The 44,062-nt window shown below is 59.7% G+C and carries 32 protein-coding genes and 1 riboswitch (1 of these 33 running past the window's edge); of the genes, 11 read left to right on the forward strand and 21 right to left on the reverse strand.

Features of this window, described 5'->3' with window-relative positions; genetic code table 11:
* Window positions 1–778: the 3' portion of a hypothetical protein gene (locus tag HMPREF2942_RS03230; RefSeq protein WP_371326331.1), read on the forward strand. 635 nt of this gene lie to the left of the window's left edge; only the last 778 of its 1,413 coding nucleotides appear in the window; its start codon lies off the left edge, out of view; it ends in the stop codon at window positions 776–778.
* Window positions 779–882: 104 nt separating this feature from the next.
* On the opposite strand, the gene HMPREF2942_RS03235 is transcribed toward HMPREF2942_RS03230, so the two are convergent.
* The 3 genes from HMPREF2942_RS03235 to HMPREF2942_RS03245 form a co-directional block, all read right to left on the reverse strand.
* Window positions 883–1,461, reverse strand: coding sequence for a 2'-5' RNA ligase family protein (locus HMPREF2942_RS03235; protein WP_070678646.1), 579 nt, complete (start codon window positions 1,459–1,461; stop codon window positions 883–885).
* Window positions 1,462–1,512: 51 nt separating this feature from the next.
* The gene (gene trpS / locus HMPREF2942_RS03240; protein WP_070688365.1) at window positions 1,513–2,577 is read right to left on the reverse strand and encodes a tryptophan--tRNA ligase; all 1,065 of its coding nucleotides are present in this window, start codon (window positions 2,575–2,577) and stop codon (window positions 1,513–1,515) included.
* A gap of 86 nt (window positions 2,578–2,663) precedes the next feature.
* On the reverse strand, window positions 2,664–3,539 hold the full coding sequence (locus HMPREF2942_RS03245) for an exodeoxyribonuclease III (RefSeq protein WP_005508971.1): 876 nt from the start codon (window positions 3,537–3,539) through the stop codon (window positions 2,664–2,666).
* A gap of 80 nt (window positions 3,540–3,619) precedes the next feature.
* Here HMPREF2942_RS03245 and HMPREF2942_RS03250 point away from each other — a divergent pair, with 80 nt between their 5' ends.
* Window positions 3,620–4,453 carry a GntR family transcriptional regulator gene (locus tag HMPREF2942_RS03250; protein ID WP_070687426.1) on the forward strand — a complete coding sequence of 278 codons (834 nt, stop codon included), beginning with the start codon at window positions 3,620–3,622 and terminating at the stop codon, window positions 4,451–4,453.
* Window positions 4,454–4,559: 106 nt separating this feature from the next.
* Here HMPREF2942_RS03250 and HMPREF2942_RS03255 read toward each other — a convergent pair whose 3' ends face one another.
* From HMPREF2942_RS03255 to purN, 5 genes are all read right to left on the reverse strand, one after another.
* A complete protein-coding gene (locus HMPREF2942_RS03255; RefSeq protein ID WP_005508973.1) occupies window positions 4,560–5,438 on the reverse strand; it encodes a bifunctional methylenetetrahydrofolate dehydrogenase/methenyltetrahydrofolate cyclohydrolase in 879 nt (292 codons plus the stop codon).
* Between the two features lie 203 nt (window positions 5,439–5,641).
* Window positions 5,642–6,916, reverse strand: coding sequence for a serine hydroxymethyltransferase (glyA, locus tag HMPREF2942_RS03260; protein WP_070688366.1), 1,275 nt, complete (start codon window positions 6,914–6,916; stop codon window positions 5,642–5,644).
* Window positions 6,917–7,203: 287 nt separating this feature from the next.
* Entirely contained in the window at window positions 7,204–7,785 is a 582-nt protein-coding gene (locus tag HMPREF2942_RS03265) for a TetR/AcrR family transcriptional regulator (protein ID WP_070688367.1), read from the reverse strand.
* Between the two features lie 225 nt (window positions 7,786–8,010).
* On the reverse strand, window positions 8,011–9,621 hold the full coding sequence (gene purH / locus HMPREF2942_RS03270) for a bifunctional phosphoribosylaminoimidazolecarboxamide formyltransferase/IMP cyclohydrolase (protein ID WP_070688368.1): 1,611 nt from the start codon (window positions 9,619–9,621) through the stop codon (window positions 8,011–8,013).
* Between the two features lie 212 nt (window positions 9,622–9,833).
* Window positions 9,834–10,430, reverse strand: coding sequence for a phosphoribosylglycinamide formyltransferase (gene purN, locus HMPREF2942_RS03275; protein WP_070688387.1), 597 nt, complete (start codon window positions 10,428–10,430; stop codon window positions 9,834–9,836).
* Window positions 10,431–10,688: 258 nt separating this feature from the next.
* Between purN and HMPREF2942_RS03280 the strand changes: the two genes are divergently transcribed.
* A complete protein-coding gene (locus HMPREF2942_RS03280) occupies window positions 10,689–11,303 on the forward strand; it encodes a 4-hydroxyphenylpyruvate dioxygenase (RefSeq protein ID WP_070688369.1) in 615 nt (204 codons plus the stop codon).
* Between the two features lie 12 nt (window positions 11,304–11,315).
* Here the strand turns inward: HMPREF2942_RS03280 and HMPREF2942_RS03285 are convergent, their stop codons facing one another.
* The 3 genes from HMPREF2942_RS03285 to HMPREF2942_RS03295 form a co-directional block, all read right to left on the reverse strand.
* Window positions 11,316–13,760: a cell division protein PerM gene (locus tag HMPREF2942_RS03285; protein ID WP_070688370.1), complete on the reverse strand. Its 2,445-nt coding sequence runs from the start codon at window positions 13,758–13,760 to the stop codon at window positions 11,316–11,318.
* A 117-nt stretch (window positions 13,761–13,877) separates the two neighbouring features.
* Window positions 13,878–14,312 (reverse strand): PIN domain-containing protein, encoded by a 435-nt coding sequence (locus tag HMPREF2942_RS03290; protein ID WP_012904099.1) that lies wholly within the window; start codon window positions 14,310–14,312, stop codon window positions 13,878–13,880.
* Window positions 14,313–14,322: 10 nt separating this feature from the next.
* Window positions 14,323–14,550: a hypothetical protein gene (locus HMPREF2942_RS03295; protein WP_005506796.1), complete on the reverse strand. Its 228-nt coding sequence runs from the start codon at window positions 14,548–14,550 to the stop codon at window positions 14,323–14,325.
* Between the two features lie 35 nt (window positions 14,551–14,585).
* A riboswitch (SAM riboswitch) is annotated at window positions 14,586–14,720 on the reverse strand.
* 265 nt (window positions 14,721–14,985) lie between these two features.
* On the opposite strand from HMPREF2942_RS03295, the gene HMPREF2942_RS03300 reads away from it, so the two are divergent.
* The gene (locus HMPREF2942_RS03300; protein WP_070688371.1) at window positions 14,986–19,161 is read left to right on the forward strand and encodes a DEAD/DEAH box helicase; all 4,176 of its coding nucleotides are present in this window, start codon (window positions 14,986–14,988) and stop codon (window positions 19,159–19,161) included.
* Window positions 19,162–19,359: 198 nt separating this feature from the next.
* Window positions 19,360–20,196 carry an aldo/keto reductase gene (locus HMPREF2942_RS03305; protein ID WP_070688372.1) on the forward strand — a complete coding sequence of 279 codons (837 nt, stop codon included), beginning with the start codon at window positions 19,360–19,362 and terminating at the stop codon, window positions 20,194–20,196.
* 164 nt (window positions 20,197–20,360) lie between these two features.
* Here HMPREF2942_RS03305 and HMPREF2942_RS03310 read toward each other — a convergent pair whose 3' ends face one another.
* Complete coding sequence (locus HMPREF2942_RS03310) at window positions 20,361–22,913, reverse strand: helix-hairpin-helix domain-containing protein (RefSeq protein ID WP_210399418.1); 2,553 nt, start codon at window positions 22,911–22,913, stop codon at window positions 20,361–20,363.
* 412 nt (window positions 22,914–23,325) lie between these two features.
* On the opposite strand from HMPREF2942_RS03310, the gene HMPREF2942_RS03315 reads away from it, so the two are divergent.
* A complete protein-coding gene (locus tag HMPREF2942_RS03315; RefSeq protein WP_070688373.1) occupies window positions 23,326–24,906 on the forward strand; it encodes a dehydrogenase in 1,581 nt (526 codons plus the stop codon).
* Between the two features lie 180 nt (window positions 24,907–25,086).
* On the opposite strand, the gene HMPREF2942_RS03320 is transcribed toward HMPREF2942_RS03315, so the two are convergent.
* Window positions 25,087–26,562, reverse strand: a complete 1,476-nt coding sequence (locus HMPREF2942_RS03320; protein WP_070688374.1) for an amino acid permease — start codon at window positions 26,560–26,562, stop codon at window positions 25,087–25,089.
* A 460-nt stretch (window positions 26,563–27,022) separates the two neighbouring features.
* Window positions 27,023–28,504, reverse strand: coding sequence for an amino acid permease (locus HMPREF2942_RS03325; protein ID WP_070688375.1), 1,482 nt, complete (start codon window positions 28,502–28,504; stop codon window positions 27,023–27,025).
* Window positions 28,505–28,994: 490 nt separating this feature from the next.
* Here HMPREF2942_RS03325 and trmB point away from each other — a divergent pair, with 490 nt between their 5' ends.
* A complete protein-coding gene (gene trmB, locus HMPREF2942_RS03330) occupies window positions 28,995–29,801 on the forward strand; it encodes a tRNA (guanosine(46)-N7)-methyltransferase TrmB (RefSeq protein WP_070688376.1) in 807 nt (268 codons plus the stop codon).
* Window positions 29,802–29,935: 134 nt separating this feature from the next.
* Here trmB and HMPREF2942_RS09345 read toward each other — a convergent pair whose 3' ends face one another.
* The 3 genes from HMPREF2942_RS09345 to tnpA all read right to left on the reverse strand — a co-directional run bounded on the left by HMPREF2942_RS09345 (window position 29,936) and on the right by tnpA (window position 32,311).
* On the reverse strand, window positions 29,936–30,919 hold the full coding sequence (locus tag HMPREF2942_RS09345) for a hypothetical protein (protein ID WP_141749087.1): 984 nt from the start codon (window positions 30,917–30,919) through the stop codon (window positions 29,936–29,938).
* 2 nt (window positions 30,920–30,921) lie between these two features.
* On the reverse strand, window positions 30,922–31,641 hold the full coding sequence (locus tag HMPREF2942_RS03340; protein ID WP_141755587.1) for a Pycsar system effector family protein: 720 nt from the start codon (window positions 31,639–31,641) through the stop codon (window positions 30,922–30,924).
* A gap of 235 nt (window positions 31,642–31,876) precedes the next feature.
* Complete coding sequence (tnpA, locus tag HMPREF2942_RS09245) at window positions 31,877–32,311, reverse strand: IS200/IS605 family transposase (RefSeq protein WP_239663332.1); 435 nt, start codon at window positions 32,309–32,311, stop codon at window positions 31,877–31,879.
* A gap of 26 nt (window positions 32,312–32,337) precedes the next feature.
* On the opposite strand from tnpA, the gene HMPREF2942_RS03345 reads away from it, so the two are divergent.
* Window positions 32,338–33,576: an RNA-guided endonuclease InsQ/TnpB family protein gene (locus HMPREF2942_RS03345; RefSeq protein ID WP_049346853.1), complete on the forward strand. Its 1,239-nt coding sequence runs from the start codon at window positions 32,338–32,340 to the stop codon at window positions 33,574–33,576.
* A gap of 163 nt (window positions 33,577–33,739) precedes the next feature.
* Here HMPREF2942_RS03345 and HMPREF2942_RS03350 read toward each other — a convergent pair whose 3' ends face one another.
* From HMPREF2942_RS03350 to dnaK, 4 genes are all read right to left on the reverse strand, one after another.
* Window positions 33,740–34,246 (reverse strand): heat shock protein transcriptional repressor HspR, encoded by a 507-nt coding sequence (locus HMPREF2942_RS03350; RefSeq protein ID WP_070688378.1) that lies wholly within the window; start codon window positions 34,244–34,246, stop codon window positions 33,740–33,742.
* 3 nt (window positions 34,247–34,249) lie between these two features.
* Window positions 34,250–35,242 carry a DnaJ domain-containing protein gene (locus HMPREF2942_RS03355; RefSeq protein ID WP_070688379.1) on the reverse strand — a complete coding sequence of 331 codons (993 nt, stop codon included), beginning with the start codon at window positions 35,240–35,242 and terminating at the stop codon, window positions 34,250–34,252.
* A gap of 285 nt (window positions 35,243–35,527) precedes the next feature.
* Window positions 35,528–36,106: a nucleotide exchange factor GrpE gene (locus HMPREF2942_RS03360; RefSeq protein WP_070688380.1), complete on the reverse strand. Its 579-nt coding sequence runs from the start codon at window positions 36,104–36,106 to the stop codon at window positions 35,528–35,530.
* 2 nt (window positions 36,107–36,108) lie between these two features.
* Window positions 36,109–37,941, reverse strand: a complete 1,833-nt coding sequence (gene dnaK, locus HMPREF2942_RS03365; RefSeq protein ID WP_070688381.1) for a molecular chaperone DnaK — start codon at window positions 37,939–37,941, stop codon at window positions 36,109–36,111.
* A 774-nt stretch (window positions 37,942–38,715) separates the two neighbouring features.
* Here dnaK and HMPREF2942_RS03370 point away from each other — a divergent pair.
* From HMPREF2942_RS03370 to HMPREF2942_RS03380, 3 genes are all read left to right on the forward strand, one after another.
* Window positions 38,716–40,422, forward strand: coding sequence for a pentapeptide repeat-containing protein (locus HMPREF2942_RS03370; protein ID WP_070688382.1), 1,707 nt, complete (start codon window positions 38,716–38,718; stop codon window positions 40,420–40,422).
* A gap of 177 nt (window positions 40,423–40,599) precedes the next feature.
* Window positions 40,600–42,243 (forward strand): pentapeptide repeat-containing protein, encoded by a 1,644-nt coding sequence (locus HMPREF2942_RS03375; protein WP_070688389.1) that lies wholly within the window; start codon window positions 40,600–40,602, stop codon window positions 42,241–42,243.
* 163 nt (window positions 42,244–42,406) lie between these two features.
* Complete coding sequence (locus HMPREF2942_RS03380; protein ID WP_070688383.1) at window positions 42,407–44,005, forward strand: pentapeptide repeat-containing protein; 1,599 nt, start codon at window positions 42,407–42,409, stop codon at window positions 44,003–44,005.
* The last annotated feature ends 57 nt before the right edge of the window (window positions 44,006–44,062 follow it).

Here is a 44,062-nt window from a genome sequence, read left to right on the forward strand (position 1 = left end):
GAAGACCCGCACCGGTGCCGCTGTTGTGGATGCTCAGGGCAAGACCGTCACCGAGAGCCCCGCCTGCCCCGGCGTTCACGGTGAAGCTATCGCCAAGGACGGCGCGTTCTCCATCGGTTGCACCGACGGCGCGCTGGTCTACAAGGACGGCAAGTTCACCAAGATCACCAATCCCGAGGACCCGTACTCGCGCTCGGGTAACCAGGCCGGTAAGGCTGACTCCCAGTACGTTCTGGCGGACTACAAGACCGACAAGGACGCTAAGCTGGAGCGCCCCGAGAAGTTCTCCATTATCGACACCGTTGCGGCAACCCGCACCGTCTACTCCCTGCCTTCTGGCGTGAGCTACACCTTCCGTTCGCTGGCTCGCGGCCCCCAGGGTGAGGCGCTACTGCTGACCACCGACGGTAAGCTGCGCGTCTTCGATCCGGCGACCGGTGCCGAGCTCGGCTCCGTACAGCTCATGGAGGCGTGGACCGAGTCTGAGACGTGGCAGGACGAGCGTCCGGCACTGTGGGTGGACGGTAAGACCGCCTACGTGACCGACCCGGCGACCAAGAAGCTCATTGCGGTGTCCCTGTCGAACCCGGCAGCACCGAAGGAGCTGATGAGCGTGGAGCTTCCGAAGACCCCGAACGAGATCCTGGGTGTCTCCTCCTCGAACGCTGCACCGGTTGAGGCTGAGGCACACGGCTCTGAGGCACACGGCGCTGCTTCCTCCTCGGCTTCGGCTGACGCGCACGAGTCCGGTAAGGCTCATGAGGGCCACTCCCACTAGGGCTCTCACGCTGAAATAAACCTAGCGAAAACGTAAAGAGAGATGCGACCGATAGCTTATCGGTCGCATCTCTCGTTACGTATTCCAGGCTTATACGCCAGCTCCTAACGCAGCGGCAGAACGCTAATCTCTTCCCAGTCCTGCCCGTCATAGGAGTAGCAGTGCAGGTGATCCACGGTGAAGGTGCGCTGCTCGGCAGGCAGAGCATCAAACACCTCACGGGCGTTCGCCACCTGCTCTTCCGTGAGCCCGTGACCCAGGGTCACGTGCGGCACGTAGGGGAAGGACGCCGCGCCGGCACCGAATAGCTCAACCAGCTTCTGGTGAATCTGCTCGAACTCGGCCCTACCCGCCTCCAGGTTCAGGTACTCCACCTCGGTGACCGGGCGGAAGGAGTGCACCGAACCCCAGCGCGCCTCAAAACGCGGCGTGTCCAGCGCGTCGCGGAACTGCGGGGACTGCACCTCAGCCATTAGAGACTCGTTCAGCTCCGTCAGGTACACGGTCACGTGGGTACTGATAGGCGCCACCGCACCACCGGCTACCGCGCGCTTCCACTCTTCCAGGCGCTGAACATTCTCACCGCTCACGTGCGCAATAACGCTCAGGTAGCGGCGACCGGGTTTCAGGGTCGGGGATACAGGAGCCGTCGTGGGGCTCGAAGAGTTCTCTTGTGCTGTCATCTCAATCGTGCAGGTAATGCGGCGTCTCAGCCGGACTGGCTGAACAGCGCGCTAGATTGCTGCGGCAGGCAGGAAGCCAACCTTCTTGTACACGTTCTCAATGGTGACCGTAGCGATCTCGCGGGCAGCGGATGCACCCACAGCCAGCAGGCGGTCCAGCTCGGCGGGGTCGTCCATCAGCTCGAGGGTACGCTCACGCACCGGGGTGAGGCGCTCCACTACGATATCGGCAAGGTCAACCTTCAGGTGGCCGTACATCTTGCCCTCGTAGCGTGCCACGATCTCGTCGATGCTCTCGCCGGTCATTGCCGAGTAGATGGAGAGCAGGTTGGAGACGCCGGGCTTAGCCTCGCGGTCGTAGGCGATGACGGAGCCGTCATCGGTCACGGCGGACTTAATCTTCTTCTGGGTGACCTTGGGGGTGTCCAGAAGCTTAATCAGGCCCTTATCGGATGCCGCAGACTTGGACATCTTCGAGGTCGGGTCCTGCAGGTCGTAAATCTTAGCGGTTTCCTTCAGAATCACCGGCTCGGGCACCACGAAGGTCTCACCGAAACGGGAGTTGAAACGCTGAGCCAGGTTACGGGTCAGCTCCAGGTGCTGACGCTGATCCTCACCCACGGGCACGCCGTCCACCTGGTAGAGCAGGATGTCGGCAGCCATCAGAATCGGGTAGGTGAACAGACCCACTGAGGCGTTCTCGGCGCCCTGCTTCTGGGACTTGTCCTTGAACTGGGTCATACGGGAGGCCTCACCGAAGCCGGTGAAGCAGTTCAGAATCCACGCCAGCTGGGCGTGCTCGGGCACGTGCGACTGCACGAACAGCGGGGTGCGGGTCGGGTCGATACCGGAGGCGATGTACTGCGCCGCGGTCAGGCGGGTACGCTCATGCAGTTCCTCGGGGTTCTGAGGAACGGTGATGGCGTGCATATCCGGGATAAAGAACAGGCATTCGTTATTCGGGTCGTCCTGCAACGCGACCCAGTTGTTCACAGCACCAATGTAGTTACCCAGGTGCATCGAATCAGCCGACGGCTGCGCACCCGAGTAGATACGTGCCTTCTGCTGAGAGGCGTTAGGGATGAGGGACTTATCCTGCTTCTTTTCGTCTGCCATAGTTATTTCCTGTGCAGTTCTTCCTATGCGGTGCTGCGGACGGTGCAGCACATCTTCAAAAACTTATCTGTAGGTGGGTCTGCGTCTTACTCACCGATGCGGTAGTCAACCACGAGCGGCGCGTGATCGCTGAAACGCTCATCGTAGCTTGCCGCACGGTCCACGACCGCTTCCACGGCGCTTTCGGCGAGCGCCGGAGTCGCCATGTGGTAGTCGATACGCCAGCCTGCGTCATTATCGAACGCCTTACCGCGGTAAGACCACCAGGTGTAGGGGCCAGGCACCTGACCCGCCAGCTCACGAGCCACATCGCGGTAGCCGATATCGCCGAAGAAGCGGTCAAAGTAGGCGCGTTCCTCCGGCAGGAAGCCGGCACGCTTCTGGTTAGCCTTCCAGTTCTTAATGTCCAGCTCGGTGTGGCCCACGTTCAAATCGCCCACGATGAGCACGTGGTCCGAGTGCTTTGCCAGTTCAGGCATGCGCACCAGCATGCGCTCCAGGAAGCGGTACTTATCGTCCTGCTTCTGGGTGCCGACCTCGCCGGAGTGAACGTAGGCGCTGACCACGGTCAGGGTCTTGCCGTTGGGCAGAACGTAGTCCGCCTCAACCCAGCGGCCCGAATCGTCAAAGTACTCTTCGCCAATATTCGAGCGGGTCGCGACCGGCTGGTTCTCCAGGAGTTCACCGGCAGAGTTCGGGGTGCGGCGGGTCGCCACCAGCACGCCGGCGCGGCCCTTCGCGGCAGCCTCCGCGTGCAGAATATGCCACTGGGATTCGTCCAGCAGCTCACGCACGATAGCGTCGGGGGCGCGCACCTCCTGCAGGCAGAGAATGTCGATATCACGGCTCGCCAACCACGCCGCCATATCCTTCTTGTAGGCGGCTCGGATACCGTTCACATTCACGCTCGCCACGCGAAGCAGACCGCTCGGACGCGGTGCAGGGGTGTTAGAAAAATGCATAGTCTTAATTATGCCAGTTTGAGGGAAGAGAAATTTTCACTCGTGCGCGTTTTTTCTCTGGCTGAACGGTAAACTATTGGGTGATGAATTCACACTCCTCACATACCACCGACCACGGTGCCCCCTCACATCCTGCGGGCACCTCCGCCTCCGAAAGTACCGCTCACAACGCTGAGAGCCGCTACGAGCTACCCCCGATTCCCGGCCCGAAGTACGAGCAGGTCATCCACTACATTGAGCAGCGCTACATTATTCCCGGCAAGCCCGGCGATAAGCTGCCCACCGAACGCATGATTCAGCAGAACTTTGGGGTGAGCCGCCAGACGGTTCGTAGCGCCCTGAAGGTTCTGATTGAACGCGGCCTGCTCTACAACGTGCAGGGCTCCGGCACCTACGTTGCCGAGCGCACCGACGCCACTTACATTCCGCGCGTGGACACCTTCGTTGACGATATGCGCCGCCGCGGTTTTGAGGGCTCCACCCGCATGATTGCGACCCGCTGGGTGGACGCCACCGAAGAGATTTCCACCCACCTATCCGTGCCGGTGGGCGAGCAGGTGCTGTTCGTGCGTCGTCTGCGTCTTGCCAACCACGAAGTCATTGGCTTTGAGCGTTCCTACTTTGTCAAGGCCGCCGCAAGCAGCATCCTGGACGCCATGATGGCGGAGATGTCCGGTGCGATGAGCTCGCTAGACCAGCTTGCCGACACCCCCAACGCCATTAAGCACGCCCGCGTACGCACCAGCGCGGCGCTCTTCACCGACGCCGACGCCGAGGCGTTCAACCACCAGGTTCCCGTGGGCGAGGCGGCGTTCAAGGTCTGCGCGACCGGCTACACCGAAGAAGGTAGCCCCGTCGAGTACGCAGAGACCCTGTACCTTGCCGATGCTTACTTCTACGAGATGATTCTCTAGCATCTGCCTTTTCGATTGTGATGACAGTGTGAAGGGCGGTGCCCCGGTAGAACAATCTACCGGGGCACCGCCCTTTTGAGTTATCAGCTCTGAAATGTTGCGAGCCTTACGCCGCCTGACGCTCCGCAGTCTCAACCACGTTCACCAGCAGCTCCGCGCGGGTCATCGGGCCCACGCCGCCGGGGTTCGGGGAAACCCAGGACGCCTTCTGCGCAGCTTCCGGGGAAACGTCGCCGAAGAGCTTCTTCTTGCCGGTCTCCGGGTCCTCAGCGCGGGAAACGCCAACGTCCAGCAGGATTGCACCGTCCTTGACCTGGTGAGCCTTCAGCACGTGCGGAACACCCACAGCGGCAACAATGACGTCAGCCTCGCGCAGCACCTCGTCCAGGTTCTCGGTACCGGTATGCGCCAGGGTTGCGGTTGCGTTCACCTCGCGGCGGGTCAGCAGCAGACCCAGCGGGCGACCCACGGTAATGCCGCGGCCGAGCACCACAACGTTCTTACCGTTCCAGTCGATACCGTGGCGCTTCACCAGCTCAATGACACCGTTGGGGGTGCAAGGCAGCGGGGAATCCAGCGGCTCAGAAACGTTCAGCACGAGCTTGCCGAGGTTGGTCGGGTGCAGGCCGTCAGCGTCCTTCTCGGGGGCGATGCGCTCCAGCACGCGGTTGGTGTCCAGGTGCTTGGGCAGGGGCAGCTGCACAATGTAGCTGGTGCACGCCGGGTCGTTGTTCAGCTTGTCGATCTCTGCGTCGAGCTCTTCCTGAGTGATGTCACCGGGCAGGTCCACACGGATGGAGTTAATACCGATCTCTGCGCAGTCGCGGTGCTTAGCGCCCACGTACGAGCGAGATGCGGGGTCGTCACCGACCAGCACGGTACCCAGGCCGGGGGTAATACCCTTAGCCTTGAGCGCCTCGACGCGCTCCTTCAGCTCTTCCTTGATGGCTGCGGCGGTTGCGTTACCGTCTAGAATCTGGGGCATTGTTTTTCCTTCCATAGATTGCGGCGGGTTCGCCGAAACGGATGGTCTGTGTGTTGGGTTCTAGGGTGTGCCTAGGAGGTACCACTCCCCCGCTACGTCCCTGAACGGGTGTAGCGGGCAGGGCGGTAAAAGTAAGAGGGCGAAATAACCCCGCCCGCTCAGCACCCACGAAGGGATGCTGAGCGAACGGGGTCATCATGGGTCTACCAGTTCTCGCTGCCCTGGTAGAGGGGGTACTTGGCGCACAGTGCCTCAACGCGGGCACGCAGCGCAGCGATGTCCGGGTTCGGCAGCAGTACGGAAGCGATAATGTCGGCTACCTCGGTGAAGCCCTCGGCGTCGAAGCCGCGGGTCGCCAGCGCGGGGGTGCCGATACGCAGACCGGAGGTCACCATCGGCGGGCGCGGGTCGTTCGGCACGGCGTTACGGTTGACGGTAATACCAGCCTGGTGCAGCAGGTCCTCTGCTTCCTTGCCGTTGAGGGCGTGGTTGCGCAGGTCAACGAGCACCAGGTGAACGTCGGTACCGCCGGAAGCAATCGCAACGCCGGCGTCCTTCACGTCCTGCTGCAGCAGGCGGTTCGCCAGGATCTGTGCGCCCTCAACGGTGCGCTTCTGGCGGTCCTTGAACGCGTCAGATGCGGCGACCTTGAACGCGGTAGCCTTCGCAGCGATCACGTGCATGAGCGGGCCGCCCTGCTGGCCGGGGAACACAGCGGAGTCAATCTTCTTCTTCAGCTCCTCGGTGCAGAGGATGAAGCCGGAGCGGGGGCCGCCCAGGGTCTTGTGCACGGTGGAGGAGACCACGTGTGCGTGCGGGACGGGGTTCGGGTGCAGACCCGCAGCCACCAGGCCCGCGAAGTGAGCCATGTCCACCCACAGGTACGCGCCGATTTCGTCAGCAATCGCGCGGAACGCAGCGAAGTCCAGCTGACGGGGGTACGCGGACCAGCCGGCAATAATCAGCTTGGGGCGCTCAGCCAGAGCCAGTTCACGCACCTGCTCCATGTCAACGCGACCGGACTCGTCCACACCGTACGCCACAACGTGGTACAGCTTGCCGGAGACGTTCAGCTTCATGCCGTGGGTCAGGTGGCCACCGTGTGCCAGGGACAGACCCATGATGGTGTCGCCGGGGTTCAGCAGTGCGTGCATGACGGCGTTGTTCGCCTGCGCACCGGAGTGCGGCTGAACGTTAGCGTGCTCTGCACCGAAGAGTTCCTTCACGCGGGAAATAGCGAGGGACTCAACGATGTCAACGAATTCGCAGCCGCCGTAGTAGCGGCGGCCGGGGTAACCCTCAGCGTACTTGTTGGTCAGTACCGAGCCCTGGCTTTCGAGGACGGCACGGGGGACGAAGTTCTCGGATGCAATCATCTCGAGGGTATTCTGCTGGCGCTTGCGCTCCAGCTCAATGGCTTCTGCAACCTCGGGGTCGAGGTCGGCGAGGGGCATCTCGAGGATCTTCTGCTCGGACATTACGCTCCTGGGAGTGTTTTTGCGTTATCTTCGGTCGCTCATCATCGGGGTTGCCGCGGCGGGCGCCGGGCGGTCTTCAGGAGGCGGCGGGCGCCTCCAGTTGAAAACCCTGAATGAAAAAATATGAGCTACACCTCATAATACCGTAAAGCCCGCTTTCCTTCGAGAAGAAAAACGGGCTTTACAAAGCATCACGATGAAGTTTTTACGGCGTCGGCGCGACACCGGTGAGGGGCATACAAACCGCTCTTTAGGCTGATCGGGGCGGTTAAGCGGGTCTACAAACCCTATGCCTGACGCAGGATAGCGGAAGCATACTCCAGGTACGACTCGCGAGCGCTCTCCTTCTTACCGCCAGCCACCAGCTGGGTCTGCACCACGTAACCGGTCAGCACCGACAGTACCGCGGCACCGATAACGGTCAGCCACTCTTCAAGCTCCTCTTCGGTGAAGTCCAGCTCAGCGGCACCCCAGGCGCGGTAGCGTTCCAGGGACTGATCGCGCAGGTAGCTCAGCTGCTCAGACACCACGGTTGCCAGCTGCGGCATTGCCACGGCCTCGCCCCAGGTGACGAGCAGGTGACGGCGAATCTTGGGGGTGTCCAGCACCTTCAGGCACCCGAACACGTAGTCCCAGGGCTGTTCGGCGCGGATGCGGTCGAAGGGCGCCATGTCCATGCGGGCTGCCGCCAGGATGATCTCATCCTTGGAGGAGAAGTGGTTATAAATCGCTCCAGCAGACAGGCCGGTGGCCGCAATAATGTCGCTCATCGAAGCCTTCTGATAACCGTGCTTGATGAAGCATTCGCGGGCGGTCTCTACAATCTGAGAACGCCTGTTCTTTTTGTATTCTTCGCTGACTTTAGGCACAACCTAATCCTAGCGAACTTTTAGCCAATCCGTGCGCATCCTGGTCGCCGTTAACGCGCCCTCATGCGTAAATCCGGCGCAAAATAGAGCAAAAATTCTATAAATACGGCTGCCCACAATACGGATGCACGGGCACCCGGTATAAAAGCGGGGCACCCCGGGTTTACCCCAGGATGCCCCGCTCACAGCAGGTAGCTCAGCGCGTACTGAGCCCGCTACACGTGTTTAGTGGAAGAAGTGGCGGGTACCGGTCAGGTACATGGTCACGCCAGCAGCCTTAGCCGCCTCGATAACTTCCTCGTCGCGGATCGAACCGCCCGGGTGCACGACGGCACGCACACCGGCGTCCAGCAGAACCTGCAGGCCGTCAGCGAAGGGGAAGAACGCGTCGGATGCGGCAACCGCACCGCGGGCACGCTCGTTACCTTCACCGCCGAGGGTGTTCGCGCGCTCCACCGAGAGCTTGCAGGAGTCCACGCGGTTCACCTGGCCCATGCCGATGCCCACTGCGGCACCGTTATCGGCAAGCAGAATAGCGTTGGACTTGGGCGAACGCAGTGCACGCCAGGCGAACTCGAGGTCGCGCAGGGTTGCCTCGTCAGCTGCCTCACCGGCGACCAGGGTCCAGTTCTTCGGGTCGTCACCCTCAGCCTGCAGGCGGTCAGCCTCCTGGAAGAGTGCGCCACCGGAAATGGGGCGGTACTCGATAGCCTCACGGGCGAAGTTCTCGGGCAGAACCAGCAGGCGCAGGTTCTTCTTCTCGCGCAGGATCTCCAGCGCCTCGGGCTCGAAGCCGGGAGCCACGACAACCTCGGTGAAGATGCCCTTGACGGTCTGAGCCATAGCGGCGGTCACCGGGCGGTTAGCGGCAATCACGCCACCGTATGCGGACAGCGGGTCGCATGCGTGCGCCTTCGCGTGAGCGTCCGCAATCGGGTCAGCCGCGCCGGGGGTTGCCACAGCAATACCGCAGGGGTTGTTGTGCTTGATAACGGCAACAGCCGGCTCGTCGAAGTCGTAAGCGGCACGCAGAGCGGCGTCAGCATCAACGTAGTTGTTGTAGCTCATCGCCTTACCGTGCAGCTGCTCCGCCTGAGCAATACCGGGGGCAGCGGCGGGGTCAACGTACAGGGCGGCACGCTGGTGCGGGTTCTCGCCGTAACGCAGGGTCTCGCTGCGCTCAAAGCCCAGGCCAGCGTACGGGGGCCAGAAGTTAGCATCCTCATCCTGCAGGAACTGGGATGCGGTCCAGGTAGCCACAGCGGTGTCGTATGCGGCGGTGTGGGCGAATGCGCCAGCGGCAAGGCGGCGGCGCTCGTCCAGGGAGAAGCCACCGTTCTTAGCGGCCTCAACGGTGCGCGCGTAGTCGGCGGGGTCCACAACAATTGCGACGGCGTCGTGGTTCTTCGCGGCAGCGCGAACCATGGAGGGGCCACCAATGTCGATCTTCTCGATGATGGCGTCCTGATCGGCACCGGATGCGACGGTCTCAACGAAGGGGTACAGGTTCACAACCACCAGGTCGAACGCCTCAACGTCCAGCTCTTCAAGGGTGTCGATGTGCTCCTGCTTGCGGCGGTCAGCCAGAATACCGGCGTGGATGCGCGGGTGCAGGGTCTTCACGCGGCCCTCGAGGCACTCGGGGAAACCGGTCACTTCGGTGACCTCGGTGACGGGTACGCCTGCTGCCGCGATGGTGGATGCAGTGGAGCCGGTGGAGACCAGCGCGACGCCAGCCTCGTGCAGGCCGCGGGCGAACTCCTCCAGACCGGTCTTGTCGTAGACGGAAATGAGGGCGCGGCGCAGGGGCACGCGATCGAGCTCAATGAGAGACACAAATACTCCGATGCTTTAGACGTGCGCCGGTTCTCGGCGGCACAGCTGGTGGATGGACGTAGCCTGCCCGGATAGACAGGATATGTGTGGGGGTATTCCCCGCCGCTGTGCGTGACGCTAAGGTGAGCGCGTCAAATGGGCACAACGGAACGTGTGTGGGCGGCGGGGTTTGAGCTCGGCTCATTCCGCCGCGAAAAGTTTAGTGGACGGAATTAGCTGTCAGATGCAGTACCGCGGGATTCAGCGCCGTCAGATGCAGCACCGTGGGATTCAGCGAGAGACGCGATGGTCTGCACGAGCAGGCGGCGCTCCTGCACCTTAATGCGTTCGTGCAGGGTCTCTTCGGTATCGTCGTCCAGAACAGGCACTGCCGCCTGCGCGAGGATGGGGCCGGTGTCAACGCCCGCATCCACAAAGTGGACGGTCAGGCCGGTAATCTTCACACCGTGCGCCAGGGCGTCACGCACGCCGTGCGCACCCGGGAAGGAGGGCAGCAGGGCGGGGTGGGTGTTAATAATGCGGTTGCTGAAACGCTCGACCAGCTGCGCGTCAACAATGCGCATGAAGCCGGCGAACACAATGTAATCGGGGTCGTAGGAAGCGATCTTTTCTTCCAGCGCGCGGTTCCAGGAGGGGCGGTCGGCGTAGTCGCCGGGCTGCACCAGGAAGGTGGGTACACCCGCCGCCTGGGCGCGTTCAATACCCAGACAGGGCTTGTCGGCGCCCACTGCCGCAATGTCGAGGGGAAGCTCGCCCGCTGCTACAGCGTCGAGGATGGACTGAAGATTCGTTCCGGAGCCGGATACCATAACCACAATTCGCACCCGACTAGTATAACCCGTCTCACACCCTTATCCAAAGGGGTAAGAGGTTCACAACAGGCCCAAAGCCCAAAAGGTGAGCACAAAGAAACCCCGGCGGGATGAATCCTCACCGGGGTTCGCTGGAGTTCATGGGGGTTCATGGGGCTTCACCGGGGTTTGCTGGGCGCAAACTCAACAGGTCGCGAACTCAATAGGCCGCATACTCAATAGGTCGCGGGCGCACGGGACGGTACCCTTATAGGTATGTCTACTCCCCCGCAGAACACCCCGCAGAACACCCCGCAGAACACCCCGCAGAGCACCCCGAACAACGCACCGCAGCAGCCCACCCCGAACAACGGCACGCCGCAGAACCAGCAGGTTCCGCCGCGAGCGCCGCAGCAGGCACCGCAGAACATGATGCCGCAGCCTCGGGGACCTCAGGGCAAGAAGCCGCGCAAGCCTATCGACCCCATCGAACAGCAGAAAGCGAATATTCGCACCTCGCTCATGCTGATCGCTGCCGCGCTGGTGATTTTTGCGGCGTCTTCCTTCGTGCTCTCCACGATGCCGCTTTTCTTGGCGCTCTTCATCTTCGCGCTCGCCGGCATTACCCTGAGCATTATTGCGATCGTGCGCACCGCCGTCTACCGCGGCCCCTGGTTCTTCTACATTGCCGCGGGCGTCAGCATTATCTACGGCGCGATGACCCTGCTCGGCGGCATTGGTCTTGCACTCATGCCCGGCGCTCAGGAGTACCGTGAGTGCCGCGCCGCCGCGCTGACCCAGACCGATATGTACACCTGCGACCAGAAGTTCCAGGGCACGATGGACAAGCTCACCGGCACGTCCAGCTCTAGCTCTTCTGCAGCTCGTTAGGGGTTCTGCGCGCTAGTTCTTCTTGCGGGCGTTAGAACCCTGCGCATTAGAGCCCTGGGACTTCGAGGAGCTGACATCCAGCGGGGGCAGCTCCACGGTAGACGCCTCATCGGTCACCAGCGGAAGGATGCCGGTCTGGCTACGAACCTCAAAGATGCGGCTCATCGCCTGATCGGCAGAGAGGACATCCAGCTCGCGATCCACAAAATCACGCTCTAGGTCGTTCTTCTGCTTCTTGCGTGCCGCCTTAGCCGCCTTCTTCGCCTCGCGCTTCTGCGCGCGCTCGTGTGCGCGGTCCTGAGCGGAATCCTGCGAGGCGGGTTCAGCGTGGGAACCCTCAGTCGGCTCGGCACCTTGCGCTGCGGCAGGCTGTTCAATACCAAAGCCGAAGTACGCCATAATGCGGCTCGCGCGGCCCTTCGAACGCGGCGCCTGCTCCGCGGGCTCTTCAACAGCGTTCTCACGCTCAGTAGCCACAGGTTCGGCAGTCTCGTAGACGGGCTCCTGAATCAGGTCGCGAGTCTCCTCCTCGGAGGGGTCATGAGCGTACACGGCGGGATCGTAGGTGTTGCGCTCATACTCGGTGTGCGAGGCAGGCTCAACAGATGCTTCAATGCTCTCGTAATCCTCCGCCTGCGCAGAGTCAGCATGGGCAGAGTGCAGGTAATCGACCTGCTGAACGGCCTCAATCGGCTCGTACTGCTCAGCGGGGCTCTCTTCGGCAGTAGCCTCTTCGGAGGCGGGCTCTTCAGCCGCCTCTTCGCGCTCTGCAACAATCTCAGCGAAAGCATCCGCCGCCGCACGCTGCGCCAGCTGTTCGGTCGCCTCCACGGGGACGGCAACCACAGGCTCCTGCGGATGCACCGGAACGTGACCGGTCGCCACCTCAGATACAACAGACTGCTCAGATGCTACAGACCGCTCGGGCTCAGCAACGTGCTCGGAAGCCTGCGCACGTGCCGCCTCCTCAGCTTCACGCTCAGCGGCTTCACGCGCAGCCGCCTCTTCAGCTTCACGCTCAGCGGCTTCCTCAGCCTCACGCTGTGCACGTTCCGCACGCTCCTGGGCACGCTGCTCACGACGCTCCGCAAAACGCTCACGGCCCTGTGCAAAACGCTCACGGGCCGAAGCAGTAAAACTCATCAGACGCTCACCCAGGTTCGGGCGCTCATCCGCAAAACGAGGCAGCTCACGGCTGCTATCCGGCACCAGGGCACGGCTCAGCAACATACCGAAAGTCACGCCGGCACCCACCGTCAACGCGGTATGCGCCGCAAAAGTCAGCGGCTCAGCACCAACCTCCGTAAAACGACCAATGCCCAGAGAACCGTACGAAATCCAGCCCAGCCACAGGGCACCAAACGACGTCATAATACCGGTCATCACACCCAGCACCACTGCAGAAATCAGCGCAGACAGCGGGCGGAACGGAACCTTCAGAGCAACCCACTCATCCAGGTGATCCTCACCCTCACGCAAGAACCACCAGCCAGCAATCGCACCGGCAACCAGTGGCACCAGCAAACCCACCAGACCAAATGTGCCCAACGACTCGGGCACAGCGCCCAAAATCGGAAGCATCGGCAAAGTACCAGCATCGCTACTGGTCAAACCAACCGAGGTGCCCGCACCAAAGGAGAAACCGGCACCGGTCGACCACGCAATCGCGTAGATTACCAGGTTCGGCAAGAAACCCAGCTGCAGCAGAGTCACCGCAGTATCACCCACAGCGCCCGCGTGCAGCTCCTGGTAGGTGGCAACGATCTGCGACCAGCCCGCCAAAATACCGATACCCAAAAGCACCGCACCCAGACCAATCAGCGCCACAAAAGCAACCACCGCAGCACGCACCACAGCCCACGCGTACGAACCCGCCCAACGCGAATACTGACTCATCTGCGAAATCTGCTCCGCAGTATCAACACCCACCATGCGCGAGAGCGAACGCGCCTCACGGTAGCCACCCCACATCAGACCAGCCACCACAATACCCAAAGGCACCAGGGCAGCATTCAACGCCTGAAGAGGCTGAGGATGCGGACTCGCCCAACCGTACATCGCCGAACTAATCAGCGCATAGGTCACCGAACCGGACAGCACCGGAATCAAAAACTCACCCTCATACGAGGCACGCGCCAAGCGACGACCCGAACGATAACAGAGCAGCAGCGGCAGAATACTCAAACCCAGCGGCACCAGCGTCATCGTGCCGGCAGAAGCACCAAAAGCAGCCGCAAGATCCAGGGGAACACCGTGAATCAGAAGCCACAGGTGCGCCGACATGGCGGCCACGGAGGAGAACTCCATGTCGCCAAAACCCTTGGTCGCCCACACGGCAGACATCGCCGCAAACACGGCAACAGCAGAGAACAGGGCAGTAACAATTAGCTCAACAACACCCTGAAGCCACAGAGGCATGGGCATGGAATAACGCGAGATAGGTGAGGTGCTTTTCATCGTCCTTCAATCATGCCACGAATTAACGACGAAACCCGCCTCCGATTAACACTCGAAAGCGGGTTCTCACAACTATTCACACAGGGATGCACGCGAGGACGCGCATCCGGCAAAGTTTTAATCCTCAGTCCACGGGTTGGAAGCCTGAACACCCCAGGCGCGGTACACCTGAGCCTTAGAAGAAATCAGCTCCAAATCATAGGCACTCGCGCTCGCCGCCATCAGACCCTCCAGGGCGGCGGTAGGCAGCGGACCGGCATCATCACGACCCACGGCATGCACACCGAGCGGCGCCTGACGACCAGCCCACTCGAGGCTCACATGCGCATCCACATTAATAACGTGGTCGCCAAAGCGCTCAAGAAGTTCGGTAATCCAGCGATCAGTTTCCGGGTAGGGGTACAGGCCCTTCAGCTCGCCAATGCTCAGCACAGAAATGTACATGTGCCGGAACGAGCGGCGGCGCAGAAAAGCGACCACGGCGGGGTCTGGATCCGCCTTACGGATCTCCGCAAGAACGTCGGAGTCCAGGAGCATACCGGAGAAATTCATACCCCTAATGCTACGCTACGCGCAGACCGGCGTACTCAATAGCGGGGATGCCCTCGGGGTTCGGCAGAAGAAGGAAGTTCAGGAACTCGTCGCGCTTAGAAGAAATGCGGGAGTAATCGTCAATGCTGACTGCGGTGTATCCGCCTCGCGCGGGGACAGCTGCGGCACGCAGGCTTTCCTGGTAGGAGCGGGAGGGGTTCAGAGAGATTGCTGCTTCGGTTGCAGAGCCGTTGTACATGTGACAACCTGCGCCGTGAGTGGCGCGATCCTTTCGCGTTGCTCTTGTCTGTACCAATTACCACCGGTTATTCCGGTGGTGAATACAAACCGCTTCGTCATCCGAGCCACCCGTGAACATGGGGTTGGCGTTCGACCATAGTCGGAGCTTATCAGTCGAAACTCTTGAAGCTGGGTTTAGCTTACAGCATTTTCTCAAGTTAAGTAAAGCGTTTTGTGAAAGAGATTTAGATTATTAGCATTTTGGCTTGTGGGAACGTTTTAAATGGTGTGAATTTTTGATACGGTGCGGAATATCTTATGTGAATACCGGTGTTTTTATGCGTCAAAAACTCCCCGCCAAAAATACGAAATACGCCCCAAACCACCGCTCAATAGTCGCCCCAGCAACCAACCCGACAGTCAATCCAACAGTCAGCCCGGCAGCCGCCAGCAAATGACCGGCAACAAGGCGCATACCCGCACAATACGCGATAATGAGCTGGTGAGCGCCAACAACCCCTTCCCCGAAATTCCCGTCACCGTACCGCAGATCATTCGCCAGGCCGGGCACCGCACCTACCAGCGCGGCGTCGCCTACCAGCGCAACCGCGAAGTCATCCGCTACAGCTACGATGAAGACGAGCGAACCCTCACCGGGCTCGTCAACGGAAGCACCATCATCCCCTACGAAGTGACCGTTCGCTTCTTCCCCGCCGTCAGCGGCTCCGCAACCTTCACCGCCCGCTGCACCTGCCCCGTGCTCACCGACTGCAAGCACGCCGTAGCGCTCATGCTCACCGCGCTCGACCGCGCCTCCGTAGCGAAAAAGGCACTCAGCGAACACCCCAGACCGGTCGGCGTACCCGGTGCCGCGGCAAAGGAGGCGGCAGAGGCAAAGGGATCCGCAGATTCAAAGAGCGCGGACGTTGCGGAGGCGAAGAAATCCGCCGACCCGCTTGCGGCGCTGCGCGCCTCCGGTGCGCTCACCACTGCGGCGAAACTGCCCGCGCCCGATGCAGCGACTGCCGAGCCTGAAAACCCCCAGGGAAGCTTTGCGCTCAACGAGCTAGGCGCCTCCCCGAGCCTGCAGGCAAAGGCATCCGCCACCAAAATCTCGGCATGGCGGCGCGACCTCTCCTCCATTCTTTCCGCACGTCAGGACCTTGCGGGCATCGATTCGATGCGCGTGAGCGGTGCCCTGGATTTCTCGCTGAGCGTCTCCGGCTCCTACGCGCGCGGCCGCAATATGCCCGGCGCAACCCCCAGCATTAACCTGCTCGCCCGACCGCTCATGGCATCCAAAACCGGGCGCTGGATCAAGGGCGGGCTCAGCTGGGAAACCTTCGCATCCAGCGTGGGCGGACCCGTCGGGCGGCACGAAATCTACCCCGAACACGAACGGTTCTTCGCCGAGCTCTACTCGATTGCCCGCCCCTGGCAGAACATGTACTCCTCGCACCGCGACTGGATCTCGATTAGCGCTTCTGCCTCCACTCTGCTCTGGGATGTACTCGCCCGCGCGGAGGATATTGGTCTACCCCTGCTCGTCAACGGCCGCGAGGTAAACTACGCCGTGCTGAGCCCCGCACAGGTGCGCCTGCACGCCAGCGAAGAGAAACACGCGGAAGGCGCCGGGCTGCAGCTTCAAGCCGCGCTCAGCTGGGAAGGACGCGAAGGCGAACTACTGCGCCAGCTCTGGCTGCCCGCCGCCCACTGCCATCCCATCGGCACCCCGCGCACCGGCTTCTTTGCCCTGGGCGGGCTCGCCCAGCAGGAGTACGAACAGGCGGCAAAGGCGGTGCACTGGAAGACCGCGCGCCCCGGCGCACTGGATGAAGTGGGGCGCGAGTCCTTCGTGCAAAAGGACGCGCAGGAGGCACCGGCTGAGGAAGCTGAGAATAGCGCACCGACGATTGCCCCGGCGCAGAATAACCCGGCGCAGGGTGAACGGGTGCGCTACTCCCCCGCCGTGCCCGAACTGCCCGAGGGCGTGGAGCTGGCGCTCATCCCCCTGGTTGAGCCGCTCGATGCCGCCTCCGAATCGCTCATTAGCGCCGGAACCGTGCACATTCCCGCCGCGGAACGCGCCACGTTCCAGAAGGAGTATCTGCCCGCACTCAGCCGCTCTATTCCCTCGCTGACCCCCGATCCGGCGTTGGCGCTGCCGCGCGTGAAGCCGCCGCATCTGGTGCTTGAAATCAGCTTTGACGAGCAGGTACGCCACGACGCGCAGCTGAGCTGGCGTTGGGAGTACCCGCTGAACCCCTTCGCGGAGGACAGCGCAGAGGAGGCGAGCGCACAGGATTCTGCGGGTGCCTCCGATGTGTACTCCCTGCCCGTTTTCGGTTACCCCGGTGAAGAGGGCGGCGAGATTCGTGATGAGCGTTTTGAGGCGCGCGTACTGCGTTCGGTGCGCGCCATTCTTGCCGCTCACCCGGCGCTTTCCGGGCTGGAGGAGCGCCGCATCGAAGGCTGGGAAACCCGCGAGCTGCTCAGCGCGATTCTGCCGAAGCTTCGCCGTGTTTCCGCTGTTCAGGTGCGTTTTAACGGCACCCCACCGGAGTTCGTGGAGGCAACCGACGCGCTGATTGAAATCACCGTGAGCGAGGGCAATTCTCGCGACTGGTTCGGCCTGGGCATTGCGGTGAAGGTCAATAATTGGACCGTGCCGTTCGCACAGATTTTTGAGGCGCTCGACCGCGGGGCGGACCGTATTCTGCTCGGTAACGGCACCTATTTCTCGCTGCGTCGACCCGAGTTTAAGACCCTGCGCACCCTCATCGCGGAGGCTCGCGAACTCGACGATGCGGGCGGTGAGCTGCGCATTAACCGTCACCAGGCGGGGCTGTTCTCTGAGCTGGAGTCGCTGGCGGCGAGCGTGCATACGACCGCGCGGTGGGATGCTCAGGTGCGTTCACTGCTGGAGCTGGTTGAGGGCCTGGATGATGCCGAAGAGAGCGCCAAAGAGAACTCCGAAAAGGGTGCCGAAAAAGCATCTGACAAGGATATTCAGGATTCCCCCGCACTCCAGAAGACCTCTCGCAAGAAGACTTCCCGCCAGATTATTCCGAGCTGCCCGGTACCCACCGGCCTGCAGGCGACCCTACGCCCCTACCAGGTGGAGGGTTTCCAGTGGCTGTCCTTCCTGTACGAGCAGCGTCTGGGCGGTATTCTCGCCGACGATATGGGTCTGGGTAAGACCGTGCAGGCTCTCGCACTGCTCGCCCACGCGATTGAGGAGCACCGTGCCGCCTCCGAACGTGCCACATCCGAACGTACCACCGAGCGCGGTGAGAGCATCGAGCCGTTCGCACCCTTCCTCGTGGTTGCGCCGACCTCCGTCATCACCAACTGGGCGGCGGAGGCGGAACGTTTCCTGCCCGAGGCGAAGGTCGTGACCATCACCGAAACCACCGCCGGTAAGACCCCGCTGGCTGAGCGCATCGCCGGGGCTCACCTGGTGCTGACCAGCTACACACTACTGCGCATGGACGAGGACGCATACACCGGCTACGCCCGCACGCTGGGCGGCGCCGTTGACGAGCACACGGGCGAGCAGTCCGCCCCCGAAGGCTGGGGTGCGCTCCTGCTGGATGAGGCGCAATTCGTCAAAAACACCGGCACCCGCGCCTGGTCCATCGCCCGCACGATGCCCGCCCGCACCAAGATTGCGATGACTGGCACGCCCATTGAGAACAATCTCATGGAGCTGTGGGCGCTGCTGGCGATTGTGGCGGACGGCCTGTTCCCCTCCGCCCGTGCGTTCCGTGACCTGTACGCTCGCCCGGCGGAGTCCGGCGAGGACCCGGCGCACGCCGCGGCGACGGCTGCTCGTCTGCGCCGGCGCATCCGCCCGCTCATGCTGCGCCGCACCAAGGAGCTGGTGGCAGCGGAGCTTCCGGCGAAGAACGATACGCGCGTGAACCTGCCGCTGGCTCCCGGTCACCGCCGCATCTATGACACGCATCTGCAGCGTGAACGCCAGAAGGTGCTGGGTCTGCTGGAGGATATGGATAAGAACCGGTTCACGATCTTCCAGTCGCTGACTCTGCTACGCCGCCTGGCGCTTGATGCCGCGCTGATTGATCCGGACGCCTACGCCGGGGTGTCGTCGGTCAAGCGCGACTACCTGGTTCAGCAGCTACCCGACCTGCTCGAGAAGGGCCACCGTGTGCTGGTGTTCAGCCAGTTCACCGGCTATCTCAAGAGCATTTCGGCGCGCCTGGCTGAGGAGGGCATCGGCCACCTGTACCTGGACGGTTCGACCCGCAACCGCGCCGAGGTCATCGAGGCGTTCACGAGCGGTCAGGAGCCGGTGTTCCTCATTTCGCTCAAGGCTGGCGGTTTCGGTCTGAACCTGACCGAGGCGGACCACGTGTTCATCATGGATCCGTGGTGGAACCCCGCCGCCGAGCAGCAGGCGGTGGACCGTATTCACCGCATCGGCCAGGACAAGGAGGTGCACGTCTACCGTCTGGTCGCCGAGGGCACGATTGAGGAGAAGGTCATGCAACTCAAGGAGTCGAAGGCGGCGCTCTTCGATGCGGTGGTCGGTGAGGGTGAGTTCGCCTCCGCGGCGGTGACGGCTGAGGATGTGCGTGAGCTGTTTGCGCCGGCTGTCGAGCGATAGCCGCCTTCCAGCCCGAGCGGTAGCCGTCCTCGAGTCTGAGGAGGTGTCTGGCACCCGTCATTTTTTGTCATCTGGTTACGCCTCGGGCTAGATTCACGCCCGATTCTGGCCCGGCTCTTCTCAACGGGGGCTCTGGGGCGTAGCCTTGTAGGACTGCTTACGGAGGCGCCGCCTCCCCATAGATTCCAAAGGAGCATCATGAGCTACAACGTACCCAACGTAAAGTTCAACGACGGCCGATCCATTCCGCAGCTGGGCTACGGCGTATGGCAGGTTGAGGACGAGGTCGCCGAGAAGGTCGTGGGCACCGCCCTGGAGACCGGCTACCGCCACATCGACACCGCCGCTATTTATGGCAATGAGGCGGGCGTAGGCCGCGCTATCGCTAACTCCGACGTGGCTCGTGAGGACATCTTCCTCACCACTAAGCTGTGGAACTCCGACCAGGGCTACGAGAGCGCTTTTGAGGCGTTCGAGGCGTCCCTAAAGAAGCTGGGCACCGACTACGTTGACCTGTACCTGATTCACTGGGCTAAGCCGCAGCAGGGCCTGTACCTGGATTCCTGGCGTGCGCTGATTGAGCTGCAGAAGCAGGGTAAGGTCCGTTCGATTGGTGTTTCGAACTTCCCCGAGGAGCAGCTGCGCGAGATTATCGAGGAGACCGGCGTGGTTCCGGTTATCCACCAGATTGAGCTGCACCCCTATTTCTCGCAGGAGGCGCTGCGCGCCGTTCACGCCGGGTACGGCATCGCGACTCAGGCGTGGAGCCCGCTGGGCAATGGTAGCGATCTGCTGCAGAACCCCGTACTGGCTGAGATCGCGGAGCGCCACGGCGCGACCCCCGCGCAGGTCGTGCTGGCGTGGCACCTGGCTAAGGGCACCGTGGCTATCCCGAAGTCTGTGACCCCCTCCCGCATTGAGGAGAACCTGGCGTCGGTGAACGTGAAGCTGACCGCCGAGGACATCGCGGCTGTGGATGCGCTTTCCACCCCCGAGGGTCGTATTGGCGCTGACCCGGCGAACATCGACTTCTAAGGTGCAGCTCGGGCGTAGAGCTCGAATCGAACCTACATAAAGCCCCGACAGGCACAGTTAGTGCTTGTCGGGGCTTTATGTGTGCTCTTGCGGGAGCTAAGGTTTTAGAGAATGATCATTCGCGGATTGCGCAACAGGTCAGCGAACGCTCGCGCTCTCCCCCGCTAGTTCTCGTCCTCCACCAGCAGGGAGAGGGAGATGCGGCGGCGTACCGGGTCAACCTCCACCACGCGCACCTGCACAATGTCGCCGCTGCGCACAATATCGTGCGGGTTCGCCACGTAGCCGCGGCTCATCTGCGAGATGTGCACGAGGCCGTCCTGGTGCACACCAATATCCACGAACGCGCCGAATGCCGCCACGTTCGAGACGGTACCTTCGAGCACCATGCCGGGGCGCACGTCCTCGAAGTGCGAGACGGACTCGGAGAAGCGGGCGGTGCGGAAGCTACCGCGCGGATCCAGGCCGGGGCGTCGCAGCTCGGCGAAGATGTCCTCGACCGTGTACACACCGGCGGTACCTTCGTCCGCGCTCGCCTGAGTATCGCTGTCCTGCACGTAGTCGGCGGGATTCAACCCGGCAAGCGGGTCGGTTCCGTCCGAAGTGCCCAGGGCGCCGGTAACCCAGTGGGCGCCATTGCGTGCCTGCGCGTCGGCAATAATGCGGCGCGCGAGCGGGTAAGCTTCCGGGTGCACCGCGGAGGCGTCCAGCGGCTCCTCACCGCCGCGGATGCGGATGAATCCTGCCCCCTGGCGGAAGGTTTTCGCCCCCAGTCGCGGCACGTTCAGCAGCTGCTGACGGTTCGCGAAGGGGCCGTGTTCGGTGCGGTAGGCAACGATGCGTTCGGCAGTTGCGGTGCCCACTCCCGCCACGTGCGCGAGCAGCTGCACGGAGGCGCTGTTGAGGTTCACTCCCACGGCGTTCACGCAGTCTTCGACGGTGTCGTTGAGGGCGCGGCGCAGGGCGGCGGGCGGCACGTCGTGCTGGTACTGGCCCACGCCGATGGACTGCGGGTCGATTTTGACGAGCTCGGCGAGCGGATCTTGCAGGCGGCGGGCAATGGAGACGGCGCCGCGTACGGTCACGTCGTAGTCAGGCAGCTCGGCGGCAGCGAGGGCGGAGGCGGAGTAGACGGAGGCGCCTGCCTCGGAGACGGTCACCTTCTGGGGTGCTTCTACGCCTTCCTCGCGCAGGGTGCGGATCAGTTCGCTGGCGAGCTTGTCGGTTTCGCGGCTTGCGGTGCCGTTGCCGATGGCGATGAGTTCCACGCCGTGCTCGCGGCAGGCGGCGGCGAGCTCGCGCAGTGCTTCTGCCCACTGGTTGCGCGGGGCGTGCGGGTAGACGGTGCCCACGCGCAGCGGCTCACCGGTGCCGTCGACTACGGCGTATTTCACGCCGTGGCGCAGGCCCGGGTCCAGGCCGAGGGTGGTCTTGTGTCCGGCGGGTGCGGCGAGCAGAATATCGCGCAGGTTGGAGGCGAACACCTCGGTCGCGTGCTGTGCGGCGGCGTTGAGTAGCTGGTGGCGGATGCGTTCGGCGAGGCGCGGGCGCAGGTGGCTGCGCCATGCGGTGCGCACGGTGGCGGCGAGCCAGCCGAGTACGCGGTCTTCGTCGTCGACGGTGTTAAGCACCTGCACGGGGATGCGTAGCGCGGCGGCAACTTCACGCTCGTATGCAGAACGGACGTTCTCGTAATTTTCGGCGGCGGCCTCAGCTTCGGCGCGGGCGGCACCGCGCAGGCGGCTGAGCGCCACGGGGGCGGGTGCCACATCCACCTTGAGGCGTACCACGCCGGCGTCCTTGGCGCGGTGCAGCGCCAGCACGCGGTGCGGCGGAATGGAACGAATACGGTCCGAGAAGGCGAAATAGTCGGAGAACTTCGCGCCGATGCTTTCCTGACCTGCAATCACGCGGGACTCAATCACGCCGCCTTCACGCAGGCGCTTGAGGAGCTTTTCGCTCAGCACCGGGTCGGTGAGGGCGCGGTCAACCAGGATCGCACGGGCACCGTCAAGGGCCTCTTCGGCACTGTGAATCTGCAGGGCTTCGTTCACCTCTGCAACCTCAATGCTCTCGTCCTCGTCGCCCTCGTCGTCCCCATTGTCTTCGGTGCCGTCGGTAATGTATGCGGCGGCGATGGCGTGCGCCTCGGCGAGGGGCACCTCCAGCAGGTCTTCGACGAGGGAATCAAGCCCGGCGGCACGCGCCATCTGGGCGCGGGTCACACGCTCGCTGCGGTACGGGGCGTAGATGGCGTTCACGTCTGCGATGGTGGCGGCGTTCATGAGCGAGGAACGCAACTGCAGCAGGGTGAGCGGGTCGATGAGGCCTTCGTCGGCGCGTTCGGTGAGCGCTTCGAGCACGCGGTTGCGGCGCTCTTCGAGGGCGCGGAGCTGACCCAGGCGCGACTGGATGGTGCGCAGCTGGGTGTCGGTGAGTGCACCCGTTGCTTCTTTGCGGTAGCGGGCGATGAAGGGTACGGAGTTGTCGGCGTCAAGCAGCGCCACGGCTGCGCGGATGCGGTGCGGCGCGATACCGGTTTCTACGGCGAGCGCGTTGATGAGGTGCTCGGCAGGCTGCTCAGTCTTGCCGCCGGTTTCGTGTTTTTCGCGGTGTGCGGCACTGCTGGGTTCGTTGCCGGCGGCGCTGCTGGGCGCGGGGTGTGCAGCTCGATCCGCACGCGGGCGGATGCTGCTCGGGAGGGGGTGTTCGCTCATCCTTCCAGTTTCGCATATTTCGCCGCGGCTCATGGGTTGGCCGGTAATGCTGAGAAAAGAGTCAGCGCGGGGCGTATTTTGCTCGCCTGTGCGGGTGCGGGTAAGCGTATTTTTCTATCGCATCTTCTAGTGCAGATTACGAGTCTTTACGCACATTTTGCCCTGTGGGTGCGCTAAATATTGTCATCTTTCCGTAAGAAACCGTGTTAGGGGTTCACGTATTTGAATAGTGCTTAGTTTCAGCGATAAATTTAGATAAAAGAGCATATTTTTTGAAAAAATATCTCTTATTCGTGCAGATAAGGGGTGGCCTCACACCACGCAAACGCCCTTGTCTGCGTGCACACATTCAGGGTTTCGGCGGCACGGTACGACAAGGTGCCGCCACATCCCGCAGATGAAAGAGGGACCCATGCGCGAACAAGCCGCGCTATCAAACGCTCCGGAGGGCTACTTAGATTTTCACGACGAGTACGCGGAACTCATCGCCGAACTCGCCGCGCTGGGGTTCACCCCTACCCAGGTTCTCCGCCGCCTCAACTTTCTGTACCCGCGCATCAACAAGAAGTACCTGAACTATGCGCTGAGCTCCGGCATCTGGCAGTTTGGCCCGGTCACGGCAGACGCCCCGAGCTACACGGTGCTCGCCTGCGGCCTCTGGTACGTTTTCGCGGAAGCCTACGATCTGCCTCCGGAGCCCGAGTACACGGCGCTGATTCTTGATTGCGATATTATTCACGACCTGCCGCCCGCGCTGGAGGCACGCCACTTCAACAATGAAGACATTGCACACGTTCTGGCGAAGATTGGCGCAACGCTCAAGTACCTTGCCGCACACCCCTACTCCCAGCTGGAGGAAGAAGCCTACGCGCAGACCCTCGAGGACATCCGGCAGCGAGGCGTGAAAGAAATCGGCACCGAGGGCGGTAGCCTGTACACCCTGCTCGCCTCCAGCATGGAGGGCGAATCCGCGTGGCCTGCCCCCGCACAGACGGTCAACGATTACCTCGGCGACGGCGACTGGTCCCTGGGCATGCTCCGCACCGGCATTTACCCGGCGGAGGCGCTTGAGAACGAGTGGTATATCGACGCCGCGGCGGTACCCGAGGATTTTGCACCGAAGACTCTGAGCCTCTTTTTGAGCTATTGCGCCCGCTACGACCGCGAGCCGACGGCGCTGAACTACGGCTACTGGTCTACCATTCCCACGCTCATTGAGCAGGTGCCGCCGCTGGGTGCGGTACGCGCCAAGTTCGGTTCCTGGCAGACGACTCTGCATCGCGGACGCACGCAGATTGCCCGCGAGCTGCGCCTGTGGACGAAGAACGAAGCCAACGCAGCTGCCGTGGAGGCGGGCGCCGCTGAGGAGCTTGAGCTCCTCGACGCTGAGCTGACTAATGCTGACGCTGAGCTGGCTAACGCGGAGCTCACCAAAGCAGAACTAGCAGAGTTGGATACCCCGGACGTCTCCCCTGCGGACGCTCCCGCGGAACCGGCAGAGCCCGCGCGTCTGAGCGCCCGCGAACTCACCGAGCAGGGCATCGGCGTGGTGCAGACCGCCCACACCGACCTTGCGGCGTACCACCGCACCCAGTGGGAGCAGACGGTGGAAGTCTTCGGTGAACGCCTCGCGCAGCTTGCCTGGAACCGCCGCCTGAGCACCTACTACTTCTTCGACGGAGCCTGCCTGGAAGATGCCGACCCGACCCCCGTGGTGACGGTTTTCCGCTCCCCCACCGGCTTCCTCTGCGAGCTCGAACCCACCGTCGAGGCGCTGCCCGCCTTCGACCCGGAGTTCCTGCAGGAGCACGGCTGGAGGCACCCGGTACCGGTGCATGCTCTGTGGAATCTGCACGCGCTCGACCCGCTGGAGGCAGCTGCCGCCGTCATTGAGGCGATGCGTTCTGGTTGCGGTTGTGAACGCTGGGATTTCTACCGCACCGATGACGACAACGACCCGCTTGCCGAAGAGGCTGAGGTGGCGCCCCTCTAAGCGCACTCCCCCGAGCCTCTCGGGTTCATCTCTAGAGCCTCTCGGATTCATCCCTGGAGACAGCGAAAGCCCGCGTCCCCCGCTCCCAATGAGGAGTAGGTGACGCGGGCTTTACGCATGCGCTGATAGCCGGTACCGAGATAACCGGCACCGATAGCCGGCGTGGCTTAGCGTGGGTGTTTAGCGTGCCGAGAAAATCTCGGACGCCTCCACAATCGCAATCTGCGCGGTGCGGGTCGAAATCGCCTCGTGGCGGCGGGCATCAGCACGGCGCTTGAAGACCCAGCCGATACCCAGAATCACGAACCAGACGGGCATCGCGAGCAGACCCATGAGGGTTTCCTCGTTCATGGTCAGCACACCAATGGTGAAAGCGAAGAACGCCAGCGCCAGCCACGCGGAGAAACGGCCGCCGGGCAGACGGAACTTCGACTTCTTGTGGCGCGAGGGGAACTTCTTGCGGTACATCAGGTAGCTGACCATAATCATGGCCCACGCAAAAATCACGAGCACCGCAGCCACGGTGGTGACCAGGTTGAACGCGCTAGAGATTGAGTCACCCGCGTAGAGCAGCACAATCGAGGACAGCAGCATCACGGCGGAAAGGAACAGCGCGTTACGCGGCACACCGTTCTTGGAAATCTTGCCCAGGAACTGCGGTGCACTGCGCTCGCGTGCCAGGCCGAATGCCATACGCGAGGTGGAGAAGATACCGGAGTTCGCCGAGGAGGTTGCGCTGGTAATCACCACGAAGTTGATGATGTGCGCGGCGATGCCCAGGCCCGCCAGAGTGAACATGGCGACGAAGGGACTCTTATCGGGGCTGACCAGGCGCCAGGGGGTGACCATCAGGATGACGGCGAGCGCGCCCACGTAGAAGACCATAATACGTACCGGCACGGCGTTAATTGCCTTGGGCAGGGTCTTTTCGGGGTCCTGGGTTTCTGCGGCGGTGGTACCGACGAGCTCGGAGCCCATGAACGCGAAGACGGCAATCTGGAATGCACCGAGGAAGCCAATCAGGTGGTTGGGGAACATTCCGCCGTCGTTCCAGAGGTTTGCGACGGATGCCTGCGCACCACTGGGCGAGGTGAAGCCGACGGCGATCATGCCGCCGCCAACGATAATCAGGGCGACGATGGCGACGATCTTAATCATGGAGAACCAGAATTCGATTTCGCCGAAGTTCTTCACGGAGACCAGGTTCAGGGTCAGCAGCACGCCGATGACGGCGAGCGCCGGGATCCATGCCTGCAGGTCGGGCCACCACATGTGCAGGTAGCCGACGATTGCGATGATGTCCGCGACGGCGGTGACCACCCACATGAACCAGTAGGACCAGCCGAGGAAGAAGCCCGCCATGGGGCCGACGAGGTCGGTGGTGAAGTCGGAGAAGGACTTGTACCTCAGATTGGAGAGCAGAATCTCGCCCATAGCTCGCAGCACCAGGAAGATGACGGCGCCGATGAGCATGTACACGAAAATAACTGAGGGACCCGCCATGGAGATAGCGCGGCCGGAGCCCATGAACAGGCCCGTGCCGATGGCACCGCCGATGGCGATGAGCTGGATGTGGCGGTTGCTTAGACCGCGGTGCAGTCGCTCTCCCTGTTCGGGAGCTTTAGGATTCAGGCTGACGTTGTTCTGTTCAGTCACGACGTCCTCTTTTCAGCGGTTGTACCCCGTACCGCATGTACCTCTAGTGTAACGAGAATCATTAAGATTAAGGAGGTATAGCTAGTGCATGAATATGCGGTCATTGCTTTGCGGGGTGTCCCCGGATTTCGGGGCGAGGCTGGGGCTCTACCAGCTACCGCGCGGTGCTCGAAAGTGTCACGCTATCGATTGACGCGGAGTTTTTCTGAGAGCCCTCACAGCTACTTGGATAGTTATTCTACAGGTGTTAAGTGCAAGAAAACAGGATTTACGGCAAAAATGTGACCTGTTTCTATTATTTACGTCATATCAAGCGGTGTAAAAAATGCCGCCCGGAACGTAAACAGGCAGGCACGAGGGCACGCGAAAGCCCCGCCTCCGCATCCTAAAAGAATGCAGAAACGGGGCTTACCAACAGCGCCGCAGAAACACTACATAAACGCCGCAGAAAGAACAGAAACTACTTCTGACCAGCCTTGTCAGCAGCGTTTTCAACAGCCAGCGCACGAGCACGCTTCGCCGCGTGGCGGCGGGTCAGAATCTCGTAGCCAATAGCCAGAGCGATAAACCAGATGGGGGTCAGCGCCAGGCCGATTGCGGTGTCCGGGTACAGGCTCAGGGCGTAGACCATGACGGCGAAGAAGACCAGACCAAACCAGCTCATGCCAATACCCCAGGGCATCTTGTACGCGGACGCCTCGTGGCGCTCCGGGAACTTCTTGCGGTACACCAGGTACGCAATCAGGATCATGCTCCAGGTGAAGATACCCATCATCGACGCCACCGAGGTCACCACGGTGAACGCCTCCATAATGCCGCTACCGGCATACAGCATGACCAGGCTAAACAACAGCATCACGGTGGTCAGGTACAGGGCGTTAGCAGGCACACCGTTCTTGGTGAGCTTACCCAGCGCGGAGGGTGCGGCGCCGTCGTGCGCCAGACCGTAGACCATGCGGGAGGTCGAGAAAATACCGGAGTTCGCCGAGGACGCCGCGGAGGTCAGCACCACAAAGTTCACCAGGGAGGCGGCAACAGCAATGCCCGCCAGGGAGAACATGCCCACGAAGGGGCTCATGGACTTATCCAACTTGTCCCAGGGGGTGACGGCGAGGATGGTCAGCAGCGGCAGGGCGTAGAAGAGGCCAATGCGGAAGGGTACCGCGTTAATCGCCTTGGGCAGGGTGCGTTCGGGGTGTTCGGTTTCCGCCACGGCGGTACCGACCAGCTCAGCACCCACGAAGGCAAAGAGCGCAATCTGGAAGGCACCCAGGAAGCCCGTCAGGCCCTGGGTAAAGATACCGCTACCGGAGGGGCCGGGGCGATCCCAGAGATTTGCCACAGAAGCGACGGTACCGTCGGGTGCAGTGAAGCTAAAGGCGACCATGAGCGCACCAACAATAATGAGGGCGACAATGGCGACGATTTTAATGACTGCGAACCAGAATTCGATTTCACCGAAGTTCTTCACCGAGGGCAGGTTCAGCAGCAGCAGAGCCACGATAACGGTCAGCGCCGGGATGAAGGCTGGGATTTCCGGCCACCAGTATTTGATGTAGCCGGTAATGGCAATGACGTCCGCGATACCTGTGACGACCCAGAAGAACCAGTACGACCAGCCGACGAAGAAGCCGGCGCGCAGGCCGAGGATGTCGGTGATGAAGTCGGTGAAGGACTTGTATTTGGGGTTGGAGAGCAGAATCTCGCCCATGGCGCGCAGAACAAAGTAGATGACACTACCGATAATGGCGTAGACAAAGACGATGGAGGGGCCGGTCAGGGCGATGGTCTTTGCCGAGCCGAGGAAAAGGCCGGTGCCGATGGCGCCGCCAATAGCGATCAGCTGGATGTGTCGGTAGCTTAGTCCGCGCTGAAGCTTGGAGTGCTCAGCTTCGGAGTCTAGGCCAGTGACGGAGTTGTGCTGCGTTGGCTGCTGTGTCACGTATTCCTCTTTTCTGCGTCGATTCGCCCTAAATTTCACTCGGGGGCGAGTCCGGGTGGTTGGTATTCGTGCATAATCCTGAACGGCGCGCCAAGAGGCGGTTCCCGCGCTTCCCGAGCCGGCGCGGTGCGCTTGGGCTTGTGGGCTCCGATTTCGCGGGGCTTCCGACTTCTTGCATCGCCGATAAAAGGTTATGCAGAGAATGCATAATTTCAAATTTTACCCCCTCATACCCACACAAGTACAAGGAATACAACATCACCAGATTTTTGAGACGGGACGAGCCTGTGGCACCTCTCAACCCCCACCCGAAACACGCCCCGCACCACCCCTGAGCCGCCGCACTTTTGTCTGCGTACTGAATTTCTGTGTTTCTCAGCCCGGCATACTCCCGACTGGTTCAGTTTCACGCCCGGCTAGTTCAGCGTCATGCCAGCCCCACACGCCGCGAAACCGCACGGTGTAGCGGCGCTACGCTATTCTTTTAGGTATGTCTACTGAGAACACGCAGCCTAGCCAGGCACCCGAATCCACCGAAGAAAAGGCCAAGAAGCCGGTTCCCGAGGAATTCTTCCGCCAGCCCTACTCCTTCGTCCGCCGCGGCGACCGCCTCACCGCGCGCCGCCAGAAGGCGTGGGACACCTACTCCCCCACCCACGTGCTGGACATCCCGCGCCTGCGCACCGACACCTCCGTCGCACCCGAGGCAACCTTCGACCCGGTCAAGATTTACGGCCGCGAGGCATACCAGGTCGTCGAGATCGGTTCCGGTCTGGGCGAGGCGATTGTGCACCGCGCAGCTGAGGTTCCCGAGGCGAACTTCCTCGCCGTTGAGGTGTACACCCCCGGCATTGCGGACCTGCTGCTGAAGATGGGCAACGCCGGCGTGGAGAACGTGCGTGTGGCTCAGGCGAACGCGCCCGAGCTGCTCGACAACATGCTCGAGGAGAACTCCGTGGACGAGCTGTGGGTGTTCTTCCCGGACCCCTGGCACAAGTCCCGCCACCACAAGCGCCGCCTGGTGTCCCCGGCGTTCGCTGATAAGGTTGCGCGCGTGCTCAAGCCCGGCGGCATTTGGCGTCTGGCGACCGACTGGGAGGAGTACGCCCTGGTCATGCGTGATGTTCTGGAGGCGCACCCCGACTTTGAGAACGTGAACCCCGGCACCGGTGCGACCGAGGAGGATCCGCAGGGTGGTTGGGCTCCGCGTTGGGAGGGCCGCACCCTCACCAGTTTTGAGCGTAAGGCTCAGGAGGCGGGCCGCCGCGCGCACGACCTGACTTACCGCCGCAAGTAAGCAGGGATGCGTCAGCGTTAGTTGGCGCAGCTGAGCGCGGGTCAGCGCGAATATACGTTAAGGAGGTGAGGCTCCCCGGTCGTTCGGGGGGCCTCACCTCCTTGTTCATATACGGATTCTTCTATAGCTAAACCCTATGATTCATCAGCCGACGCATGTTTCAAAGCCTTCTCGTAGATAAATCGGTAGGAGTCATTTCTAGATTTTTCAAACTCTTCCAGCTTCTTTATTTCTTTCGAAATATTAATCTGCATGGGTGCACCAGTAAGTTCTTCAAGAATCGAGAAATTTCCTATAGGGACATAATACAGAGGGTACTCAACAAGACCAGTTTCTTTAATGGTGCACCCTTTTAGCTCACGTTCTCCCATAGAATATATACTAAATGGACTTATCTTATTTTTTTCAAGACCCACCATTACAAGATAAGCCAAATAGGGCGATAGAATCATTCGATGTGCCTCAGATTGCTCTGCAACCCTAAATCCAAGATCAACATCAGCTCCGATAAAATCTATAAAATAGTCTTTTTGAATCTCTCGGAGATTAATTCTACAATCACTGAAGGATTTTAGGTCAGCGAAACTTCCAATACCCAAACTTCCTACCTGATTTTTTAAATCCTCCTTACCTTTTAGATTGTTATTCCAATCCTTAGGCATAAGATTCCAGCGATAATCCCAGGGGTTCCCTTGCGAATGAAGAAGAAAAGCGTAGCTACGCAGTTTTAGGGTGTATGACGAACCAGGAATCTGACTGGGAGAAACTGATTCAAGAGATGCAATAAATTGCTGCAATGCCTCTCCAATAGCTACCGGTTCAGGCCTGCCGTCGTCTCCAATAGGTATGGTTCGGAGATACACCAGCTCATCGCCCCTGACTCTCCATAAGAACCACCCTGTATCGACGCCAGATTCAACCTGATGATTCGACTCCCTCAGACCTTTATCGAAGCTTTCCATAAAGGTTGATATTACGCCGACACCAGAAATAGGATACTTAATTTTTAAAGCAGTTGATTCACTAATATCAACACCACATACCAATATAGCGTGAAATCCACCCCCAGCCCTTCCAGAATCGATGGACCTATTATCTACATAATCAGCACTAATCAAGCCTACTTCACTTTCTTTTTATATGACATCCAAAGACCAATAATTACAAGAACACTAATTACAAGAGCAATAACCAGAGCAGAACATACCGGCCATTCATAGAAAATTGTAGAAATCCATGGGATAAATCCAGTCGCTGACAGCACCAAGAAGAGCGAACTTAAAAATACTGAGGTCTGAAGTTTCTGGACATTTTTAAATTTAGTATTTGCAATATTTGCAAGCTTCACTAGTTGACCACTGAGATATTCATCCCTTTTATCGAATGAAACATTTTTCAAAATATATCTTTGGTTACTATTTTCGTATGACCCATAAAAAAATACGTTTCCTTCAGCTCCTCCAACTTCTCTATTAGGAAACTGAAGAAATCCAATCCCGAAAGAGGTAATCACACTAACAACAAATGAAACTACCCAAAAATACGTCCATAAATTCCAAAAGCTATTATTTTTATCCATAGCAGGGATGAGTGAGCCATAAGCCGCTACGATAAAGCCCTGGACGGCCAACAGCATCTGGATTCTTACGTCAGCATTTTTAATCCAATCGGAGAAGTACTGAACAAGTCTCCATCTCTCCTCATAACTCACGCCCTGCTCAACCGGAGCTGGTGCTTGGGCCTCAGCCGGTGCCCGATTATTATCAGTTGCTGCATCGCCAGACCCTGCCTGATTCTCAGTAACTTTCTGCTCTTTGATAGCTACTGGCTTCCACTGCATAAAGGTGTTCCAGACGAACAAATTTTTCACTCTGCCAACCCCTCTTCCATCTCAATACCCCGAACTTGTTAGTCCAACTATGCTATCTCCAACTATATAACCAAGCAGGTGAGGCTCCCCGTTCGTTCGGGGAGCCTCACCTCCTTGTGTGTGGGTCCAAGTGCATGCGGGGCGGGGGTCTACCCTCCCTCGCTTCGTATGACGCTAAGACGCACAAGTCTATATAAGTAGCTGACTAGCCTAGACAAGCTAGAACAGCCGGGCTGTTTATCCCAGTGTAGCCGGTTAGCGCGGCTTGCGATAGAGCACCACTAGCAGAGCCTGCGTAATACGAGCGTGACCACAGATGCCCATCCAACAGGTAAGGGGCAATCTCATCCGCGTAATCTCGCCGTAAGATACGCGAGGAAACACCTTTGAGGGAATTGACCAACTTGGAAACAGCAACTGTTGCAGGGTATCCCACCAGCAAGTAAACGTGATTGGCCCCTCCGCTGAACTCTTCCAAGGTTGCGCCGAAGTTTTTACATACGTCCCGCATGATGTTTTCACAGGTTTTCAACATGTCATCTGTGAAGACATATCGACGGTATTTAGTTACAAACACCAACTGGACATGAAGATCCCAGATAGCTTGTCTTCCAGTGCGAATGTCTGCATTATCTGCCATGACACCAAGTATATAATGGAGATGTTATGTTGAAGCGTTACCGATACCGCGCATACCCAAAACCGGGCCAGGTCGAACCTATTGCCCGACTCTTTGGATGCGTGCGCGTAACCTACAACGACGCTTTAGCCCACGCACTAGAGACCTACCGGCTCACCGGCACTAAACCTTCAGCCGCTGAACTGTCCGCACGCCTGACTGCGTTAAAGAAAACCGAGGAACGATTCTGGCTGAGTGAGGTCTCCTCCGTACCCCTACAACAAGCCTTACGTGACTTGGATAAAGCCTATAAGGCTTTTTTTGCTACTGTCACTGGCCAGCGCAAAGGTAAACGCGGCGCTCATGCACCGCGCTTTAAAAAGCGCAGTCACCGCCAGTCAGCAAGGTTTACGAAGAACTCCGGGTTTATAGTGCATGAAACAACTCATCGAGTCGGTTTTGTGCGCTTGGCCAAAATTGGAAATGTGCGGTTCGTGCTGTCACGCCCTCTACCTGCTGAGCCATCCTCAGTCACACTCATTCGTGAGCCGGATGGGAAGTACTATGTCTCATTTGTTGTGGATGTGCCTGCTGAAAATATTCAGATACCGGAGCCTTCTGCATACGCTGTCGGTGTTGACCTAGGCCTGAATCGCCTGGCCGTAGCTGTCAATTCTGAGGGTGAACGGGTGTTCTTTGAGAACCCCCGCCCTTTAAAGAAGGCAGCGGCACGTCTTGCTACGCTTCAACGTCAGCTCTCCCGTAAAAAGCGCGGTAGCAACCGCTACGAAAAGCAACGCATCCGCCTAGCCAAAGCTCACGCCAAGGTACGCAATACAAGGAGCCATTACGCGCATCAGGTAGCAAACAAGGTGGTGGACGAGAACCAAGTCATCGCCCTGGAGAACCTGAATGTGGCTGGTCTGTCGCGTACCCGTTTAGGTAAGTCGGTATTGGATGCCTCATGGGGTTTATTACGCCGTCTGATAGAAGAGAAGGCTGATGAACGTCATCGCATGGTGGTCTTTGCTGACCGGTTTGCCCCCACGTCGCAGCTGTGTTCTGTGTGTGGTGAGCCGGGCGGTAGAAAGCCGCTGAATATCCGTGAATGGGCGTGTACCAAGTGTGGTATGCGCTTAGATCGAGATGCTAATGCGTGTGTGAATATTATGCTCGCCGCAGGACTTGCGGAGAGTTTAAACGAACAGAAGAGGGACGTAAGACGCCTGCTTGCGGGTGCTGTTGCTGTTGACGCTGTTAACCCACCGAGAGCCGCATACCTGTAGGGTATGCGGCTGGCAGGAGTCCTCTTTGTTCGCAAGGAGGAGGAAGTCAACCTCCCTCTCGCGGCGTATACACAAAGACGCACAAGCCTATATGGGTGGCCGACAAGCGCAAATGAGCTAGAACAGCCGAACCGTTTATCCCAGTGTAGCGGGTTTAGCCGGTTTAGCGCTGTGGCTTCGTATCATCCGCCGTAGCCGGCTGGTGACGCTGACGGTACAGCACCACAGCCGAGGAACGCTGACGAGGCGCCGGGCGGGTACCACGGGCAATATGCACCACGTCACCACTGGTACCGGCAGCGAACACGCGCTCCGCCAAGCCCAGCTTCACCTTCGCATCCTCAACCTGACGCTGCAACGCCGCAATCTGCTCCTGCTGCTCCTCCACGAGGGACTCCAGCTCAATAATGCGGCGAATACCCTCCAGGGAGACGCCCTCCTGCGAGAGCTGCTGAATCTGCTGCAGACGGTTAACGTCACGCTGCGAATAGCGGCGCGCCTTACCGGGCGCACGCGAAGGCTGGACCAGGCCGATGCGGTCGTACTGGCGCAGGGTCTGCGGGTGCATGCCCGCCAGCTCAGCCGCCACAGAAATCACGAAAACCGGCCGGTCCACGCTGTGCAACGGCTTGCCGCTACGGGACTTAGATGATGATTCTCGAGATGCCATGGTTTACTTCGCCTTCTTCAACAGATCCTTACGCGGGTTCTCCTGCGGTGCCAGTTTTACGAACTTATCGAATGCTTCCTGCGCCTCTGCGCTCAGCTCGGTGGGCAGTACAATCTCGGGGATGACCAGCAGGTCGCCGTCGCCGCCCTTAGCCTTGAAGCCGCGGCCCTTAGCGCGCAGTCGGCGGCCGACCTGGCCGGGTGCCAGGCGCAACTTCACGGTGGATGCATCGGGCAGGGGCACCTCAATCACTGCGCCGTCGACGGCCTCGGCGAGGGTGACGGGCGCGCGCATAATCAGGTTGTTGCCCTCGCGCGAGTACACGGAGTCATCGGAGACGCGCACGGTGACCTTCAGGTCGCCACCGCGCAGGCCCTTGCCGCGCAGGCGGACCTTCTGACCGTCCTTAATGCCTGCGGGGATGCGTGCCTCGGTGTGGGAGCCGTCCGGCAGGAACACGGTCACGGTTGCGCCGGTGTATGCCTGGGCGAGGCTGACGCGGGTGCTAGTGGTGCTTTCTTCGGGGGCTGCGTGCTGTGCGCCGCCGAAACCGCCGCCACCCATGCCGCCGAAGTCGGCGCTGGTGAAGCCTGCGGAGCGTCGGGAACCGCCGGCGCTACCGCCGAAGAGGCCGCCGAGCAGGTCGTCAATGTTGATGCCTGCGCCGCCGTTGCTGAAGCCGCCGAATGCGTCCGCGCCGGGGTAGCCGGTGTAGCTGCCACCGCCGAAGCCGCCACCTCCGAATCCGCCCATGCCAGATGCGCCGTAGCGGCGGATCTGGTCGTACTCTTCGCGCTGCTTCTTATCGGAGAGCACGTCGTATGCTTCCGAGATTTCCTTGAACTTCTTCTCTGCTGCGGCGTCGCCGGGGTTCAGGTCCGGGTGGTACTTGCGGGAGAGCTTGCGGTACGCCTTCTTGATGTCGCTTTCGCTTGCGTCTTCGCTGACACCCAGTGCCTTATAAAAGTCGTCGGTCAGCCAGTTTTCACTTGCCATGTTGTGTTTCTCCTTCTGCGGTGATGCGCCGCCCTCCTCGGTTACGGGACGGCTTGCAGGGGCACCGCGTGCTTGTCTTAATGCTCTATATAAAAGTTTAGTCTACTTGACTCAATTTTGAAAGGGCTGGGCCCAAAAAATAGCACCCCTACAAGCCTCTTGACCGCCGCAACAGCTCGCCACAGCCCGGATAAATAACCCTGGCAAACAACAGGGCGGGCACTCCCCCACCAGGGAGAGCACCCGCCCGTCGTTAGTTATTCAGCCAATGCTTAGCCGATCACCTTACGGTGCGACAGCCACAGCCACCTGAGCGGTACGAACCACACGGTCGTTCACGCGGTAGCCGTAACGCAGAACCATGGAGACATGATCCTCAGCCACCTCGTCGGTGGGCTGCTGCAGTACAGCTTCGTGGATGTTCGGGTCGAAGGCGTCGCCTACTTCACCGAAGCGCTCCACGCCCTGCTTGCCGAGCAGCTCTTCGAGCTTGGTAGCGATGGAGGCGAAGGGGCCGTCCTGCAGGTCGCCGTGCTTGCGTGCGGCGTCAATATCATCGAGCACCGGCAGCAGTGCGGTCACCAGTTCACTGGTTACGAAGCCTCGCAACTGCTCCTTTTCGCGAGCGGTGCGGTTCTTGAAGTTAGTGAACTCTGCCTGCAGGCGAAGCAGGGAGTCCAGGCGCTCCGCGGCGAGTGCCGCATCCGCAGATTCTGCTTCTACGGCGTCCTGGAGCTCAGCCTCGACGGCTTCCGCAGCTTCCTCGGGGCTTTCGACCGATTCAGCTTCGGGGTGGCCTTCCGCTGCGGGGGCGTTGAATGCCTCCTCCAGCGGGTCGGGGGTGGTGTTTTCCTGCTCAGCCATGATTACTTCTTCTCGTCTTCGTCGATAACCTCGGCGTCGACAACGTCCTCATCAGCGGCGGGCTTGGACTCGGATGCCTCAGCCTGTGCTGCTGCGTAGAGTGCCTCGCCCAGCTTGGACTGGGATGCCTGCAGCTTCTCGAATGCGGACTTCACTGCTGCGTCGTCGTCGCCCTCGAGTGCCTTCTTCAGCTCGTCGACATCGCCCTGGACCTCGGTCTTGACGTTCTCGGGCAGCTTGTCGCCGTTCTCCTTCAGGAGCTTCTCGACGGAGTATGCGACGGACTCGGCTGCGTTGCGGGTGTCAGCAGCCTCGCGGCGTGCCTTGTCCTGCTCAGCGTGTGCCTCTGCGTCCTTGACCATGCGGTCGATGTCATCCTTGGAGAGGGAGGTGCCGCCGGTGATGGTCATGGACTGCTCAACACCGGTGCCCTTGTCCTTTGCGGAGACGTGGACGATGCCGTTTGCGTCGATGTCGAAGGTAACCTCAATCTGGGGTACGCCACGGGGTGCGGGGGCGATGCCGGTCAGCTCGAAGGTACCCAGGTTCTTGTTGTCGCGAGTGAACTCACGCTCACCCTGGAAGACCTGAATGGTCACGGAGGGCTGGTTGTCCTCTGCGGTGGTGAAGGTCTCTGAACGCTTGGTCGGGATTGCGGTGTTGCGCTCGATCAGCTTGGTCATCACACCGCCCTTGGTCTCGATACCGAGGGAGAGGGGGGTGACGTCAATCAGCAGAACGTCCTTACGGTCGCCCTTCAGCACGCCTGCCTGCAGTGCTGCACCCATTGCCACGACCTCGTCGGGGTTCACGCCCTTGTTGGGCTCGCGGCCGGTGAGCTCCTTGACGAGCTCAGCAACAGCGGGCATACGGGTGGAGCCACCGACCAGGATGACCTCAGAAATCTCGGAGATGGACACGCCAGCTTCCTTGATTACGTCGAGCACGGGCTTCTTGGTGCGCTCGAGCAGGTCGCGGGTCAGTTCCTCGAACTTTGCGCGGGTCAGCTTCTCATCCAGGTGGATGGGGCCCTCGGGGGTCACGGACAGGTACTGCAGGGAGATGTTGGTGCTAGAAGCGCTGGACAGCTCCTTCTTAGCCTGCTCAGCTGCTTCCTGCAGACGCTGCAGAGCAATCTTGTCCTTGGACAGGTCAGCACCGGTGTTTGCCTTCACCTGTGCGAGCAGCCACTCGACGACGCGGTGGTCCCAGTCGTCACCACCGAGGCGGTTGTCACCGCTGGTTGCGCGAACCTGAATGGTGGAGAAGCCGTCGTCGTCCTTGCCGACTTCCAGCAGGGAGACGTCGAAGGTACCGCCACCGAGGTCGAAGACCAGGATGAGCTCGTCTTCCTTACCCTTGTCCAGGCCGTATGCGAGTGCTGCGGCGGTGGGCTCGTTGACGATACGCAGGACATTCAGGCCTGCAATCTCGCCGGCTTCCTTGGTTGCCTGACGCTCAGCGTCGTTGAAGTATGCCGGGACGGTGATGACGGCGTCGGTGACCTTGTCGTTCAGGAATGCCTCTGCGTCGCCCTTCAGCTTCATGAGGATACGAGCGGAGATTTCCTGCGGGGTGTACTTCTTGCCGTCGATCTCGGTGGTCCAGTCAGTGCCCATGTGGCGCTTGACGGAGGAGATGGTGCGGTCGACGTTGGTCACTGCCTGACGCTTTGCAACGCTACCGACCAGAACCTCGCCGTCCTTGGAGAATGCGACGACGGAGGGGGTGGTGCGGGTGCCCTCTGCGTTAGCGATGACGACCGGGTCGCCACCTTCCAGTGCTGCTACGACCGAGTTGGTGGTACCGAGGTCAATACCTACTGCACGTGCCATATGTTTATTCACTCCTTAGGTGTTAGTGCCCCGCTTCTTCTAATGCGAGGCGGGATAGTTTGAAAGTTTTGGAGGCGGTCGGTGCTGTGCGTGCCGCCCCGTGTGGGGTGGTCTGCGCGGCTTCCTTGAGCCTCATGTACTCAAGTATGCATCCTCTCGGAGGGGCTGTCAATAGAGTTGAGCGAACTTTACTCAACTTTTTTTCGCGGAGGTGTGTGAGGGGCAGATTTTTTGGGGGTTCTGCCGGGGTGTTTTTGCAGGTGATTTTGAGGCGGCGGCGAGGCGCGAATGGGCGGTTTTGCCGCGAAATTCCGCGGTTTTTGGGTGGCGCTAGGGTGTGGCGAGGCGATTCAGCGCACGGCGGACATGGGCGGGCTAACTGGGCGAAAAATTTTTTAAAAAAATTAAAAAAAGGGGCGAAAAACCTAAAAATGAGGGTGTGAGAGGTGCCGGAAGGTGGTCTGAGGGCACCTTATATAGGGTGTGCGAGGCGATTTTTAGGCGCGATTTTTAGGCCTGGAGGCTAGGCCTCTAGCAGCGTTGTTAGGGGTGCGCTTCGTGTAGGCGCCTCAACTACGAACGCCCGTCTGAGATCTTAGAGGTTCACTCCTCTTATATATAGAGGATCTGCTTATGAGCTCCATCGCTCATCTTATAGAGGCATCTCCGCTTGTCCGACTCGTAATCCCCTAACCTTCACCTATGGCTTGAGACTACCCGCCTGCCGTATGCTGGTTACGACCATATCCTCTCAACGTAGACAGGAGAACCCATATGCCCAAAATGGACAAAAAACAGGCTCAACAAAACTGCACACCTTCCCACTCTTCAGTAACAAATATTCAACGCACCCTATATATAATCCTTGCCACTCTAAGTCTATTCTTTACAATTATCTCCGTCATACATTTCCTCATAAACGATAAAACCACCCAAACAATCATTCAGATATTAGCATATATATTGGGAATAGCTATCGGCATAATTCTTTTCTTAATTGCACATAATCAAAGCAAAACAAATCATTCAAGTGGAATAATAATGATAATATTTCTCTATTTCACGATTCCCGCATACCTAATAGGAATAGCCTATTTTTCCAAGATTCCCATGGATGCAGGGGCGGCATTAGGATATCTAATCCCGTTAGTATATGCATTTTATGAAAAATTAAGTAAAAGCAAAGAAAATGATATTCAAGAAAATACTTCACCACCCTCTTCTGCGTTTGTTCAAAAAAAATTCCCTACATCTATTCAGAACAATTCCCCCATATCCATTCAAAATAATAACAATTCCCCCATATCCATTCAGAATAATATTAATACCATTCATAATGTAACAAATGTTATTGATGAGCAATCTGAGCGAGAGAGAATCACTAACAACGCTTACAAAATGCTAAACTCAAAGGATTTAACATCTCGAATCTCCGCAGTAAAAACACTGGCAAACATGGCTGATTCTTGGCTGGAAGATAGCCCAAACTGTAAAAAGGATGAGAAAAAATGTCAGGACATCATCGATATTCTTTGCGTTTATATTCGTTCACCCTTCCCTCTTGCAGAAAAAATAGAAGAATACGAAGCCCACAAAGAACTAGAAAAGCTTCAGAAAACAGAGTCCGAGAAGCTCAGCGAAGAAGAGTATTCACGGCTCCAGATTCTACTTAAGCGTTTCGAAAATTCTGATGAATACGAAAAGCCTAAAGACATCACCACAGACTATGCAAAGTTCCACGAAGAACAGGACGTACGTCGCACTATCTTCGTTGAGATGAGCAAGCGTAGTAGCGCCCTAACCAAGGACGAGAATAACAACATATTCAAGGCCAAACCAGGAAAGTGGAGTCACTTTCAATTCGATTTCAGTCGAGCACCCATTTTCTATCCTCTCAATAACCTCAAGATTGAAAAGGGAAATTTCTCTTCTGCTAAGTTTTACAGTGACGCAAGCTTCAGCTGGGCGGCCTTCACTCAAACCGCAGACTTCAAGTCGGCAACTTTTGCCCAAAAAGCGGACTTCAAGTTTGCGGTCTTCGTCCAAATCGCAGACTTCAAGTCGGCAACTTTTGCCCAAAAAGCGGACTTCATGGGAGCGATATTCACCCAAGGTGCAATCTTCAGCTGGGCGACCTTCACTCAAACCGCAGACTTCATGAGAGCGACTTTCACTCAAACCGCAAAGTTCAAGTCGGCAATTTTCACTCAAACCGCGAACTTTCGCAGTGCGACCTTCAGCAGCGACGTGAACTTCAGCTGGGTGACTTTCAAGAGATTTGAGCCGACTTTCACTACAAAATTGAGGAAAGCCCAGTTCTCCATACAAACGGCTCAAAAGGACTACAAATTCTCAGTCCATCCCGATAGTAAGCCTATTCGACTTGGCAAAGCTGAGCTTGACGGAATAAAACGTCAAATCCCTGTGGGAGCTGTGCTCTTTGACCCCGATTCAGGCCGTATAAGTGACCCAGCAAAGTAAATAGAAGAGTCTGATAGCCAGGAAGAACCCCCCTCCAAGTAAGGCTCATTAGAAGAAGCCTCGTCTGCACCTCTCGTGCAGGCGGGGCTTCTCTTTTACCCAGCGCGAGCGCGCCAGGGTGGGGCTCTCCCCTATGCTGGTTATAAGCTAGCACCGGAGCAGGAAGGGCACACCGTCATGAACCTCAACAAACTCCTCACTGCGCTACGGCAACGCAAAAACACCCCGGCACGCAACCTACCGGCTGGGCGGCGTGAGCGCTACACGCACGCACTCGAACAATTCCTCGACGGGCAGCCTGCGGTACGCCTCGGCGGGGCGTACACGCTCGTGAACCTCGCAGATGAATGGCTCACCGACGATTCCCTCCCCGAGCAGGTGCGCCGCGAAGAAGCCCAAGCCATCATCGACGCGCTAACCGGGTGCATCCGCACGTCCTACCCCCTCGCACAGAAGCGGCAGGTCCTAGAATCAGACGAGGCCCCCGAAGAGTACGAAGGCGACTTTGCCCACGATCAGGAGGCACTACGCGAAGAGCTGCTAGTGCGCCGCACAGTCTTCGTGGAGTTCAGCCGCCGCCTCGCCGCCGCCGCCGAGAGCAACAAAGAAGGCAACGGAGAAAGCCAGCACACGGTGCCGCTAATATCGCCCACATGGGCTGATTTGCGCTTCGATTTTGGCGGAGCACCCATCTTCTACCCGCTACAGCAGCTGTACTTTCAGAACGCCAACTTCGCCTCCGCAACCTTCTACGGCCCGGCGGATTTCTTCAGCGCAACCTTCCACGGTGACACCAGCTTCTCCGCGGCACAGTTCACCGCTGACGCGTCCTTCCAGGGCGCGAACTTCAACGACTGGGTGGGGTTCAGCGCCGCACACTTCGCAGGCGCGGCAGAGTTCAGCGGGGCGCGTTTTGCGGACGTGGCAAGCTTCGCAACCGTAGCCTTCACCGGCGAGGTCGACTTCTCAGATGCGGTCTTCTCTGCTGTGGCTGACTTCGCGGTATCCGCTTTCAAATCCGATGCCAACTTCTCACGTTTGAACACCGCAGGCGTAGCCAGCTTCGCGGCGGTCACCTTTGACGGAAAGGCAGTATTCACCGCCTCCACGTTCCACGATGAAGCGCACTTCGCCGCGTCGGTCTTCAACCGCCCGGCGGTGTTCTCCAAGTCGCTGTTCGGCGGGACCGCGCGCTTTGCCGGTATAGCCACCAAACAGTCCGCAATGTTCAGCAAGGTACGCTTTGCAAGCGCGGCGGACTTTAGCGGGGCGTCCTTCACGCAGTACGAGGATTTTGGTGGGGCGCGGTTCGACGGCGACGCCACGTTCAGCCGGGCGTCTTTTATTGCGCTTCCAAGGACGCGCTATGAGATGGACTTCCCGCAGCACGCGAACTTCGGTAACGCGACCTTCGCGCAGGATGCCGACTTTAGTAAGGCGACGTTCACGGCGCATGTCGGCTTCTACAAGGCGACGTTCGCGCGGGAGGTGAGCTTCAACGGGGCGAGCTTTGAGGGCGCCTACTTCGCGGATGCGACGTTCGGTCAAAAGGCGGATGTCAGGCAGACTAGCTTCGCGTACGTTGAGCCGTCCTTTGAGGCTTTGGAGAGGCGGCTGCAGAGGGCACGGTTCTCTGCGCAGGCGGATCCGCAGGATTACCTGTTCGAGGCGCGCCCGGAGAGCCCTCACGGTTTCAGCTATGGCGAGGCAGAGCTTCTTAACAGAACGTTCATTCTGCCTCATGGTACGGTGCTGTACGACCCGGACTCCTGGGACGAAGAGAAGCAGGAGTACACCCGCGTTAGTGAGCCCGCACAGTAAAACCTAACTCTCCCCCGCCGTCGGGGAAGCTCCCACACACAGACCCCGCCCGTGCATCCAGCGCTGGCGGGGCTCTTGCTTTTGACCAGCAACCGCCCAAGCCCAGCAGCTTTACACTATGCTGAGTATGACCCGCCCCTTTCAACGATGACAGGAGAACCACATGCATCTGGCACCCAGCACCGCGTGGGCTTGGCTGATAGCTTGCGCAGTCGTCATTCTGCTTTTCCCGCTCGCCGCGCAGTTCGGCAACCTCAAAGGGAAGCTGTCGAGCTTCCGCACCTGGGTTTGGGCTATCGCGCTCTTGGGCATTGTCACGGCGGGTTTTATGCCTTTCACCTTTGATACTGACATCGCCTATTTTGAGGTTCAGCCGTTCATTTTCTTCATCACCGGCACCCTGCTAGGTGTTCTCTTTCTTGGGGAGTTCCACCGCATGAACACCCAGAAAAAGCTGAAACACCCCCAGCGGGTGCATGCCGAGCGCCGTACCCGTTACAGCAAGGCAGTTGAGCAGCTGGCGTATCCGAACCCTGCAGTCCGTGCGAGTGCCATCAGCACACTTGCGGGTCTGGTGGATGAGTGGCTCGCTGACGAGCAGCTCAGCGTTGAGGCGCGGCAGAAGGAAGGGCAGGTCATCGTCAATGCCCTCTGCGCTTATGTGCGTTCGCCGTTCGCGCGGGCATTCAAGGCAGAAGCTTTTGAATCCGATACGCCGCCCGCTAACTATGCGGGTGATTTCGCTACGGATCTGGCGGCTTTTCGTGGTGAGCAGGATGTTCGCCGCAGCATCTTCGTTGAGATGAGTAAGCGCAGCAGCACCCTTGCTGAAAATGAGAAGGGCGAGGTGGTTGTTGTCCTCGGCGCGTGGAGCGGCTTTGAGTTCGATTTCAGCCGGGCTGTCGTCTTCTACCCTCTCGACGGTCTGACTATTGAGAACGCCGATTTCTCTGCGGCGAGGTTCTGCAACGGTTCAGATTTCAGCGGGGTAGCTTTTGTGGGCGACGCGAACTTTACCCGGGCGGTCTTTAACCAGGACATGCGTTTTAGCGACGTAACTTTCATGGGTACGGCTGACTTTAGTAACGCACGCTTTGCTGGTGATGCGTTCTTCCGCTGGGTGGCATTCAATGCTAATGCTGACTTCCGCGAGGCTTCTTTTGGAGGGCACACTGACTTCCGCGACACTACGTTTGCGGCGGATGCGGGCTTTAGCGGTGCTTCCTTTGAAGGGAACGCTGGGTTCTTTAGGTCGTCTTTTGGCGGTAATGCAAGCTTCTTCAGGACGGATTTTGCGGGAGTTGCGGAGTTCCGTGAGGCCGTCTTTGAGGGGCATGCCGGGTTTAACGCGGCAACCTTCTACGGTGATGCGCACTTTAGCCGGGCTACATTTGAGGGGCTCGCTGGGTTCCGTGATGCGACATTTGAGGCAGGTACAGATTTCGCGGGGGCGTGCTTTATGGGCGTTGCAGATTTTTGCGATGTGTCTTTCATGAAGAGCTCGCCGGTCTTCGCGGCTGAAGATGCTGAGTCGAGTGAGGTGTACCGGGCTCGGTTCGCTGCGTCGCCTACCGGTTCGGAGTCTGCCGGTCAGGAGGCGCATAACTTCGCGGTGTACGAGGGCAGCCAGCCAATTCCGCTGGGTACCGCCAGACTGAACGGCGTGGACTACCGCATCCCGGTCGGTACGGTGCTCTTCGACCCGGCGTCCTGGGATGAACGGCAGAAGGAATACACGCGTATGAGTGAGCCCGCGCAGTAATATCCAGAAGCCCCGCCACCTAATTGAACTGCGCCCCGAAACTTGGACGCTATAAAT

The sequence above is a fragment of the Rothia sp. HMSC071C12 genome (assembly GCF_001813895.1).
GTDB lineage: Bacteria > Actinomycetota > Actinomycetes > Actinomycetales > Micrococcaceae > Rothia > Rothia mucilaginosa.

Excerpts from the sequence above, each read along its gene's own strand:
- HMPREF2942_RS03255 (WP_005508973.1), bottom strand. The coding sequence starts at position 5,438 with ATGCCCCAGATTCTAGACGGTAACGCAACCGCCGCAGCCATCAAGGAA.
- HMPREF2942_RS03345 (WP_049346853.1), top strand. The coding sequence starts at position 32,338 with ATGTTGAAGCGTTACCGATACCGCGCATACCCAAAACCGGGCCAGGTC.
- HMPREF2942_RS03375 (WP_070688389.1), top strand. The coding sequence starts at position 40,600 with ATGAACCTCAACAAACTCCTCACTGCGCTACGGCAACGCAAAAACACC.
- HMPREF2942_RS03300 (WP_070688371.1), top strand. The coding sequence starts at position 14,986 with ATGACCGGCAACAAGGCGCATACCCGCACAATACGCGATAATGAGCTG.
- trpS (WP_070688365.1), bottom strand. The coding sequence starts at position 2,577 with ATGGCAGACGAAAAGAAGCAGGATAAGTCCCTCATCCCTAACGCCTCT.
- HMPREF2942_RS03280 (WP_070688369.1), top strand. The coding sequence starts at position 10,689 with ATGTCTACTCCCCCGCAGAACACCCCGCAGAACACCCCGCAGAACACC.
- HMPREF2942_RS03380 (WP_070688383.1), top strand. The coding sequence starts at position 42,407 with ATGCATCTGGCACCCAGCACCGCGTGGGCTTGGCTGATAGCTTGCGCA.
- HMPREF2942_RS03350 (WP_070688378.1), bottom strand. The coding sequence starts at position 34,246 with ATGGCATCTCGAGAATCATCATCTAAGTCCCGTAGCGGCAAGCCGTTG.
- HMPREF2942_RS03290 (WP_012904099.1), bottom strand. The coding sequence starts at position 14,312 with ATGAATTTCTCCGGTATGCTCCTGGACTCCGACGTTCTTGCGGAGATC.
- purN (WP_070688387.1), bottom strand. The coding sequence starts at position 10,430 with ATGGTATCCGGCTCCGGAACGAATCTTCAGTCCATCCTCGACGCTGTA.
- tnpA (WP_239663332.1), bottom strand. The coding sequence starts at position 32,311 with ATGGCAGATAATGCAGACATTCGCACTGGAAGACAAGCTATCTGGGAT.
- HMPREF2942_RS03285 (WP_070688370.1), bottom strand. The coding sequence starts at position 13,760 with ATGAAAAGCACCTCACCTATCTCGCGTTATTCCATGCCCATGCCTCTG.
- dnaK (WP_070688381.1), bottom strand. The coding sequence starts at position 37,941 with ATGGCACGTGCAGTAGGTATTGACCTCGGTACCACCAACTCGGTCGTA.
- HMPREF2942_RS03355 (WP_070688379.1), bottom strand. The coding sequence starts at position 35,242 with ATGGCAAGTGAAAACTGGCTGACCGACGACTTTTATAAGGCACTGGGT.
- HMPREF2942_RS03340 (WP_141755587.1), bottom strand. The coding sequence starts at position 31,641 with ATGCAGTGGAAGCCAGTAGCTATCAAAGAGCAGAAAGTTACTGAGAAT.
- HMPREF2942_RS03360 (WP_070688380.1), bottom strand. The coding sequence starts at position 36,106 with ATGGCTGAGCAGGAAAACACCACCCCCGACCCGCTGGAGGAGGCATTC.
- HMPREF2942_RS03310 (WP_210399418.1), bottom strand. The coding sequence starts at position 22,913 with ATGAGCGAACACCCCCTCCCGAGCAGCATCCGCCCGCGTGCGGATCGA.
- HMPREF2942_RS03315 (WP_070688373.1), top strand. The coding sequence starts at position 23,326 with ATGCGCGAACAAGCCGCGCTATCAAACGCTCCGGAGGGCTACTTAGAT.
- HMPREF2942_RS03370 (WP_070688382.1), top strand. The coding sequence starts at position 38,716 with ATGCCCAAAATGGACAAAAAACAGGCTCAACAAAACTGCACACCTTCC.
- HMPREF2942_RS03245 (WP_005508971.1), bottom strand. The coding sequence starts at position 3,539 with ATGCATTTTTCTAACACCCCTGCACCGCGTCCGAGCGGTCTGCTTCGC.
- HMPREF2942_RS03235 (WP_070678646.1), bottom strand. The coding sequence starts at position 1,461 with ATGACAGCACAAGAGAACTCTTCGAGCCCCACGACGGCTCCTGTATCC.
- trmB (WP_070688376.1), top strand. The coding sequence starts at position 28,995 with ATGTCTACTGAGAACACGCAGCCTAGCCAGGCACCCGAATCCACCGAA.
- glyA (WP_070688366.1), bottom strand. The coding sequence starts at position 6,916 with ATGTCCGAGCAGAAGATCCTCGAGATGCCCCTCGCCGACCTCGACCCC.
- HMPREF2942_RS03305 (WP_070688372.1), top strand. The coding sequence starts at position 19,360 with ATGAGCTACAACGTACCCAACGTAAAGTTCAACGACGGCCGATCCATT.
- HMPREF2942_RS03295 (WP_005506796.1), bottom strand. The coding sequence starts at position 14,550 with ATGTACAACGGCTCTGCAACCGAAGCAGCAATCTCTCTGAACCCCTCC.